This window comes from Cyanobium sp. FACHB-13342 (assembly GCF_014697415.1).
Lineage (GTDB): Bacteria > Cyanobacteriota > Cyanobacteriia > PCC-6307 > Cyanobiaceae > Cyanobium_A.
The window spans coordinates 54,747-96,891 of sequence record NZ_JACJRT010000015.1; the positions used below are offsets into that span (position 1 = coordinate 54,747).

Annotated in this window: 49 protein-coding genes (1 of these 49 running past the window's edge); 21 read left to right on the top strand and 28 right to left on the bottom strand. The window is 67.4% G+C overall.

From position 1 onward, the window contains the following. Positions 1-1,241 carry the 3' portion of an isoamylase gene (locus H6G16_RS12110; RefSeq protein ID WP_190390583.1) on the top strand. 814 nt of this gene lie to the left of the window's left edge, so only the last 1,241 of its 2,055 coding nucleotides appear in the window; its start codon lies beyond the left edge, outside the window; the stop codon is at positions 1,239-1,241. 10 nt (positions 1,242-1,251) lie between these two features. Here H6G16_RS12110 and H6G16_RS12115 read toward each other — a convergent pair whose 3' ends face one another. From H6G16_RS12115 to H6G16_RS12135, 5 genes are read right to left on the bottom strand one after another with little or no spacing between them, the layout of a single operon-like run. Beyond that, positions 1,252-2,232, bottom strand: a complete 981-nt coding sequence (locus H6G16_RS12115; RefSeq protein ID WP_190390584.1) for a VOC family protein — start codon at positions 2,230-2,232, stop codon at positions 1,252-1,254. 13 nt (positions 2,233-2,245) lie between these two features. Continuing rightward, a complete protein-coding gene (locus H6G16_RS12120) occupies positions 2,246-2,665 on the bottom strand; it encodes a heme-binding protein (RefSeq protein ID WP_190390585.1) in 420 nt (139 codons plus the stop codon). After that, positions 2,665-2,922, bottom strand: coding sequence for a Nif11-like leader peptide family natural product precursor (locus tag H6G16_RS12125; protein ID WP_190390586.1), 258 nt, complete (start codon positions 2,920-2,922; stop codon positions 2,665-2,667). Before H6G16_RS12125 ends, H6G16_RS12120 begins: the two co-directional genes overlap by 1 nt. A 14-nt stretch (positions 2,923-2,936) precedes the next feature. After that, complete coding sequence (locus tag H6G16_RS12130) at positions 2,937-3,854, bottom strand: SMP-30/gluconolactonase/LRE family protein (RefSeq protein WP_190390587.1); 918 nt, start codon at positions 3,852-3,854, stop codon at positions 2,937-2,939. A 6-nt stretch (positions 3,855-3,860) separates the two neighbouring features. Beyond that, positions 3,861-4,322: a cupin domain-containing protein gene (locus H6G16_RS12135; RefSeq protein WP_190390588.1), complete on the bottom strand. Its 462-nt coding sequence runs from the start codon at positions 4,320-4,322 to the stop codon at positions 3,861-3,863. A gap of 264 nt (positions 4,323-4,586) precedes the next feature. Between H6G16_RS12135 and H6G16_RS12140 the strand changes: the two genes are divergently transcribed. The 3 genes from H6G16_RS12140 to H6G16_RS12150 are packed head-to-tail and all read left to right on the top strand — an operon-like array spanning position 4,587 to position 6,942. Continuing rightward, positions 4,587-5,393 (top strand): glucose 1-dehydrogenase, encoded by an 807-nt coding sequence (locus H6G16_RS12140; RefSeq protein ID WP_190390589.1) that lies wholly within the window; start codon positions 4,587-4,589, stop codon positions 5,391-5,393. Positions 5,394-5,437: 44 nt separating this feature from the next. Then, positions 5,438-6,151 (top strand): hypothetical protein, encoded by a 714-nt coding sequence (locus H6G16_RS12145; protein WP_190390590.1) that lies wholly within the window; start codon positions 5,438-5,440, stop codon positions 6,149-6,151. Beyond that, positions 6,151-6,942: a potassium channel family protein gene (locus H6G16_RS12150; protein WP_190390591.1), complete on the top strand. Its 792-nt coding sequence runs from the start codon at positions 6,151-6,153 to the stop codon at positions 6,940-6,942. Before H6G16_RS12145 ends, H6G16_RS12150 begins: the two co-directional genes overlap by 1 nt. Here the strand turns inward: H6G16_RS12150 and H6G16_RS12155 are convergent. Then, positions 6,875-8,245 carry an NAD(P)/FAD-dependent oxidoreductase gene (locus H6G16_RS12155; RefSeq protein ID WP_190390592.1) on the bottom strand — a complete coding sequence of 457 codons (1,371 nt, stop codon included), beginning with the start codon at positions 8,243-8,245 and terminating at the stop codon, positions 6,875-6,877. The two genes, H6G16_RS12150 and H6G16_RS12155, sit on opposite strands and share 68 nt — an antisense overlap. A gap of 81 nt (positions 8,246-8,326) precedes the next feature. On the opposite strand from H6G16_RS12155, the gene H6G16_RS12160 reads away from it, so the two are divergent. Next, a complete protein-coding gene (locus tag H6G16_RS12160) occupies positions 8,327-8,581 on the top strand; it encodes a Nif11-like leader peptide family natural product precursor (RefSeq protein ID WP_190390593.1) in 255 nt (84 codons plus the stop codon). Positions 8,582-8,585: 4 nt separating this feature from the next. Here the strand turns inward: H6G16_RS12160 and H6G16_RS12165 are convergent, their stop codons facing one another. From H6G16_RS12165 to hemL, 9 genes are read right to left on the bottom strand one after another with little or no spacing between them, the layout of a single operon-like run. After that, on the bottom strand, positions 8,586-9,842 hold the full coding sequence (locus H6G16_RS12165; protein ID WP_190390594.1) for an MFS transporter: 1,257 nt from the start codon (positions 9,840-9,842) through the stop codon (positions 8,586-8,588). Between the two features lie 8 nt (positions 9,843-9,850). After that, positions 9,851-10,549 carry a phosphoribosylanthranilate isomerase gene (locus H6G16_RS12170; RefSeq protein WP_199289390.1) on the bottom strand — a complete coding sequence of 233 codons (699 nt, stop codon included), beginning with the start codon at positions 10,547-10,549 and terminating at the stop codon, positions 9,851-9,853. After that, positions 10,550-11,266 carry an ABC transporter ATP-binding protein gene (locus H6G16_RS12175; RefSeq protein WP_190390595.1) on the bottom strand — a complete coding sequence of 239 codons (717 nt, stop codon included), beginning with the start codon at positions 11,264-11,266 and terminating at the stop codon, positions 10,550-10,552. After that, entirely contained in the window at positions 11,263-12,027 is a 765-nt protein-coding gene (locus H6G16_RS12180) for an ABC transporter ATP-binding protein (protein WP_190390596.1), read from the bottom strand. The genes H6G16_RS12175 and H6G16_RS12180 overlap by 4 nt, the downstream gene beginning before the upstream one ends. Continuing rightward, on the bottom strand, positions 12,024-12,932 hold the full coding sequence (locus tag H6G16_RS12185; RefSeq protein WP_190390597.1) for a branched-chain amino acid ABC transporter permease: 909 nt from the start codon (positions 12,930-12,932) through the stop codon (positions 12,024-12,026). Before H6G16_RS12185 ends, H6G16_RS12180 begins: the two co-directional genes overlap by 4 nt. Positions 12,933-12,938: 6 nt before the next feature. After that, positions 12,939-13,871, bottom strand: a complete 933-nt coding sequence (locus tag H6G16_RS12190; RefSeq protein WP_190390598.1) for a branched-chain amino acid ABC transporter permease — start codon at positions 13,869-13,871, stop codon at positions 12,939-12,941. Between the two features lie 11 nt (positions 13,872-13,882). Further along, the gene (locus H6G16_RS12195) at positions 13,883-15,172 is read right to left on the bottom strand and encodes an ABC transporter substrate-binding protein (protein WP_190390599.1); all 1,290 of its coding nucleotides are present in this window, start codon (positions 15,170-15,172) and stop codon (positions 13,883-13,885) included. Between the two features lie 15 nt (positions 15,173-15,187). Then, positions 15,188-16,420, bottom strand: coding sequence for an ABC transporter substrate-binding protein (locus H6G16_RS12200; protein ID WP_242036416.1), 1,233 nt, complete (start codon positions 16,418-16,420; stop codon positions 15,188-15,190). Further along, positions 16,417-17,733, bottom strand: a complete 1,317-nt coding sequence (hemL, locus tag H6G16_RS12205; RefSeq protein ID WP_190390600.1) for a glutamate-1-semialdehyde 2,1-aminomutase — start codon at positions 17,731-17,733, stop codon at positions 16,417-16,419. The genes H6G16_RS12200 and hemL overlap by 4 nt, the downstream gene beginning before the upstream one ends. Positions 17,734-17,829: 96 nt before the next feature. Between hemL and H6G16_RS12210 the strand changes: the two genes are divergently transcribed. Continuing rightward, positions 17,830-19,302 carry an FAD-linked oxidase C-terminal domain-containing protein gene (locus H6G16_RS12210; RefSeq protein WP_190390601.1) on the top strand — a complete coding sequence of 491 codons (1,473 nt, stop codon included), beginning with the start codon at positions 17,830-17,832 and terminating at the stop codon, positions 19,300-19,302. On the opposite strand, the gene xth is transcribed toward H6G16_RS12210, so the two are convergent. Then, entirely contained in the window at positions 19,299-20,126 is an 828-nt protein-coding gene (gene xth / locus H6G16_RS12215) for an exodeoxyribonuclease III (protein WP_190390602.1), read from the bottom strand. The genes H6G16_RS12210 and xth overlap by 4 nt on opposite strands. A gap of 57 nt (positions 20,127-20,183) precedes the next feature. Here xth and H6G16_RS13155 point away from each other — a divergent pair, with 57 nt between their 5' ends. Beyond that, a complete protein-coding gene (locus H6G16_RS13155; protein WP_242036417.1) occupies positions 20,184-20,546 on the top strand; it encodes a hypothetical protein in 363 nt (120 codons plus the stop codon). Here the strand turns inward: H6G16_RS13155 and H6G16_RS12225 are convergent. Beyond that, positions 20,476-21,315 (bottom strand): hypothetical protein, encoded by an 840-nt coding sequence (locus H6G16_RS12225; RefSeq protein ID WP_190390603.1) that lies wholly within the window; start codon positions 21,313-21,315, stop codon positions 20,476-20,478. The genes H6G16_RS13155 and H6G16_RS12225 overlap by 71 nt on opposite strands. An 84-nt stretch (positions 21,316-21,399) precedes the next feature. On the opposite strand from H6G16_RS12225, the gene H6G16_RS12230 reads away from it, so the two are divergent. The 5 genes from H6G16_RS12230 to H6G16_RS12250 are packed head-to-tail and all read left to right on the top strand — an operon-like array spanning position 21,400 to position 26,023. Then, positions 21,400-22,122, top strand: a complete 723-nt coding sequence (locus H6G16_RS12230; RefSeq protein ID WP_190390604.1) for a hypothetical protein — start codon at positions 21,400-21,402, stop codon at positions 22,120-22,122. Positions 22,123-22,132: 10 nt separating this feature from the next. After that, positions 22,133-22,777 (top strand): hypothetical protein, encoded by a 645-nt coding sequence (locus tag H6G16_RS12235; RefSeq protein WP_190390605.1) that lies wholly within the window; start codon positions 22,133-22,135, stop codon positions 22,775-22,777. Further along, a complete protein-coding gene (gene larC / locus H6G16_RS12240; protein ID WP_190390606.1) occupies positions 22,778-24,001 on the top strand; it encodes a nickel pincer cofactor biosynthesis protein LarC in 1,224 nt (407 codons plus the stop codon). Beyond that, positions 23,998-25,014 carry a lysylphosphatidylglycerol synthase domain-containing protein gene (locus H6G16_RS12245; protein WP_190390607.1) on the top strand — a complete coding sequence of 339 codons (1,017 nt, stop codon included), beginning with the start codon at positions 23,998-24,000 and terminating at the stop codon, positions 25,012-25,014. The genes larC and H6G16_RS12245 overlap by 4 nt, the downstream gene beginning before the upstream one ends. 10 nt (positions 25,015-25,024) lie before the next feature. Then, positions 25,025-26,023 (top strand): hypothetical protein, encoded by a 999-nt coding sequence (locus tag H6G16_RS12250; RefSeq protein WP_190390608.1) that lies wholly within the window; start codon positions 25,025-25,027, stop codon positions 26,021-26,023. Here the strand turns inward: H6G16_RS12250 and H6G16_RS12255 are convergent. Genes H6G16_RS12255 through H6G16_RS12265 form a run of 3 tightly spaced genes read right to left on the bottom strand, consistent with a single transcriptional unit; the run spans position 26,006 to position 28,506 of the window. Beyond that, positions 26,006-27,067 carry a methyltransferase domain-containing protein gene (locus tag H6G16_RS12255; RefSeq protein WP_190390609.1) on the bottom strand — a complete coding sequence of 354 codons (1,062 nt, stop codon included), beginning with the start codon at positions 27,065-27,067 and terminating at the stop codon, positions 26,006-26,008. The genes H6G16_RS12250 and H6G16_RS12255 overlap by 18 nt on opposite strands. A gap of 27 nt (positions 27,068-27,094) precedes the next feature. Then, positions 27,095-27,589 (bottom strand): hypothetical protein, encoded by a 495-nt coding sequence (locus H6G16_RS12260; protein ID WP_190390610.1) that lies wholly within the window; start codon positions 27,587-27,589, stop codon positions 27,095-27,097. Further along, the gene (locus H6G16_RS12265) at positions 27,586-28,506 is read right to left on the bottom strand and encodes an NAD(P)-dependent oxidoreductase (RefSeq protein ID WP_190390611.1); all 921 of its coding nucleotides are present in this window, start codon (positions 28,504-28,506) and stop codon (positions 27,586-27,588) included. The genes H6G16_RS12260 and H6G16_RS12265 overlap by 4 nt, the downstream gene beginning before the upstream one ends. 50 nt (positions 28,507-28,556) lie before the next feature. On the opposite strand from H6G16_RS12265, the gene H6G16_RS12270 reads away from it, so the two are divergent. The 7 genes from H6G16_RS12270 (at position 28,557) to H6G16_RS12300 (ending at position 34,062) form a co-directional block, all read left to right on the top strand. Further along, on the top strand, positions 28,557-28,997 hold the full coding sequence (locus H6G16_RS12270; protein ID WP_190390612.1) for a Fur family transcriptional regulator: 441 nt from the start codon (positions 28,557-28,559) through the stop codon (positions 28,995-28,997). A gap of 103 nt (positions 28,998-29,100) precedes the next feature. Next, positions 29,101-29,712, top strand: coding sequence for a hypothetical protein (locus tag H6G16_RS12275; protein ID WP_190390613.1), 612 nt, complete (start codon positions 29,101-29,103; stop codon positions 29,710-29,712). A 7-nt stretch (positions 29,713-29,719) separates the two neighbouring features. Further along, positions 29,720-30,100, top strand: a complete 381-nt coding sequence (locus tag H6G16_RS12280) for a DUF1622 domain-containing protein (RefSeq protein WP_242036418.1) — start codon at positions 29,720-29,722, stop codon at positions 30,098-30,100. Next, positions 30,097-30,477, top strand: a complete 381-nt coding sequence (locus H6G16_RS12285; protein WP_190390615.1) for a DUF202 domain-containing protein — start codon at positions 30,097-30,099, stop codon at positions 30,475-30,477. The genes H6G16_RS12280 and H6G16_RS12285 overlap by 4 nt, the downstream gene beginning before the upstream one ends. 62 nt (positions 30,478-30,539) lie before the next feature. After that, positions 30,540-31,406: a bile acid:sodium symporter gene (locus H6G16_RS12290; protein WP_190390616.1), complete on the top strand. Its 867-nt coding sequence runs from the start codon at positions 30,540-30,542 to the stop codon at positions 31,404-31,406. Between the two features lie 178 nt (positions 31,407-31,584). Continuing rightward, positions 31,585-33,096, top strand: coding sequence for a sulfatase-like hydrolase/transferase (locus H6G16_RS12295; RefSeq protein ID WP_190390617.1), 1,512 nt, complete (start codon positions 31,585-31,587; stop codon positions 33,094-33,096). Positions 33,097-33,099: 3 nt separating this feature from the next. Beyond that, the gene (locus H6G16_RS12300; protein WP_242036419.1) at positions 33,100-34,062 is read left to right on the top strand and encodes a formylglycine-generating enzyme family protein; all 963 of its coding nucleotides are present in this window, start codon (positions 33,100-33,102) and stop codon (positions 34,060-34,062) included. Between the two features lie 8 nt (positions 34,063-34,070). Here the strand turns inward: H6G16_RS12300 and mscL are convergent, their stop codons facing one another. The 4 genes from mscL to H6G16_RS12320 all read right to left on the bottom strand — a co-directional run bounded on the left by mscL (position 34,071) and on the right by H6G16_RS12320 (position 37,117). Then, positions 34,071-34,448: a large conductance mechanosensitive channel protein MscL gene (mscL, locus tag H6G16_RS12305; protein ID WP_190390618.1), complete on the bottom strand. Its 378-nt coding sequence runs from the start codon at positions 34,446-34,448 to the stop codon at positions 34,071-34,073. Positions 34,449-34,452: 4 nt separating this feature from the next. Next, complete coding sequence (locus tag H6G16_RS12310; RefSeq protein WP_190390619.1) at positions 34,453-35,322, bottom strand: hypothetical protein; 870 nt, start codon at positions 35,320-35,322, stop codon at positions 34,453-34,455. 215 nt (positions 35,323-35,537) lie between these two features. Further along, positions 35,538-36,629, bottom strand: coding sequence for a hypothetical protein (locus H6G16_RS12315; RefSeq protein ID WP_190390640.1), 1,092 nt, complete (start codon positions 36,627-36,629; stop codon positions 35,538-35,540). Continuing rightward, entirely contained in the window at positions 36,626-37,117 is a 492-nt protein-coding gene (locus H6G16_RS12320; protein WP_190390620.1) for a hypothetical protein, read from the bottom strand. Before H6G16_RS12320 ends, H6G16_RS12315 begins: the two co-directional genes overlap by 4 nt. A gap of 327 nt (positions 37,118-37,444) precedes the next feature. Between H6G16_RS12320 and H6G16_RS12325 the strand changes: the two genes are divergently transcribed. Together H6G16_RS12325 and H6G16_RS12330 are read left to right on the top strand one after the other, a co-directional pair. Next, positions 37,445-38,041, top strand: coding sequence for a helix-turn-helix domain-containing protein (locus H6G16_RS12325; RefSeq protein WP_190390621.1), 597 nt, complete (start codon positions 37,445-37,447; stop codon positions 38,039-38,041). A 38-nt stretch (positions 38,042-38,079) separates the two neighbouring features. Continuing rightward, positions 38,080-38,346: a hypothetical protein gene (locus H6G16_RS12330; protein ID WP_190390622.1), complete on the top strand. Its 267-nt coding sequence runs from the start codon at positions 38,080-38,082 to the stop codon at positions 38,344-38,346. 17 nt (positions 38,347-38,363) lie between these two features. Here H6G16_RS12330 and H6G16_RS12335 read toward each other — a convergent pair whose 3' ends face one another. The 4 genes from H6G16_RS12335 to H6G16_RS12350 all read right to left on the bottom strand — a co-directional run bounded on the left by H6G16_RS12335 (position 38,364) and on the right by H6G16_RS12350 (position 42,134). Continuing rightward, on the bottom strand, positions 38,364-38,945 hold the full coding sequence (locus H6G16_RS12335) for a ferritin (protein ID WP_190390623.1): 582 nt from the start codon (positions 38,943-38,945) through the stop codon (positions 38,364-38,366). Between the two features lie 311 nt (positions 38,946-39,256). Further along, positions 39,257-40,765 carry an iron ABC transporter permease gene (locus H6G16_RS12340; RefSeq protein ID WP_190390624.1) on the bottom strand — a complete coding sequence of 503 codons (1,509 nt, stop codon included), beginning with the start codon at positions 40,763-40,765 and terminating at the stop codon, positions 39,257-39,259. Positions 40,766-40,822: 57 nt separating this feature from the next. Then, on the bottom strand, positions 40,823-41,854 hold the full coding sequence (locus H6G16_RS12345) for an extracellular solute-binding protein (RefSeq protein WP_190390625.1): 1,032 nt from the start codon (positions 41,852-41,854) through the stop codon (positions 40,823-40,825). A gap of 124 nt (positions 41,855-41,978) precedes the next feature. Next, positions 41,979-42,134 (bottom strand): carbohydrate porin, encoded by a 156-nt coding sequence (locus H6G16_RS12350; protein ID WP_347238883.1) that lies wholly within the window; start codon positions 42,132-42,134, stop codon positions 41,979-41,981. Positions 42,135-42,145 lie beyond the last annotated feature (11 nt).

A 42,145-nucleotide genomic window follows, 5' to 3' on the forward strand; every position in this document is an offset into this window, starting at 1 on the left:
GCACCTTCTGTTATCGCGGCATCGCCAATTCTGATTACTACCTGTTGGGCCCTGATCCCAGTCGCTATGCCGACTACACCGGTTGTGCCAACACCCTGAATGCCAACAACCCAGTGGTGCGGCGGATGATTCGCCACAGCCTGCGCTATTGGGTGGAGCACATGCACGTGGATGGCTTCCGCTTTGATCTGGCTTCGGTGCTCGACCGCGATGAGACTGGCGAGCCCTCACCGTTGGCGCCGATTCTGTGGGATATCGACACCGATCCCGTGCTGGCAGGCACCAAGTTGATTGCCGAAGCCTGGGATGCGGCGGGTCTTTATCAGGTGGGGAGCTTTGTGGGGGATAACTGGCAGGAGTGGAACGGCCGTTTCCGGGATGATGTGCGCCGCTTTCTGAAAGGGGACGCCGGGATGGTGAGCAAGGTCAGCCAACGGCTGATCGGTAGCCCCGACATCTACGGCTATGAGCACCGTCGGGCGGAGGCCAGCGTCAACTTCATCACCTGCCATGACGGGTTCACCTTGGCGGATCTGGTGAGCTACAACGCCAAGCACAACGAAGCCAACGGTGAAGCCAATCGCGATGGCTCCAGCGACAACGCCAGCTGGAACTGCGGCATCGAGGGTCCAACGCAGGATCCGGAGGTGCTGGCCCTGCGCCAACGGCAACTGCGCAATTTTTTCACCTTGCTGCTGCTTGCCGCCGGCACCCCGATGCTCGGGATGGGGGATGAGGTGTGCCGCAGCCAGCAGGGCAACAACAATGCCTACTGCCAGGACGGCCCAATCAGTTGGCTTGACTGGACCCTGGTGGAGCGCCACGACGATCTGCGGCGTTTCGTGCGGGAGCTGATCGCTTTCCGCCGTCGTCGTGACGTGGTGATCGATCATCAGGAGCTGCTGCTGGAGGATCTTTTGCTCCGCAACCAGGTGACCTGGCATGGGGTGGTGCCTGGACAGCCGGACTGGACTGACGACTCCCGCTCCTTTGCCGTCACCGTGACCAGCAGTGGCCAGCGCTTTCGCTGTCACCTGATGGCTAACGCGTGGTGGGAGCCGCTGCGGTTTGGCTTGCCGCCGGCAGCGGCCGGTGACCGGTCCTGGAGGTGCTGGATTGACACAGCCCAGCCGAGTCCGGCCGACATCGTCGCCTGGGCCGATGGAGCGCCCGTGGGATCTGATGGGTGTGAGGTGGCTGCGCGCTCGATCCGGGTGCTGGTGGTGGATCTGCCCGCCTAGCGCTGACGTCCTAGGCCTGCAGCAGTTGCAGCTGATGGCCGTCGGGGTCGGCGAGTTGAAGGGCTCTTTCGCTGCCCACGAGGGCGGCCTGGCGGCCTAGCTCGATCACGCCCCCATGGAGGGGTTGGCCACCGAATGCCTCAGCGGTGGTGGCGATTCGATCCAGATCGGCAACGCGCAGACGGATCTGCCAATGGGCCAGATCCTGGGCGCCCTGGTCGACGGGCTTTGGCCGGCCGCTGTTCGGGGGCTGGTAGTTGAGGCATTCCACGCCGGCACCCATGGGGCAGCGGTGGCCGGTGATGCGCACCCGGGTGTCCTGGAGGCCATCGAGCCCATCCTGGGTGGGGCCGCTGTTGACCCCATCTCCCCCAAGCTTCAGTCCCAAGAGCCCGTCGTAGAAGCGGCAGCTGCGGGGGGTGTCGGCGACGCTGAGGGCGCTGTGGTCAATCCCTAGGAAAGGCCCGCTGGTCGGCTGGCTGGGATGCCAGCGGGCTTCGCCCTTGTCGGGCGGAAACTGCAGCAGCTCCAGGTTGTGCCCCTCCGGATCGCGGAACTTGAAGGCCTGAATGCCGGCGGCGGCGGTGTTCCAGTCCGGCAACGTTTGGGGCGCTGACGAGACCCCCACCAGCGAGTCCTCGGCGATGGCCTGGCGTGCCCTGGCGCTGGCGGCCTCCAGATCACTCACCACGATGCAGATGTGTTGAAACCAGAGGTCGCAGCTGCGGGAGTCGGCCGGGATCGGGCGGCCTGGCCGCAGGCCATCGCCCAGGTGCAGCACTTCGGTGAGCTCCAGGGTTTCAGCGCCCAGGTGCAGCCGCACCAGCTTGAGCTGCGAGCCGGGCAGGCTCACCAGCTGGGTATAGGGGCCTGGCTCCACCACCAGCGTGTCCCCCCGTTGAAATCCCAGGGTGGTTTCAAAGAAGTGGGCTGCTGCGTCGGCGTCGGCGGTGGTGAAGCCGATGCCGGTGATGTGGGGGTTGGTGGTCATGGCAACGGGGTGATCAGCGGGGCAGGGCGGTGAGGCCGGCGGCGGCGATGGCACTGTCCACATCGGGCGTCATGCCGGACACGCCGATGCCCCCCAGGCAGCTGTTCTCCAGCATCAGGGGCAGGCCACCGGCCATGGCTGCCGCCGGTTGGCCGAACAGGCCCGCCAGTTGCAGCAGGGCCGGCCGCTCGCCGTTGATGCTGGCCTCCAGGGCGGCGGTGGGCCTGCGGTTGAGGGCGGCCATGCGGGCCTTGGCGATGGAGGCCTCGGCACTTGCGGGGCTGGATCCATCGCGGCGCTCCAGCAACAGCAGGTGGCCACCGGCGTCGACAATGGCGATCGATACGCAGGCCTGTTGCTGGTCGGCCGCCCGGTGACTCGCGGCGGCGATGGCCCGGCAGTCGGCGAGTTCGAGGTGGGGTTGATGGCGCATCAGCTCCAGACGATTTTGACCAGCCAGAGGTGCCCCTGGAGCTCCACCCCGGCGGCGGCGGCCTCCAGGTCGGCCTCCGAAAGCTTCAGGGTGGCTTCGGCCTGGTGCCGCACCAGATCCACGCCGCTGAAGCTGTAGCCCATGGTGGCCCCCAGCGCAGCGATGGCGTTGAGGTTGGGGCAAGCGCTGAAGCGCTCCAGCAGGGCCGGATCCCCTTTGACGATCTTCAGAAAGGCTTCGAGTTGGTCGCGGGCCATGGTGGTTGAGGCAATCAGGGCGTCTGGGCGCCCCGGGTGTTGGTGAACAGGGCGTAAATCGCCTTGGAGGCGCACAGGAACAGGCGGCTGTGGTGGCGATCGCCGAAGCAGAGGTTGGAGACCCGATGGGGCACCAGCACCTTGCCCAGCAGCCTCCCATCGGGGGCGATGCAGTGCACCCCATCGGCGGCACCACACCAGAGGTTGCCCTCTTCATCCACCCGGAATCCGTCGGCCCATCCCGGGGTGATCTTGTGGAACACGTCTCCACCACAGAGGCTGCGGCCGTCGGCGGCCACGTCGAACACCCGGATGTGCTGCCGGGGTTCGGCGGCTCCTGGGGCTCCGGATTCAGCCACGTAGAGCTTGCGCTCATCCGGTGAGAAGGCCAGGCCGTTGGGACCATCGAAGTCGCTGGCCATTGCCTCCACGGCACCCGTGTCCGGGTCGAGTCGGTAGAGGGCGGGTGGTTGCTCCGACGGTTGGCGGCCGCCCTCGTAGTCGTTGAGCAGCCCATAGAGGGGATCGCTGAACCAGATCGAGCCGTCGCTCTTCACTACTACGTCGTTGGGAGCATTGAGGCGCTTGCCATGGGCCTGGTGGGCCAGGGTCGTGACCGTGCCGTCGGGCTCCAGGCGGGTGAGGCAGCGGCTGGCATGGTGGCAGCTGATCAGGCGTCCCTGGCGATCACGGGTCTGGCCGTTGGCGTAATCGGAGGGGGCCCGGAACACGCTCACGCCATGCTCGGGACTCCAGCGCATGGTGCGGTTGTTGGGGATGTCGCTGAACAGCAGACAGTTGTGGTCGCCGAACCACACAGGTCCCTCCACCCAGCGGAAGCCGTCAGCCAGCAACTCCAGCTCGGCGTTGAACAGCACCAGCTGTTCGAAGCGCGGGTCGTGACACTCGATCCAGGAGGGGAGCTGCGCCATTGCGATTCAGGAGAAAAAGCCAGGCGGAGCCTGCATCCAGGCGTCATCGTTGCGCTGCACGACCAACTGCAGACAGGGCACGTCTCCAACCTGGCCGGACAGATGTCCCCAACGGCCATCGTCGAGCTTTCGACAGCGCTGATCCCCGCCAAAGCTGAAGTCTCCGGGACCGAATATATGTCGCTCACCATCCATGCTTTCGACAAACCACGAGCCGCTGAGAACAAAGATCCACTTCGGCACCTGATTCTCGTGCCATTGGCCCAGCCAGCCCACCGGTAGCAGGGTGAGAAAACTGTTGCCGTCTTCCATCAGCGGAGCACTCCACTGGGGGGCGACATGAGGATTGAGGGGAGATGAAACAAGCTCCTTAAACCGGCAGAGGCTCTGACGGCTAATGCCGTCAGACCCGGTCCAGAGATGCCAGTACTCCTTGGGTGGTGGTGCCTGGCTGGAGGGGTCGTCCATGGGCTGATGATGGGTCGGGATTCAGGGACGCGAGCTCACGTTGGATGGGCCCCACCAGCATGTCCGTTGGAATTCACCGGTAATCGACAGTGGGCGCTGGGGCCGTCTCGATTCAAGGTAAGCAGATCAATCTGGTTGAACCAGGCTTGACCAGCAGAACGTGACGGCCGTCTCCACTGTGCAGGGGTGTTGCAGCTGACTGCCGCTTTGATCGGCTGTGTCTAGCTTCGGCCTGAACCCTTCTTCCACTGCGCTCCTTGCGCCATGACCACAACCAATCCCTACGCTCTCGAAACTCTTTCCAATTTCCTTAAGGGGAAGGTCGCCATCGTGACTGGTGGTAACAGTGGGATCGGCAAGGCGATCGTGGAAAATCTGGCCGAACTCGGCGCCAAGGTGGTGATTGACTACCGCTCCCATCCTGAGGCCACCGAGGACCTGGAGCGGGAGATTGGCAGCTATGGCGGCAGCAGCTATGGCGTTCAGGCCGATGTGTCGAAGCTCGATGATCTGCAGCGGCTGGTGCAGGCGGCTGTGGACAAGTACGGCCGCCTGGACGTGATGGTGAACAACGCCGGCGTCGAGACCCGCACGTCGATCCTCAACACCACACCCGACGATTTCGACAAGGTACTTAATGTCAATTTGCGCGGTGTGTTCTTTGCCTGTCAGTACGCCGCCAAGCAGATGATCGCCCAAGGCGGCGGCGGCCGGATCATCAACATCTCCTCCGTGCATGAAGACTGGCCGATGCCGGAGAACACTCCCTACTGCTGTGCCAAGGGAGGGGTGCGCATGCTCACGCGCACGGCAGCGTTGGAGCTGGCCTCCCATGGCATCACGATGGTGAATGTGGGCCCCGGCGCCGTGGCGACGCCCATCAACGACTCCACCATGAACAATCCCGAGTTGCTGGCCAAGCTCGATGCGGCCATTCCCCTGGGTCGGATGGCCCAGCCGGAGGAGATTGCCCGGGTGGTGGGTTTTCTGGCCAGCGATGCGGCCAGCTACATCACCGCCACCACGATCTTCGCCGACGGTGGCATCATGCAGAGCAGCCCGGGGCTGTGAACGCTGGCTGAGCGGAGGGGACAGCAGGCACAGCAGGGAGCCACATGCGCATCACCCGTGAGGAGATCGTCCGATTGCGCAAGCGCCATCGGGGCTATCTGATCACGCTGGCCACGGAAGTCGCCCTGTTGCTGCTGTTGCCTGTTGCGCAGGGCTCCATCTGGCTGTTGTCCGGCTCGTTGATCGTGCTGGCATTGGTGTTGATGCTGTTCGTCAGCCGTTATTCCCCCCTGCACCAAACACGCCCGTTGATCTATGGCTTGGGTGGCCTTGCCATCGCCCTGGAATTGCTCTGGCACCTGGCCCTCACTGCTCAGCCCGCATTGGGCCGGGCGCTGACCATTCCCCATGTGATCGTCTGGCTGGTTTTTCTCTCCCTCGCGGTGATTCGCAAGGTCAAAACCTTGAACCGCGAGCCCTTCGTCACCGTGTCGGTGGTAATGGGTGCTGCATCGGGTTACATGCTCGTGGGCTTGGCGGGTGGGCTGTTGCTCACCGCCCTCTGGGTGCTCGATCCCTCCGCCTTTGACCTGACGGCGTTGCCGGCCGTCGGCTCCACGACGGCACTCCCCAATGTGGTGGTGGCACCGGCGTTGATGGCGGCTGCCTTCACCATGCTCACCACTGTTGGCACCACGGTGCTGAAGACCAGCCATGTGGCCGGCCAGGTGGTGACCACGGTGATCACGGTGGTGGGTCAGCTCTATGTAGCCATCCTGATTGCCTTGATCCTCGGCCGTTTCCGTTGGAGGGCCTGATGCGCCGTCGTCATCGCTTTTACCGCCATCTCTTTGCGGTCTGCCTGCTGGTGATGGCTTCCATGGCCTTCCCCTATCCCCTGCGCCGCCTGGCACTGGCGGGCAATGTGCTGCTGATCCTGCTGCTGGCCTTTGAGCTGGGGCAGCCGGTGCGCCCCCGACAGACCCGTCGCCATTGGAGCGACTCGGTCTACCGCTGGACCGGGTTGGCCGGTGTGGCCTTTCAGATCATTTGGATGGTCAGCCCGACCACCTTTGCTGTCGTCGGCTTTCCGGTGATGGTGGTGATCACGGCCTTCATCTTCTGGAGCCTGAAGCGGCTGTTGCTCTGTCTCGGCCAGGAAGACCGCATCGGCATGGATGTGCTGGCGGGGGCCGTGGCGGGCTACCTGTTGCTCGGGATCAGCGGCGGGTTGTTGTTTGGTGTGATGGAAACGCTGGCGCCGGGCAGCTTTGTGAGCCATACCGATGGTGCTCGGGCCTTGCTGCTGCGTGGGCTCCCCATCAACGCGGCCGGGCTCCAGGTGTGGAGCCTCGATTTCACCCGGATCCAGTATTTCGCCCTGGTGAGTCTCACCACGGTGGGCTACGGAGACATTGTGCCGGCCACGCCTCCTGCCGAGATGGCGAGTGTGGCGTTAAGCATCAGTGGCCCCCTGTATCTGGCGATCGTGATGGGCCTGTTGATCAGTCGCTACACCTTGCAAAGCGAGGCGGAGGAGGTCAGGGGGCGCCCAGTGGATGTTCCAGCCCCACATCCACCTTCAGGTGCTGATTCGGACGACCGGTGATCAGCAGGGAAGCCCGTTGCCGGGTGGCGATGGCCCATAGCCATTTGGTGAGCAGGCTCAGGCGATTTTCATTGGCGGGCATGAACATCAGGTGTGCCAGGCCCCAGAGGATCCAGCCCGGCAGGCCAGTCACCTTCAGGCCGCGCAGATCGGCCACCGCATGCAACCGACCCAGCACCGCCATGGTGCCGAAATCGGTGAACTGGAAGGCCTTGTGCTGGCGTCCTTGGATTTGGGCCACGATGTCGGCGGCCACCCAGCCCCCCATCTGCACGGCGGGCCCGGCCATGCCCGGCAGGGGTTTGCCATCGCTGGTGTGGCTGTAGGAGCAGAGATCTCCGATCACCCGGATCTCCCCATGGCCCGGTATGGAAAAGTCCGGCTCCACCACCACCCGTCCGCCCCGGTCCACCGTGCAACCGCTGGCGTCCGCCAGCACCTGGCCCAGATGGGAGGCCCGCACGCCGGCGGTCCAGCAGATGGTGGCGGCCTCCAGGGTGCGGGCACCCGCGGCGGTGTTCACCACCACCTTGCCCTCCTCAATCGTCTGCACCCGTCCGCCCAGCAGCAGCTCCACCCCCACCGATTCCAGGTAGGTGCCAGCGGCGGCTGAGAGGCTCGGGTCCATGGCCCGCAGCACCCGATCGCCGGGGTCAATGAGGGTCACCTTGCACTGGTTCGGATCGAGTTGCTTGAAGTCGCGGGCCAGGGCATGGGCCATCAGGTCCATGAGCGAGCCGGAGAGTTCGCAGCCTGAGGGCCCGCCCCCCACCACCACCACCGACTGCAGAACGGCCCGGCGCGCGGGATCGGGGGTCTGCTCGGCCTCCTCCAGGGCGATCAGCACCCGCCGGCGGATCTCATCGGCGTGCTCGAGGATCTTCATCGGTGGCGCCGCCTCACGCCACTCGTCATGGCCGAAGTAACTGCTGCCGGAGCCGGCGGCCAGGATCAGGTGGTCGTAGGCGAACTGGCGGTCGTTGAACACGATCTGCCTCGCCTGGGCGTCGATCTCGGTGACTTCGCCCAGCAGCACTTGCACGTTGGGGGCCTGGCCCACCATCTGGCGCAGGGGCGTGGCCACGTCAGCCTCCGGAACCAGCCCGGTGGCCACTTGGTAGAGCAGCGGCTGGAACAGGTTGAAGTTGCGCTTGTCGATCAGCGTTACCCGCACGGGCTGGTTGATCAGGGCGTGGCAGGCCTGCAGACCTGCGAAACCTCCCCCCACGATCACCACATGGGGGAGCGGTTTGAGGCTCTTGTCGGGGGGGTCGAGCTCCAGGAAGAAGCGTTCGCGGGCCATCGTTCCCAGATCGGTCGCTTCAAGGTATCGACCCTGGGCCGGTTTGGCCTGCTAAAGGTGGGCGTGGTTGTTGTCCCTGTCATGTCTGTTGCGTCGATCCAGGCCTTTGTGGCCCGTGTGGCCGGTGACGCTGCCCTGCGCGACAAGCTCCACGCCGCCGCTGGGGTTGATGACATCGTCGCCATCGCGGCCGACCATGGCCACACCCTCGATAAGACCGTGCTGCTGCGGGAGCACGCCAGGGTGCTGAGCACCGCCAAGGATCACGAGCTCGCCGGGATCAACAGCTGGGGCGACGCGCTGATGCATTGCTTCGGCGCCAGCGAGAACGACTGAGCCTTCAGTTGAGCTTGAAGCCGCGCAACCGCGGCCACAGCGCGACCACTCCGGCCAGTAGGCCCAAGGCGAGGACCACTTGCACCAGCTGGTAGCCACTGCCGAAGTGGTGGCTGCCGGCCAGCCCGTGGATCGAGTAGCCGGCCGCGGCGAGGCTGAGCGACTGGAGGCCTTTGGTGAGGTTGGAGATGGCGTTGACCCGACCCTGCATGTCCCGGTCGCTGCCGGCCTGCAGCAGGGCGTTGTCGACCGAGATGGCCAAGGTGCTGAAGCCGCCGGCCAGGAAAGCTGAAAGAGAAGCCCAGTGCACCACATTGGAGGCGCTGAGGAGCAGTACGGACACCCCCAGCCCGGCGCTGGAGGCGGCCAGCAGCAGTCCGGCACGCCAACGATCGACCAGCTCCATGCCCAGGACCGAGCCCACGAAGCTGCCCAATCCCACGGCCGACATCAGGGCTGCATAGAAACCGTGGCCCGTCTCTCCGCTGAGGTGGCGTTGCACGAAGACGGGCAGCAGTCCCTGGAATGGCATGCCGAACACCATCACCAGGACGAGCACCAGCAGCAGGGTGCGCAGCTGGGTGCGATCGCGTACGTAGCGCAGGCCTGCCCGCAGGCTGGCGCGAAAGGACTCCTTCGGTGCCGATCGGCAGGTGCTACGTGGCAGCCAGGGAATGGCGATCAGCAGCGGCACGAAGCTGAACACATCGAAGGCGAAGGCCACCTCCTCATGGCTGCGGGCGGTGGGGCCCAGGCTCAGCAGCACCCCGCCGAGGGCTGGGCCGAAGATGTTGGTGGCGCTGGTGGTGAGGCTGTAGAGCTGCTGGGCCAGGGTCACCTCCTCCGGTTCCACCAGATCGGTCACCAGGGCCGTACGCGCGGGTGTGTCGAAGGCCGACAGCACCCCGTTGGCCCCGCTCACTAGGGCCAGCAGCCACAGCGGTACCAGACCGCGCAGGGAGGCGACCAGGACCAACACCGCCATCAGCAGCAGGCCCGACTGGGTGAGGCCGAACAGGCGGCGGCGGTCGATCCGGTCGCTCACCGTGCCGCCCACCAGTTGCAGGAGCATCTGGGGTAGCCCGTAGGCCAGGGCGAGACTGGCGATACCGGCCGCTCCGTGCTGCTTGACGGTGAGCCAGTTGATCGCCAGCACGAAGGCGCTGGTGCCGAGGTTGGACACCAGGTTGGCCAGCCAGAAGGCCCGGAACCCGGGGCGATGCAGCAGCCCTGCCATGGTGGCTTTGGCTGGGTTGGGCATGGAACGGCTCATGGTGTCAGCGGCAGCTTCTCCCAGCTGCGGCAGATCTGCACGAAGTCTCTGGCCCTCTGGGAATCCTTGGCGCCGGCCCCATCCTCAACACCCGAGTTCACATCCACGGCGGCGGGGCCCACCGTCTCCAGCGCGGCGCGGAGGTTCTCCGGCCGCAGGCCGCCCGCCAGGATCACCGGCTTGCCGATCTGCTCCACGATGCGGCGGCTGATGCTCCAGTCGTGGGTCTGGCCGGTGCCGCCGATGCGATCGGCCGTGCGGGAATCCAGCAGCAGGGCATCCACCTGCGGCTCGGCGGCGATGGCTGCGGCGATGGACTGGTCGGCGTCGCCCTGGCCCACATGGATCGCCTGGATCAGCTTCACGCCGGGTAGGGCGCCGCGGAGGGCCTGCAGCTCCTGGGGTGCGATCCGATCCTGCAGCTGCAGGGTGGTGGCGCCCACCTGCCGGATCAACGCAATGATCGGGGTTGCCTGCTGCAGATGGGTCACCATCACGCTGCCAACGAACGGCGGTAGGAGAGCCACCAGCTCCGCCGCTGCTGCCGCCGTCAGCTCGTCTTCGGTGCGGTGGCGCGCGCCGACGATGAAGCCCAGCGCATCGGCGCCGGCGCTTAGGGCCACAGCCAGATCGCTGCGGCTGCGGATGCCGCAGAGTTTCACCCGCAGGGGAGCCGCCCAGGGACCCCGCTGCACCTAGGTCCCCAGGTAGGCCGCCCGCAGGCTCGGATCCGCCAGTAGTTGGGCGGCCGGCCCCTGCAGGGTCACCTGGCCAGCCTCGAGCACATAGCCCCGATCGGCGATGGCCAGGGCCGCCTGGGCGTTCTGCTCCACCAGCAGGATCGTGAGGCCATCGCGGTGCAGCTGGGCCAGGGCGGCCATCACCTCACCCACCAGCCTGGGGGCCAGCCCCAGGCTGGGCTCATCCAGCATCAGCAGGGTGGGCCGGGCCATCAGGGAGCGGGCAATGGCCAGCATCTGCTGCTCACCGCCCGAGAGGGAGCCGGCCAGTTGTTGGCGCCGTTCCGCCAGCCTCGGGAACAGGGCGTAGCAGTGGTCCAGGTCGGCGGCGATGTTGGACCGGTCGCGCCGCAGCCAGGCGCCGAGGGCCAGGTTGTCGGCCACCGACTGGCGGCTGAGCACCCGGCGGCCCTCGGGACAGTGGCTGATCCCCAGCTTCACGGTGCGTTCGGTGCGGAGCCGGAGGATCGAGCCGCCGTGCCAGAGGATGGCGCCTTCGGAGGCGGGAATCAACCTGGAAATGGCCCGCAGGGTGGTGCTTTTGCCGGCGCCATTGGCTCCCAGCAGGGTCACCAGCTCGCCGGTCTGCACGGTCAGATCGATGCCATGCAGGGCGGTGATGCTGCCGTAGCGCACCACCAGATGGCGCAGTTCGAGCAGGGGGCCACTCATGGGGTCCCTCCGAGATAGGCCTCGATCACCGCCGGGTCGTGCCGCACCTGGTCTGGGCTGCCGAGGGCGATGCGTTGGCCGAAGTTCAGCACCGCCAGGCGGTCGCACAGGCCCAGCATCAACGGCACATGGTGCTCAATGATCAGCACCGTCAGGGCGAACTCGTCGCGCACCCGCCGGATCAGGTTCTTGAGGTCGTCCTTTTCGCTGGGGTTCATGCCGGCGGCCGGCTCGTCGAGCAGCAGCAGCTGGGGACGGCTGGCCAGGGCCCGGGCCATCTCCAGGCGGCGGCGGTCCCCATAGGAGAGGTTGGCGGCGTTCTGGTGGGCGGCGGTGTCCAGGCCAAACAGGCTGAGCAGCTCGAGGGCCTGCTGCCGCAGCTGGCTTTCCCGGCGGCGAAAAGTGGGCGTCTGGAGCAGGGCGGCTAGGGGGGGCTGGCGGCCGTGCTGATGCAGACCCACCAGCACGTTGTCGAGGCAGCTCAGCGAGTTGAACAGGCGCAGGTTCTGGAAGGTGCGGGCGATGCCGAGGCGGGCAATGCGATGGCTGCTGAGGCCATCGATGGCGGCGCCGCGCCAGCGCACCGAGCCGCTGCTGGCGGCGGTGAGCCCGGACACCACGTTGAACAGCGTGGTCTTGCCCGCCCCATTGGGGCCGAGCAGGCCGAAGATCTCCCCCTCCTGCACGGCCAGATCAACGGCCTGGAGCGCTTGGAGCCCGCCGAAGCGCACCCCCACATTCTCAACCTGCAGCAAGCTCATGGCCGTCCCTCCTGCGGTCTGGGCACAGCGGAGCGCTCCATCCGTCGCCAGAGCGTCTGGAACAGCTGGGGGGTGATCAGGCCCTGGGGAAAGAACAGGGGACCCACCAGAATCACCGCGCCGAACACGATCAGACGCAGGTCGCCCACCGGGCGAAGCAGTTCGGGCAGTGCCGTCAGCAGCAGGCCTCCGAACACCGGCCCCAGCCAGGTGCGCGATCCCCCGAACACCACGAAGGCCAGGGTGGTGATGCTGGCATCGAAGTTGCCGAGCTTGGCGTTCCAGGAGTTGAGGAAGTGGGCCGCCACCACCCCGGTCACGCCGGCCACCAGGGCACTCAGCACAAAGGCCAGCAGCTTGGTGTCGGCCGTGTTGATGCCCTGGCTGGCGGCGGCCAGTTCGTCATCGCGGATGGCCGCCATGGCGCGGCCGGGTCGGGTTTTTTCGAGGCGATCACACAGCCAGCACACCACGGCCAGCAGGATCAGCGTGAGGCCCACGTAGCCCTCCGGGCCTGAAAAGGGCTGGGGGATGCCGAAGATGCCCAGGGCTCCGCCGGTGAACTCCAGGTTGAGGGTGACCACCCGCAGGATCTCCACCAGGGCGATGGTGGCAATCGCCAGGTAGATCCCCCGCAGCCGCAGCACCACCCGACCCAGGCCGAGGGCCAGCACCCCCGTGAGCAGGGCCGCCAGGGCCATTTCCAGCAGCACCGAGGCAATCGGGTAGAAGGCGTCGCCGCTGCCCAGGGCTGGCACCCGGGTGGAGAGCAGGGCGGCCACGGTGCCACCGATGGCGTAAAACCCCGGTGTGGCCAGGGAGAGCTGGCCGCAGCGCAGGGGCAGATACACCGACAGCCCCAGCAGGGCGCCGAGCAGCATCTGGACCAGGAGACCCGTTTCCATGGATGGCTACACCTTTTCCGCCAGGGGCCGGCCCAACAGACCCTGGGGCCGGATCAGCAGCATCAGAAACAGAAAACCGAACGCCACAGCGTCCTTGTAGCCCGAGAGATCGGCAGGCACGCAGGCCTCGGCCAGACCGATGATCAGCCCCCCCAGCACCGCGCCGGGCACGCTGCCCAGCCCCCCCAGCACCAGCACCCCCAGGCCCTTGAGCCCGTAGCCGATGCCGAAATAGGGGCCGGCGATGCTCACGCTCAACCCCACCAGGCCCCCGGCCACCCCGGCCAGGAAACCACTGATCCCAAAGGCGATCTGGATCATGCGGCCGCTGTTGATCCCCAGCAGCTGGGCGGTCACCGGGTCTTCGGACACGGCCTGCAGGGCCTTGCCGCTGCGGCTGCCATCAATCCAGATCGAGAGGGCGACGAGCAACAGGCCGGCGATGGCCAGCAGCAGCACCTGAACGGTGCGCACCTTGGCGCCGGCGATGCTGATCGCCACCGGCAGCGCCTCCAGCGTTCCAACCGGGATCGAATAACTCTCGGCGCCCACCAGCAACTGGATCAGGTTCACCAGGATCACCCCGGCTCCAAGGCTGGTGATCAGGGCCAGCAGGGGGTCAGAGCCCCGTTCGCGCAGCGGGCGGAAGGCGATGCGTTCGAGCCCCAGCGCCACCGCTGCCGCCCCCACTCCGGCCAGGGGCAGCGCCAGCCAGAAGGGCAGGCTGAAGGGCAGCTGCTGACCGGCCATCAATCCATTGGCCCCCACCGTGCCTCCGATCAGGAAATAGGTGAAGTAGGCCCCCAGGGTGAAGATGGCGCCATGGGCGAAGTTGATCACGCCCAGCACCGAAAACACCAGGGTGTACCCCAGGGCAAACAGGGCATAGACCGCCCCCACCGAGAGACCGTTGAACAACAGCTGCAGCAGGCCTTCCATGCGCTGGGGGGCTAGGGGAGGGTTGGCGATGGGTTGGGCAATAGGGCAAAGCGCCCGGTTTTGCCTGCGGCGTCCATCTTCACGCGGGCCACATAGAAATCCTTCTGAATCACCTCTCCCTCGGGGGTGAATCGGATCTCACCGAGGGGGGTGTCGTAGGTGCCCTGGAGCAGGACGGTGTTGAGGGCGCGGCGCAGGTCCGGCAGGGGCATGCGGGCCAGGGCCTGGCCCTTGGGCGGCTGGATCTGGAGTTTCTGAGCTTTGCTGACCAGGTTCGGACTCAGCTGCCTGAGGGATTCCTGCCTGTCGAGGCGGGTGAGGGCTTCGTGGATCACCTGCAGGGCGGCGTAGGCCTGGGCCGTGAACTGCGGGGGTGAGGTGCCTTGGTGCCGTTTTTGGTAGAGCTGCACAAAACGACGATTGACGGCCGTTTGGGCCTCCGGGCTGTAGGCCTGGGCAATCAACAGACCATCGCAATAGCGTTGGCACACGGAGTAGATGTTCGGGGAATTCATGCCGTTCCCCGCCGCAATCAGGCCCGTGTAGCCCATTTCCCTGAGCTGGCGCACCAGGTTGCCGCCATCGTTGGGCAGGGCGGAGATCACGATCAGATCGGGCCTGGTCTGCAGCGTGTCGGCAATCGGCTTGTGAAAATCGATGTCGGCGGTGCTGGTGCGTTGCACGGTGACCAACTTCAGCCCCAGCCCCTGGATGCTCTTTTGGAAGATCTTGGTTTCCGAGGTGCTGTAGGCATCGTCCTGGGCGAAGAAGACGGCCACCCGTTCCAGCTTGGGGTTGAGACGCTTGGCCGCCTGGATGGACAGGGGGGCCACCTTGGACACGGGGGCGGAGATGCGCGAGACGAAGGGGCCGATCTCGGGAACGCCCATGGCCGTGTTGGAGGCCCCCAGCACGGGCACGCCGGCACGGTCGGCGATCGGATCCACGGCGAAAGCCTGCTGGGAGAGGGAGGGGCCGATCAGGGCGACCACCGGTTGTTGCAGCAAGCGCCGAAAGGCCGAGGTGGCGGTTTGCTCGTCGGAGCCCCCATCTTCCAGCCGCAGCGTGAGGGCCGGTGCGCGGCCCCCGAATTCGGAAGCGGCGAGTTCCAGTCCGACGCGCTGGTCTTGACCGATCAGGCTGGCATTGCCGGTGAGGGCCACCACGGCCCCCAGGGTCAGGGTTGGGCTGCCGGAAGGGGCTCGATTCGAGGCTTGGCAGCCCAGCAGGACTCCGCAGGCCCCCGCCAGACCAACCGCCAGAGCTGGGAAGGGGAGCGAGGGCGGTCTGGTGGGGGGCATGGGTAAAGGTTGGGGTTACGGCAGCAGGGTGAAGCGACCGGTCTTGCCATCCGGATTCATGCGCACCTTGGCCACATAGAAGTTCTTCTGGATCACCTCCCCCTCCGGTGTGAATCGGATTTCACCCAGGGGGGTTTGGTAAGTGCCGCTCAGAATCTCATCCATCAGGGCCTTGCGGGCCTGGGCCAGCGGCAGGGTCTTGAGGGGGTGTTTGCGGTCGAGGCGCTGGAGGGCTTCGCCGATTACCTGCATGGCGGTGTAGGCCTGGGCGGTGAGCTGGGGAGGGATCCGGCTCGCCGTTGGGTTGCGGGCCTGGGTTGCGGCGAAGGCGGCGAGGAAGCGCTGGTTGGTCGGGGTGGCGAGCTCGGGGCTGTAGGCCTGGGCGATCAGGATGCCATCGCAGTACCGCTGACAGATCGGGTAGATGTTCGGCGTGTTCATGCCGTTGCCGACCACGATCGGCCCCTTGTAGCCCAGTTCCCGCAGCTGACGGATCATGTTGCCGCCGTCAACCGCCTGCAGGGACAGCACCACCAGGTCGGGCTGCTGGTTCAGGGCGGCGGTGATCTGGTTTTGGAAGTCCTGGTCGTTGAGTTGGGTGCGCTGCACCGTCACTGGCTTGAGGCCCTTGTCCGTGAGGGCCTTCTGGAAGATCACGGTTTCGGCCGTGCTGTAGGCGTCGTCCTGGGCGTAGAACACGGCCGCCCGGCGCAGGCCGGGATTCAGTTTCAGCGCCTGGGCAATCGAGAGCGGCGCAATCACCGAGCTCTGGGCTGACACGCGGCTGATGAAGTGGCCGATCTGGGGAATGCCTTTGGCCGTGTTCGAGGGGGCCACCACGGGCACGCCCCGGCGCTGGGCGATCGGATCGGCGGAGAAGGCCTGCTGGGAGAGGGTGGGGCCGATCAGGGCCAGCACGCCGCGGTTGATCTGCAGGTTGAAGGCCGCATTGGCGCTGGGCTCATCGCTGCCGCTGTCCTCCAGGCTGAGGGCAATCGGTTGGCCGTTGACACCGCCGGCGCTGTTGAGGGCCTTCAGGGCCAGTTCGATGCCGGTTTTCTGGTCCTGGCCGTAGACGTTGGCGTTGCCGGTGAGCGCCAGTACGGCTCCCACCGGAACCCCCTTGGAGAGATTCACCGGGCCCTTGGCCGTGGTGTCGGTGCAGCCACTGAGGCTGATGCCGCTGGCGAGCAGGGCTACCAGGCTGGCGCTGAACCGGCGATTCATCCGGGGGGGCTGGCTGGTCAAGCGATGGCCGCGAAGCAGTCGCGGAAGGCGGCAATGGTGGCGTCGATGTCGGCGTCGGAGTGGGCCAGGGAGGTGAAGCCCGCCTCAAAGGCGCTCGGGGCCAGGTACACGCCGCGCTCGAGCATGGCCCGGTGCAGCTTGCCGAAGCGCACCGTGTCGGCGGCCTTCGCCTCCTCGAAGTTGCGCACCGGGCCCTCACACAGGAAGAAGCCGAACATGGCACTGATCGAGCCGCCGGTGATCGGCAGGCCAGCGCTGCGGGCGCCCTCCAGGATTCCGTCGACCAGGCGCTTGGTGATCGTCTCGAGGCGCTCGTAGGTGCCGGGCTGCTTGAGCAGTTCCAGGGTCTTGATGCCCGCGGTCATGGCCAGGGGATTACCGCTGAGGGTGCCCGCCTGATACATCGGACCCGCCGGGGCCACCATGGCCATGATGTCGGCCCGGCCGCCGTAGGCGCCCACGGGCAGGCCACCGCCGATCACCTTGCCCATGGTGGTGAGATCGGGGGTGATGCCGAACTTGGCCTGGGCGCCGCCGTAGCTGATGCGGAAGCCCGTCATCACCTCGTCGAACACCAGCAGGGCGCCGTTGTCCTTGGTGAGTTCGCGGATGCCCTCGAGGAAGCCCGGTTCGGGGGTGATGAAGCCCGCATTGCCCACCACGGGCTCCAGGATCACGCCGGCGATCTCGCCGGGGTTCTCGGCGAACAGCTGCTTGACCGCCTCCAGATCGTTGTAGGGAGCGGTGAGGGTGCTGGCGGCGGTGCTGCGCGGCACGCCGGGGGAATCGGGCAGGCCCAGGGTGGCGACCCCGGAGCCGGCCTTCACCAGGAACATGTCGGCGTGGCCGTGGTAGCAGCCCTCGAACTTGATGATCTTTTCGCGGCCGGTGAAGGCACGCATCAGCCGCAGCACCGACATGCAGGCCTCGGTGCCGCTGTTGACGAAACGCACCATCTCCACCGACGGCACCGCCTCGATCACCAGTTCGGCGAGGGTGTTCTCCAGGGCGCAGGGGGCCCCGAAGCTGGTGCCCTTGTCGAGGGCCTCATGCAGGGCGGCGATCACCTCGGGGTGGGCGTGGCCACAGATGGCCGGTCCCCAGCTGCCGATGTAGTCGATGTAGCGGTTGCCATCCACGTCCCAGGCGTAGGCGCCCTTGACCCGGTCAAACACGATCGGCTGCCCACCCACGGAGCGGAACGCCCGCACCGGGGAGCTGACGCCACCGGGCATCAGGGTCTGGGCAGCCCTGAAGAGGTCCTGGGAGCGGGTGGTGTTCAGGGCAGGGACCGAAACAGAAGCCGAGGTCAAGGCGGGATCCGCGGAGGGAGAAAACCGCCGACCATCCTGACCCAAAACCGCCCCCAGCGCTTTGCCGGTAAGTTCGGGGGGCTTGCCACGGGTGCCGTGAGCGTCAACTGGCCAGAGCTGGAGCGGCACCTGCGGCGTTTGCTGCCGCCCCGGGCCGTGGTGGCGGCCCGTCAGGAGTTGCTGGCCTACGACTGTGACGGCCTGACCCTGGCGCGCCACCAGCCCCGCCTGGTGGTGCTCCCCGAGACCACGGAGCAGGTGGCGGCCATCGTGCGCCACTGTCACCGGGAGGGGGTGCCCTTTGTGGCCCGGGGCAGTGGCACCGGGCTCTCCGGCGGCGCGGTGGCTGAAACCGACGCCCTGGTGATCGCCACCAGCCGCATGCGCCAGGTGGTGGCGGTGGACCTGGAGAACCGCCGCATCACGGTGCAGCCCGGCGTGATCAACAGCTGGGTGACCCGCGCCGTGGCCGGCGACGGCTTTTATTACGCCCCCGACCCCTCCAGCCAGGTGGCCTGCAGCATCGGCGGCAACGTGGCCGAAAACTCCGGCGGCGTGCACTGCCTCAAGTACGGCGTCACCAGCAACCACGTGCTGGCCCTGGAGGTGGTGCTGCCCGACGGCACGGTGACCACCCTGGGCAGTGAGCTGGATGAAACGCCCGAGCTCGACCTGCGCGGCACCTTCATCGGCAGTGAGGGCACCCTGGGCATCGCCACGGCGATCACCCTGCGGCTGCTGCGGGCCCCCCAGAGCGTGGCGGTGCTGCTGGCCGATTTCACCAGCATGGAGGCGGCCGGGGAGGCGGTGCGGCAGGTGACGGCCTCCGGGTTGTTGCCGGCGGGGATGGAAATGATGGATCGCCTCACGATCGAGGCGGTGGACGACTACTTCGGCGTGGACGAATACCCCCGCGATGCGGCGGCCCTCCTGCTGATCGAATTGGACGGCCAGGAACGGGAGGTGGCGGCGGCGGTGGAGCTGGCGACCGCCCTCTGCCAGGCGGCGGGTGCCCGCACGGTGCGCCAGGCCACCGACGCTGCCGAGCGGGCCCTCCTGTGGAAAGGGCGCAAGTCGGCCATTTCGGCACTCGGGCGCCGCTTCCCCAGCTACTACCTCCAGGACGGCGTGGTGCCCCGCAGCGCCCTGCCCAAGGTGCTGGCGGCGATCGAGGCGCTCAGCCTCAGCCATGGTCTGCCGGTGGCCAACGTGTTCCACGCCGGCGACGGCAACCTGCACCCCCTGATCCTCTATTCGTCCCAGGAGCCCGGCATTCAGGAACGGGTGCAGGCCCTGGGCGCGGCCATCCTGCGGCTGTGCGTCGATGCCGGCGGCAGCATCACCGGCGAGCACGGGGTGGGATCCGACAAGCGCTGCTATCTCGACTGGATGTACGGCCCCGACGACCTGGCCACCATGCAGCTGGTGCGCCAGGCCTTCGATCCCGCCCGTCTGGCCAACCCCGGCAAGATCTTCCCCACCCCCCGCAGCTGCGGCGAGTCGGCCCGGCGGGCGGCGGTGCTCCAGGCCCAGGGCGCGGCCCTGCCGGAGCAGGCCGTGGCCTTCTAGGCGTCGTCCTCCTCTTCGCCGTCCTCCGGCGGCCACACCAGATTCACCACCACCGGCGCATGGTCGCTGGGCTGCTCGTTGCCCCGGGTGGCCTTGTGGATCACGCAGCCGGTGGCGCAGTCCAGCAGCTCCTCCGAGAGGTAGATGTGGTCGATGCGCCAGCCCTGGTCCCGGTCCCAGGCGCCGCTGCGGTAGTCCCACCAGCTCCAGTGGCCGCTGTTGGGCTCAAACATCCGGAACACGTCGCTGAGCCGCTCCCCCAGGGCTGCCTGCAGGGCGGTGCGCTCGGCGTCGCTGGCCATGATCCCGCCGCTGAGCCGCTCCGGGTCGGGCAGGTCGCGGGCTTCCGGACCGATGTTGAAGTCGCCCACCATGCAGAGGGGATCGCCCTGCTGCTCCTGGGCCACCAGGTAGCGCTGCAGGCAGGCCAGCCACTCGAGCTTGTAGGCGTACTTCTCACTGGTGAGGGAGCTGCCATTGGGCACGTAGAGGTTGAGCACCCGCACCCCCTCGATCAGGGCGCTGATCACCCGTTTCTGCTCGCTCAGCCCCGGGGCGTCCGGGTCGTGGGGCAGCAGGGCGTCAAAGCCGATCTGCACATCCTCCAAGGGGAGCCGGCTGAGGATGGCGACGCCGTTGTAGGCCTTCTGGCCGCTGATCGCCGTGGCATAGCCGAGGGCTGTGAAGGCTTCGTGGGGAAACAGCGCGTCGGTCACCTTGGTTTCCTGCAGGCACAGCACCTCCGGTTGCTCCTGCTCCAGCCAGGCCAGCACTTGCTCCAGGCGCGTGCGCACCGAGTTCACGTTCCAGGTGGCGATCCGCATGGGCCTTGAACGGCGCAACTAGAGTGAGTATCTGAGCAAACCGGAGGAGTGCCCCCCATGGCCGCTTGGCGTTTCCACAAGCTGGTTGCCTCGGGTGGGGCGGGGGTGTGGATCGGAATCGCCGGCCTGGGACCTGCGGCCCAGACCCCTCCCGCTGGGGCCCAGGAGAAGGGCTACGGACAGACGATCAGCAGCCCCCAGCAGGAGCGTGAGCTGGATTACGGCACGGGCACCAACCGGGGCGGATCGGCCCTGGATTCCACCAATCCGTGGGAGCTGATGAACAAGCTGCGCAAGGCGTCCTCCCTCGACGACGCCACCCAGCCCAGCGATGCCGTCGATGCGGCCCTCAAGGACTTTGATTCCCAGTCGTCGCCGCCGGCAAAGGCTTCGCCGGCGGCGACGGTGAAGGGGCCCTGAGCGGGGCCAGGCCCCAGGCGGCGGCCACCTGATCCAGGCGGGGGTCGCTGGGCCCGGGCTTGCGGGCCCGCGCCAGGGCCAGGGATTCCTGGGCTCCCTTGATGTCGCCCCGTTCCTGCTGCAGCATCGCCCGGGCCAGCAGGGGCCGCTGATCCGTGGGGAATCCCGCTGCCAGCTTGAGCAGCAGCGACTCGGCCTGGCCCGGCTGGCCCCGCTTCTGCAGCACGTTGGCCAGCAGCAGCCCGATCGGCAGGGCCTCCGGTTTGAGTTGGGGCTTGCTGGCCCGTTGCAGGGCTGCCTCCAGCTGGCTCTGGGCCTGGGCGCCCCGGCCGGTCTCCAGTTGCAACAGGGCCATCAATTGCAGGCCCTCGATCTGGTCGGGTCGCAGGTTGAGCAGCTGGCGCACCTCCCGCTCGGCGCCGCTGCGGTCCTTCTGGTCGCGCCGCAGTTCGGCCAGCAGCAAACGCAGCGACCACTGCTGGGGCCGTTGATCGGCCAGGCGTTCCAGTAGCACCGTGGCCTCGGCCTTGCGGTCGAGGGCCACCAACAGCTCCAGCAGCCGTTGTTGTTCGGCCTCACTGGCTTCGCCCGCGTCGAGGCGCTGCTGCAGGCCGGTGGCCTGGCCCGCCAGGGTGCGGCGGGCGGCGTCGGCGGCTTCCGGGCCGTTCTGCAACTGGCCCAGCCACCAGCCGCCGCCCAGGCACAGCACGCCGATGCCGGCCGCGGCGAGTCCCGTCCAGATTCCGGAGCGGTTGGCAGCGGGCGGCATCGGGGTGGGAGATGCGGTTGGCTGCCAGTCTGCCCCGCTTCCTGCACCCGGTCCCCTGGTCCGGAGCCACCTAAAGTCATGCCCATGCGCCAACACCCGATCTCTCCGGTCACCGAGCCCACCCAGTACCGGGCCATTGGCGTGGTGCGGGGTGTCTATGTGCCCACGGACGCTGAGCAGCTCACCCGCGGCGTGATCCGCACCGAGGACGGCGTGGAGCTCGAGGCCGTGGTGCTCGGCCGCCTGCTCACCCTGATGCGGCGCCACCTCAACCTGGCGGAGCCCCACCTCTGGGTGGTGTATCCCCGCTCCCGCGAAGAGGAAGGCCTCCATCTGCAGATGGTGGGGGTGTGGGAACCCAGCACCCTGGCGGCCGGCGAGGAGGCCGACTCCCCAGCGCCGGAGACGGCCCCGGATGCCCTGCCTGAAGGCGACGACTACTTCTCGGTGCGCGGTGAGCTGATCTACACCCGGCCCGAAACCGGCGACCTGGTGGTGAAGGTGCGCCAGATGCCCCGGCCCGATGGCAGCCGGCCGGTGCCCTTCAAGCTCCAACTCAAAGGCGACCTGCCCCTGGAGCACCTGCGCCACTTCGTGGCCCTCAACCTGCGGCGCCAGGGCCAGGTGCTGCAGCTCGAAACCTTTGAAGTGATCGGTCCGGTGGCCCAGCGCGGCAACCGGGGCGGCAAGGGGCGCCGCGATGGCGGCTCCGCCAAGGGCGGCAAGGGCGGCAAGGGCCGCTCCCCCGCTGGCAGCCAGGCTGGGGGCGGCCACCGCGACAGCGCCGTCAGCCGGCCAGCGCCCTAAGTACGCCGCCATGACCCAACCCCTGGCGGCGGGCCTGGCGGTGGCCCTGGTGAGCCTGGCGGCAATCCTGGGCCCTTCCCTGGGCCTGTCGCCCTGGTGGATCACCCTGGCCACCGCCCTGGGGCTGGGCAGCCTCACCCTCGATGCGGCCCGCTTTGGTGGCCGCGGCGGCCATGTGCTGGCCGAGGCCCTGCCCGGAGGTGAGGGCCGCCTGCGGCGGATTGCGGTGCATGAGGCCGGCCACCTGCTGGTGGCGCGGGAGGAGGCGATGGCGGTGCGGCAGGTGCTGGTGGGCTCGCTCGCCTGCCTGCGGGCCGGCCTCAGCGCCAATGGCAGCACGGAGTTGGAACCGCCGGCCCACGCCAAATTGCCCGCCGAGGAGCTGCGCCGCTGGAGCCGGGTGCTGCAGGCCGGCATGGTGGCCGAGCAGCTGATCTACGGCCAGAGCACGGGGGGTGCCGATGACCGGGCCCTGTTGGGTCGGCTCTGGGGCCTCTCCGGCCTCGATGTGGATACGGCCCAGCGGGAACAGCGGCGCGCCCGGCGCGAGGTGGAGCAGTGGCTGCGGGCCCGGGAGAGCGAGCTGCGTTCGGAAGCGGAAGGGCTGCTGGCGGTGGCGCCACGGCTGGGCCGACCCCAGGTCGGGGGGGCCTGAATGGTGCTGGCGCTGCTGGACGCGCCCACCGGTCTGGCGGGCAACATGCTGCTGGCGGCCCTGCTGGACCTCGGCTTGCCCGAGGAGCAGATCCATCGTCCCCTGGCGGCCCTGGGGCTGGCCGACGCCTACCGGTTGGAGCTGGAGGAACGCCGCAGCGGCGGCCTGCGCGGTTTGCACCTGACTGTGGTGAACCGGGAGCCCCAGCCTCCCCACCGCCACTGGGGTGAGCTGCGGGGCCAGCTGCAGGCGGCCCCCTGGGAGCCGGCGCTGAAGCAGCGGGTGCTGGGGGTGTTTGGCCTGCTGGCCCAGGCGGAGGCGGCGGTGCATGGCCACAGCCCCGAGCAAGTGCACTTCCACGAGGTGGGGGCCCTCGATGCCCTGGTGGACGTGGTGGGGGTGTGCGCCGGATTGCTGCACTTCGGCGTGGGGGAGCTGGTGTGCAGTCCGCCGCCGGCGGGCCATGGCGTGGTGGCCACGGCCCACGGCACCCTGCCCCTGCCGGCGCCTGCTGTGTTGGAGCTGGCCCGCCTGCGGGCGATTCCCCTGGCCTCAGCCGAGGGGTTCCCTCCGGGGGAACTCACCACCCCCACCGGCCTGGCCCTGGTGGCCTGCTGGGCCAGCCGCTTCGGTCACGCCCCCACCCATGTGCCACGCCAGGTGGGCGTGGGGCTGGGTTCGCGCCAGCTGGATCGCCCCAACCTGCTGCGCCTCACCCTGGCGGAGTCGCTCCTGGCTGAGCCCCAACCTGCCGAGGCCACCCAGGCCGACCTGCAACTCGAAACCGTGCTGATCCAGCAGGCCCAGATCGACGACGCCACCCCCGAAGACCTGGCCTTCCTGAGCGAGGAGCTGCGCCGGGCCGGTGCCCTGGAGGTGTTCAGTCAGTCGATCGCCATGAAGAAGGGTCGGGTGGCCCAGCTGCTCACGGCCCTGGTGGCCCCGGAGCAGGCCAGCGCCCTGCGGCAGGTGTGGTGGCTCCACAGCACCAGCCTGGGGGTGCGGGAGCAAGCGCAGAGTCGTTGGGTGCTGCCGCGCCGCAGCCTGGAGCTGGACACGCCCTTGGGGCCGGTGCGGATCAAGCAGGCCCGGCTGCCCGATGGCCGCTGGCGCAGCAAACCGGAACACGACGACCTGGTCGCCCTGGCGCGCCAGCACACACTGGGGATCGATCAGGTGCGGGCCATCGTGCAGCACACCCTCGAGCACTCGTTCCAGCCGTGACCCTGCCGCCCGCGATCCAAGCCCTGCTCCAGCGCGTCCGGGGTGCGGTGGCGCCCCTGGCGGGCCGGCTGGCCGCACGGTTTGAGGCGCTGCCGCCCCTGCCCGGTGGCCTGAAGCTGTGGATCAGCCTGCTGAGCTTCGGCTTCCTGCTGGCCGCCCTGGTGGGCCATGGCCGCCAGTTGCTCCAGCTCAGCCTCGATGGCCAGGGCTGGCTCTGGCTGCTGCTGGGGGTGGGCGTGAGCTTGCTGAGCCTGGTGGCGAACGGGGTGGGCCTGGGGGTGGTGCTGCGCTGGCTGGGCCTGCGCCCCCACTGGCCGGAGCTGGTGCGGGCCTACCTCGCCACCAACCTGCGCAAGTATCTGCCCGGTGGCATCTGGCACCTGGCCAGCCGGGTGCAGCTGCTGCGCAGCGATCAGGCTCCGCTGGCGGCGCCCGCCTCTGGGGGGCTGGCCCTGGCGGCGGTGCTGCTCGATCCCCTGGTGGCGGCCGTGGCGGCCCTGGCGCTGGTGGTGGCCGGGGGCTGGCAACACGGTTTGGCGCTGCTCGCCGTGCTGCCCCTGGCCCTGCTCTGGCCCCGTTGGCTCCATCCCCTGCTGGTGCGGCTGGAGCGCCGCAAGGCCGCGGAGCTGGGGATGGAGAGCGAGGCCGCCGCGGCCCCGCCGATCCGCGGCTACCCCTGGCCGCCGCTGCTGGTGCAGCTGGCCTTTGTGTTGCTGCGTTTTGCGGGGTTTGCCTGCTGCGTGCAGGCCTTCGACCTCTCCTACAGCCTTGGCTGGGGCGGCTGGCTGGCGGGCTTCGCCGTGGCCTGGACCGCCGGCCTGGTGGTGCCTGGCGCCCCCGGCGGCCTGGGGGTGTTCGAGGCGGTGCTGCTGCTGCGCCTGGGCTTTGCCATCCCTGAGGCGCCGCTGCTGGCGATTGCGATCAGCTATCGCCTTGTGGTGACGCTGGCCGATCTGCTGGCGGCGCTCACGGCCCGGCTGGATCGGCCGCGCCCAAAGCCGCTGGTGGGATAGGGAGGACGCCTTGGGATTGCTGTTGGAGCCATCGCTGGTGGAGCCCATGGCCCGTGGCCTGCTGGGGGGCATGTCCTGCAGCGGTGGCCCCACCGTGGAGCAGCAGCGCCTTCTGCAGGCGCTGCTCACCCACCTCTGGGAGCGTCCAGAGCTGCGCGTTCCAGCCCTTCAGCCGATTGGCCCCGAGGAGCTCGCTGCCTCGCTTGAGGATCTCCCTTCGCGGCGGGTGGCTCATCTGTTGCAGATGACCCTTGAGTTTTGCCGCCATCCCCAGACGGATGCCCAGCTCGAACTAGGCCGGGCCTATGCGGCGGCGCTGGGGGTGAGCAGTGAGGCCCTGGAGGTGAGCCGCGATTGGTTGCTCCAAGGGGTCGACCAGGCAGCGGCGGATGTGGGCAGGATTTTCACCACGTTCCTGCCCTTGCGCAGTGAGCCGGGTCTGGCGAATTTTCAAGCCTCCGCGCACCAGCCAGAGCCAGAGCTGGTGGCCCGGATTGAGGGCTTTGCCCAGCTCCCGGAGGGCAGCCTGGGGCAGGCGTTGCTTGGTTATTACGAGCGCTTTGGCTTCCCAATTCCCGGGCGGGATGCCTGCGCCCTCAATCACCTCTACCTGGCCCACGACATGACTCACGTGATTGCGGGGATTGCGGCGACCAGTGCCGGTGAGATCGCCCTCAGCGCCTTTCAGTGGGCCATGCAGGACAACCCCATCAATGAGAGTGCCCTCCTGGCCTCGTTGGTGACCCATGAGGCGGGTTTTGTGAGCGCCAATCCCACCCTGGCGCCGGATCACTCCAGCCTGAACAGCCCCTCCGCGGCCTATCTGCTGGCGTCTGAACTCAAGCGGGGCAGTGCCTGCAGCGCCGATTTTTCCCTGGTGGACCATTTCGCTCTGGCACCCTTGCCCTTAACGGAGGTGCGGCAGCAATTCAACGTGTGCCGGCCGCTCCAGCCCAGCCCGGTGGATCACCTGTTTTGGGGTGCCGAGACTTCAGCAGCAGCTCCCTGAAACTTGCATGCTTCCGGCTTCACGGGAGCCGCCGCCCGTGAAGGGCAAGCTGCTGCCGCAGCCGGGGAACAGGCCGTAGTGGCGGCTGAAGTCGCCGATGAATGTGAAATGGGGCGCAAACCGGGTGGCCTGCAGCATCCGGAAGGTGTTGCCGCACACCGGAAACACCCGGCCGGTTTCGATGGCGTGGTGGCCGTCGAGGTCGAAGCGGTGGGGGTGGTGGGGGATCGTGCCGAGGTAGATCACCGCCTGGCCGTGGTCTTCGCAGGCATCCTCCAGTTCGGCGATGTGGAAGAGGCGATAGGTGGCCGAGTAGAAGCGGGCTTCGCCCACCAGGGGCGCTAGCGCCGGTTCCGTGATCCGGATTTCCCGGTCGTTCACCAGCCGGGGGTCGGCGAAGCCGGCGCCCTTGGCGAGGCGCAGGAAGTCGTTCCAGTAGAGGGCGCCGCCCAGGCACTCGCCGTAGAGCACCGGATCGCGCCGCATGGCGTCCGGCAGGCGCCGATCCACGTAGACGTCCGAGAAATACAGCTCGCCGCCGGGCTTGAGCAGCCGCTTCACCCCCCGCAGCACCGCCGCCTTGTCGGTGGAGAGGTTGAGCACGCAATTGCTCACGATCACATCGAAGCCGCCCGGCTCCAGGGGCAGCGCCTCGAGGGCTTCGATCGTGCCCTCCAGGAACGACACATTCCCGTAGCCGAACTGCTCGGCATGGAAGGCCAGGTGCTCGCGGGCCACCGCCAGCTGCTCCGCGGTCATGTCGACGCCCACCACCGAGCCGCTGGGCCCCACCAGCTGGGCCAGGGCGTAGACGTCGCGGCCCGTGCCGCAGCCCAGATCGAGGATGCGGCAGCCCTCCAGCAGGGGCGGGCACACCAGGCCGCAGCCGTAGTAGCGCGCCAGCACATCGGGGTGGATGCGAGCCAGCAGCGGCCGCAGCCAGTCCGGCACCGCGTCGGCATCGCAGCAGGCGCTGGTTTTGAGGTCGGCCGTGCCGGTGAGCTCCTGGCCGTAATAGGCCTGAACGGCGGCTTGGGTGGGCATGGCGGCGCGCGGCCTGGAGAGATGGGTTCAGTTTGCCTTTGGCGGCGCAGGCACGGCGGCCGTGCAGGCGCGATCCAGGGTCTGGAGGTAGCGATCTAGGGGTTCGCGGGCCATCAGGCGGGCCTCCGCCTCCCTCGGCCATTGGTCGGGGCGATAGAGCAGCTGCAGCTCGCGGCGATCCCGTCGCCCGAGCTGGTGCAGCAGGGCATCGCTGCCCAGCAGGGGGGTGCCGCGCAGGCAGAGCGACTGCACCGCATGCCAGCCCTCGTGCAGCAGGGTTTCCAGCTGGTTGCCCCTGGGGCACACCACCACCTCGCGCCGGCCGCGTACGTACAACCCGAACAGCTGGGGCTCGGCGCAGCGCGGATGCTCCCGGCGAATCACAAAACCCCGCTGCTCAAAGGCGGCGATCGCCTCCTGCAGGGCGTTCCCCCGGGCGAGGGCCGCCAGGGGCTGCAGGAGCACCACCCCCAGGAGGATGGCGCCTAGCCCAGCTGCCGGCCGCCTGATGCGGCCTGTCATCCCCAGCTCCCGATTTCGCTCTCCAGCGCCTCCGCCAGGGCGGCCACCAACCGCTGGCGGGCCTGGCAGGAGGCCCAGCCGATGTGGGGCGTCAGGATCAAATTGGGCACGTCTTTGAGGGCATCCAGTTCGGCCCCGGGGGGCTCCTGATCCAGCACGTCGAGGGCGGCCCCGGCCAAGGCCCCCCGCTGCAGGGCCTCCACCAGGGCGGGCAGCTCGATCAGGCCGCCCCGGCCCAGATTCACCAGCACTGCCGACGGCTTCAACCAGCCCAGCCGCTCGGCATTGATCAGGCCCCGGGTGGCCGGGGTGAGCGGGGCGTGCAGGCTCACCACATCCGCCTGACGCAGGGCTGCTTCCAGTTCCGATGCACTGCTGCCGCTGGTGATCGGCCGCACGGCCATCCCGAAGGCCTCGGCCACGGCCGCCACGCCCCGGCCGATGGTGCCCGCCCCCACCACGGTGAGGGTGCGGCCCGCCAGCTCCTCGAATTCCGGCTCCACCAGGGCAAACACCGGGCTGCGTTGCCAGGCGCCGTCGCGCACCTGGCGCCGCCGGGTGGTGAGATCGCAGACGAGCTCGAGGATCAGGGCCCAGGTCACCTGCACCACCGAGGCGGTGCTGTAGCGCCCCGCGTTGCGCACGGCGATGCCCAGCTCCCGGCAGGCTTCGCTGTCGATCTGGTCGGTGCCGGTGCTGGCGGCGCAGATCAGGCGCAACTGCGGCAGTTGGCGCAGCAACTCCCCATCCAGCCGGATCTTGTTGGTGATGGCGATCTCGGCCCCTTGCAGGCGCTCCAGCCTCTGCTCCGCGGCCGTGCTTGGCCAGCAGACCAGCTCGGCGTGCTGCTCCAGCGGCGACAGGTCCACCGGGCCCAGGCTGAGGGCGTCCAGAAACACGGCCCGCGGTTTGGTCATGGCGCCTCTTCGCAACTGTGCCTATTGTTGAGAAGCCCAGGGATGCAGCGGTGCCCGCCCAACCCAGCTTGCGCACCAGCCTGCACGATCGTGGTCAGCGGCTCACGCCCCAGCGGCAGCGGGTGCTGGCCCTGTTTGAGCGCATTGGCGAGGGCAGCCATCTCAGTGCCGAAGAGGTGCACCAGCGCCTGCTGCGCAGCGAGGAGCGGGTGTCGCTGGCCACGGTGTACCGCACCCTGCGGCTGCTCAGCTCGATGGGCCTGCTCCAGGAGCTCGAGCTGCCCGAGGGCGGCCGCCGTTTTGAGCTGGCCAGCGATGCCCACCGCGACCACCACCATCTGGTGTGTGTGCGCTGCGGTCGCACGGAGGAATTCGAAACCCCGGCGGTGCTCCAGGCCGGGGAGCAGGCCGCGGGCCATCACGGTTTCCGCCTGTTGGAATGCGTGCTCAATGTGCGCGCCCTCTGCCCCGGGTGCGCGGCGGCGGAATAGGGGCTCGCGCAGGTTTTTGCAAAAGCGCCAGCTCCGCTGTCGGCACCCGGAACGCTCCTTAGCGTGAGCCCGTGGGATCGCCTCGCACGCGATGGCTCGCGTCATGTCTGAATCACCCGCTCGCGGCAGTGGCCTGCCCTCGCCCCGGCTGCATCCCAGTCGGATTCTCGGCGCGGTGGTGGGCGCGGCCCTGGCCTTTCTGCTCACCTGGCGGCTGCCCCTGGTGCCCTCGGCCGTGCTCAGCGCCATCGGCTTAGCGGCGGGCGCCAGCCTCAGCGGCCGGCCCTGGCCTCCGCTCCGCTGGTGGGCCCTGCTCGGGGCGGTGGCCGGGGGGCTGCTCGGAACCGCCACCGTGATTGCTGGCCAGCTCCAGCAGCTGGACCCCCGCGGCGACTGGCCATCGCGGGCGGGTGTCGTGGCGGCGTTGGCATTGGCTGGCGCCGTCTCCGGCCGGCTGCTCAGCGGCGATGCCCACCGCAGCGATCGGCGCCATCCCCGCGACGTGTTGCGGTCGGCCAGCGCGCTCACCACGGGCCTCTTTGCCGTGCTTGTGACCGCGGCCTTTGTGCACTCCGGCCTCGACGTGGCGCGCACCTTCTCCAGTCGCCTCAGCGCTTCGCTCACGATCCTGGTGGCCTCGGTGACGGTGCCGGGCTGGCTGGTGCACCTTCTGTTCCGTCAGGTGCGGACACCGCAGGGAGCCAGCCATGCCTAGTGCAGAGATGGCGTCGTTTCCCGGTCTCGAGCAGGGCCTGGCCCTCCTGGCCACCGCCTTGCGCACCGTGCTCGAGGCCCTGTCCCTGTGCACGGTGCTGCTGGGGCTGTTGGTCACCCTGCGTCAGGCCTGGCGGGCTTGGCGCCGGCGTGGGCGCGGCCCCGCCGGCTTCCGGGGGGTGCGGCTCACCTTCGGCAGCTGGTTGGCGATGGCCCTCGAATTCCAGCTCGGGGCCGACATCGTCGCCACCTCCACCTCCCCCACCGGCTCCCATCTGGTGCAGTTGGCGGTGGTGGCCGTGATCCGCACCCTGCTCAATGTCTTTCTGGCCCGGGATCTGGAGTCCGAGCAGGCTCAGCAGGCGTCTGTGCCGGAGGCTCGCCCGTGAACCTCACCAACGAACTGGCCAAACAGCGCAACCGGGATGCGGCCGAGCGCACCCTGATGGCCTGGATTCGCACCTGCCTCTCCCTGATCAGCTTCGGCTTCGGCCTCGACAAGATCATTGCGGCCATTGATCGCGTTGCCGCCTCAGGAGACGTGCAGGCTCAGCGCGGCGTGCAGCTGGTGGCGGCGGGCTTCGTGATCACAGGCATCGTGGCGATGGTGGGGGCCACGGTCCAATACCGCCGCGAATTGCGCCGTCTGCACCAAAACGACTACGTCTACCGCGACAAGCCCCAGCTGGCGGCGGCCACGGCGGTGTTGATCACCTTGATCGGCGTGGTGGCCCTGCTGCTGGTGGCCTTTGGAGCAGGCCCCTAGCGGCTGGGTCGGCCCGTGCTCGCTTCAGAACGCTTCAGTCACCTGTTGTTCTTCCCGATGTGATGGCTCCGTCTCCCTCTCTCCTGGTTCAGGCGACGCTGTTCATGGTCATGTTCGCCCTCGGGGTGGGCCTACCTCTGGACGGTTTTCGGCGCTGGCAACAGGACCGGGCCCTGGTGCTGCGCGCCCTGCTCGGCACCTGCGTGCTGGTTCCCCTGGCGGCCCTGCTGCTCTTGCTCTGGCCCCCCACCCTGGCCCTCTCCCAGCCGGCCCGCTTCGCCATCTCCCTGATGGCCGTGTGTCCCAGTGCCCCCTTGCTGCTGCGCAAGGCGGGCAAGACCGGGGGGGATCGCGCCCTGGCGGCCCTGCTCCAGGTGGCGGCCGCCTTGGCAGCGATCCTCACGATCCCGCTGCTGGCGATCCTGTTCACCGACACCTTCGGGGTGGCCGGTTGGGCGATCCAGCCCCGCCATGTGGCCAGCCAGGTGGCCGTAGCCCAACTGTTGCCGCTCTTGCTTGGCCTGGTGCTGCGGCGCTTGGCTCCTGGCTGGGCCAGCCGGTTGGAAAGGCCCCTCGACCGGATCGCCAACGTTCTGCTGGTGGTGTTGGTGGTGCTGGTGCTCTGGAAGACGGCTCCGTTGCTGGTCACCTACGTGGGGGCCAATCTCGTGGCCTTGCCCGTGATGGCAGCCCTGGTGCTGGTCAGCCTGGCCCTCGGCTATGGGCTGGCCGACCCGGATCCCCGCCAGCGGGTCACCCTGGCCCTGGTCACCTCAATGCGCAATCCGGGTCTGGCGCTGCTGCTGGCGAGCACCTTCGCCCCCGGGGTGCCGGCCGTCAAATTGGGCATCCTGGTGTATCTGCTCACCACCGTGCTGCTCTCGGTGCCCTTCCTGCGCTGGCAACAACGCACCCAAGGCCAGGCCTGAACTATCTACCCCCCCTAGGAGTTTGCAGTTTGCGCTGAATTGATCCCTTTGCGCTTGTGTTTTGGCGCTTCAAGTTGGGTGTAAAGAAGTGCATGAATGTCCAGTCATCATGGCCATTCATTTCCATCCTTTGAGCAGGCATCCTTGCCCCCTCGCGTCGCGCTCTCTCTCTCCTCCCATGCCCAACGGAAAACCCAACATCCTCATCCTTTGGGGTGATGACATCGGCCAGAGCAACCTGAGCTGCTACAGCCACGGGTTGATGGGGTATGAGACCCCCAATATCGATCGGGTGGCCAAGGAAGGGGCCAAGTTCATCCATTACTACGCCGAGCAGAGTTGCACTGCCGGCCGTGCCGCCTTCATCACCGGCCAGAGCGTTTACCGCACCGGTCTCTCCAAGGTGGGCTTGCCTGGTGCCGAACTCGGCTTCCGCGCCGAAGACCCCACCATTGCCGCCCTGCTCAAGCCCCAGGGCTACCGCACGGGCCAGTTCGGCAAGAACCACTTCGGCGACCGCGACGAGCATCTGCCGACGATGCACGGCTTCGATGAGTTCTTCGGCAACCTCTACCACCTCAATGCCGAGGAAGAGCCCGAGCTGCGCGATTACCCGAAGGAAGACGACCCCGAGTTCCCCAACTTCCGCAAGCGCTTTGCTCCCCGCGGCGTGCTGCACTGCTGGGCCAATGGCGACGGCACCCAGCGGATCGAGAGCACCGGTCCGCTCACCCGCAAGCGGATGGAGACGGCCGACGACGAATTCATGGTGGAGGCCAAGCGGTTCATCCGCGATGCGGTGGCCTCTGGCGAGCCCTTCTTCGTGTGGTTCAACACCACCCACATGCACTTCCGCACCTACGCCCGGCCCCAGGACATCGGGCGCTCCGGGCGCTGGCAGTCGGAATACCACGACGTGATGATTTATCACGACGAGTGCATCGGCGAGATGCTCAACCTGCTCGATGAGCTGGGCGTCACCGACGACACGATCGTGATGTACGGCACCGACAACGGGCCCCACATGAACAGCTGGCCCGATGCCGGCATGACCCCTTTCCGCAGCGAGAAGAACACCAACTGGGAAGGGGCCTATCGGGTGCCTGCCCTGGTGCGCTGGCCCGGCAAGATTCCGGCTGGCACCAACATCACCGGCATCTGCAGCCACCTCGACTGGCTGCCAACCTTGCTGGCCGCGGCGGGCGAGCCGGAGATCAAGCAGAAACTTCTCACGGGCTATCAGGTGGGGAACAAAACGTTCCGCATCCATCTGGATGGCTACAACATGCTCGACTACTGGACGGGCAAGACGGACAAGAGCCCCCGCAAGGAGTTCTTCTACTTCTCCGACGACGGCAATCTGGTGGGTCTGCGCTATGACAACTGGAAGTTTGTCTTCATGGAGCAGCGCCAGCCAGGCACCTGCCAGATCTGGGCCGAGCCGTTCATTGAGCTACGGCTGCCGAAGATCTTCAACCTGCTCACCGATCCCTATGAGCGGGCCGACATCACCTCCAACACCTATTGGGACTGGATGTTCGATCATGTCTTCCTGATCGTGCCAGCCCAGGCCTTCGTGGGCGAGTTCCTCAAAACCTTCGTGGACTACCCACCCCGCCAGAAGGCGGCCAGCTTCTCGCTGGAGCGGGTGATGGAGAAACTGGAGCAGGCGGCTAGCGGCGGGGCCTGATCCATGCCCCCCAAGCCCCCTGGACGACCACCAGCCTCCGGCATGGTGTGGATTCCGGGGGGCTCTTTTTTGATGGGTTCCGACCACCACTACCCGGAGGAGGCTCCGGCCCACCGGGTGGAGATCCCGGGCTTCTGGATCGATCGCGCTCCCGTCACCAACACCCTGTTTCAGAAGTTTGTCAAGGCCACGGGGTATCAGACCGTGGCGGAGCGATCGCCGGATCCGGCGCTCTATCCCGGCGCCCGCGCCGAGCAGTTGCTGCCGGCCTCAATCGTGTTCGTGCCGCCACCGGGGCCGGTGGGGCAGGCCAATCACTACAGCTGGTGGCAGTACATTCCCGGCGCTAACTGGCGTCACCCGGAGGGCCCCGGTAGCTCGATCAAGGGACGGGACCAGCACCCGGTGGTGCATGTTGCCCACGCCGACGCCGAGGCCTATGCGGCCTGGATCGGCAAGCAGCTGCCCCGCGAAGCCGAGTGGGAATGGGCCGCCTGGGGAGGCGGCCAAACGGGAGAGTTCGCTTGGGGGGATGCGCTGCATCCCGGGGGGGTGCCGGTGGCCAACACCTTCCAGGGCGACTTCCCCCATCACAACAGCCGCCTCGATGGCTACGAGCGCACCTCACCGGTTGGGGCATTCCCACCCAATGGCTACGGCCTGGTCGACATGATCGGCAACGTGTGGGAGTGGACCGACAGCTGGTACGGCCCCCATGGCTCTGCGGTTGCTGTGGAGCAGGACTCCTCCGGCTGCTGTGCGACGGCCGAGGCGGCCAGACGGGAGGCCAGCATCGATGCCCAGTCCCAGCATGGGGCCGTGCCCCGCAAGGTGGTGAAGGGGGGCTCCTACCTCTGTGCCCCCAGTTATTGCCGCCGCTACCGCCCTCCGGCTCGCATGGCCCAGGGCATCGATACCGCCACGGGCCACATGGGCTTTCGCTGCGTGGTGAGGCCGGCGGCCTGATCAGCCCCTCAGAGCTGGCGGCGGTCGAGGGCGTCCGCCAGGCGGGTTGCGGCGGCAGCCAGTTGGGCCTGGGGATCGGGGGCGGCCACGGCCCGTTCGCCGCGTTTCAGCGCCTCGATGCTGCGCACGATCACGAACACCACAAAGGCAATCACCACGAAATTGATCAGGGCCACGATCACCGCGCCAGCGGGCCAGGCACTGATCGCCGACACGTTGGCGGCTTTGAGCACCGGGGCGAGCAGAGAGCCCATCACCAGGCTGACCACAGCATCCACCACCTTGCCGAAGGCGCCGCCGATGACCACGGCCACGGCCAGATCCACCACATTGCCCTTTTGGATGAAGGCTTTGAAGTCGGAGAAGAACGAGGAACGACGCGTCATGGGTTTAGAAGAAGAATTTTAAGCCGATTTCAACGCCATTCTGGTAGCTGCTGAAGCCGCTGTCTGGCGTGTCGCCATTGTTGTAATCCAGTCCGAGATAGCGCCAGGAGATGTTCAGGTCGGTGTTGTTGCCGATGGCGTAGCCCAGGCCGATCTGGGCATTGCCGGACAGATCATCGGTACCGCTCAGGTTGAAGCCACCGATGTCGGCGCGGGCGAAAGCCCGCAGGCGCGGGGAGAGAAACACGCTGGCCTGGGTGCCGATCAGGGGCTGCACCCAGGTGCGTCCATAGTTGCCTTCCGGTTGGAAACTGATCACATTCCCCACGTCCACCTGGGCGGAGACATCCAGCTGGGCATCGATGATGCGGATTCCGGCGTAGGGGATCACGCTGAATTGCCCGGGTTGGCCCACGGCCCTTTCCCGATCGCCGAAGCGGTAGCGCAGGGCGAGGTCGTAGATGCCCTGCACCGCCGCTACTTCGGCCTGCCCGGTGAAAATTCCACGCTGACCTGTGGTGGCGTTGTATTGCCCCAGCTTCACGTAGCTCAGATCGGTGAGCAGTCCGATGCGCCCGTGTTCAATGCTGCCTCGGATTGAGGTTGCCCACTTCAACTTGGAGAGGGCATCCCCGAGGCTCAGATCCGTATCCGTGCTGAAGCCTTTAATTGTGGTGGTTCCGGTGCTTCGGATCGGTGCAAAGCCATAGAGCTCCACCGTGCCGGCCCAGGGGGATGCCGCGCTGGGGGCTGGGGTCTCCGTTGAGGGGGGCTCAGCAGCCTCCTGGTTGGCCGGCTGAGCCTGCGCTCCCAGATCCAGGCTGCCCAGCAGCACGATGCCGATCAGGGAGGAAATGGCTCTGGCCGAATGCATGGGCTCATCAAGAGGATGGCGCCCATCATCTCGTTTTCGGGTTGCATCTCCACGCCCATTGGATGATTGTTGTGGAATCGCCCATGCGGCGAGGTGGAGATCTGCACGTTACGCAAACTCCTGCGTCTTTTACCAATCTCCGAGATACGAAAAAGGACCTGCCGCAGTTGTGGCGACAGGTCCTTGTCTCCCTCCGTTGAGGGGAGTGGACTGGTTCAGACCGAGCCGTAGGCCACCTGGCAGGCGGCATTCAGCAGTTCCGCCTCTGAGGCGTTGCTGGGCTCCTGGCCGTTGATGGTGCCCTGGTTGCAGTTGGCCGTGAGTTGGTAGTCATTGCCGTCGGCCTGCACCACAAAACTCACCGAATCGCTGCTGGAGGGTTGAACCGTTCCGTAGAGCAGTTGGTAGTTGGTGTTGGGCACCACGATGTAGGAGCTGTGGTCATCCACGGCGTCATCCACAGCGTCATTGATGATCGCCGCGGTGGCCAGGGTGGCGACTCCCCAGGCCGCGGCCCGAGCCCCCCACCAGCCCCAGGTTGGGGTGGCCCAGCCGCCATACCAGCCGTAGTTCCACGGCCGTGCCACCCCCCAGCCGGGACGGGCCCAGCCTGGATAGAGGTTGACGTTGTTGAGGTTGACGTCGCGGTTCCAGTTGCGATTCACATCGCGGCTGATGTTCCGGTTGACGTCCCGGTTCACATCCCGGCTCAGGCTCCGGTTGCCATCCCGGTTGAAATCGCGGTTGCCATCCCGATTGAACTCTCGATTGCGATCCCGGTTGAGGTCGCGGGTTGCGGGCTTGTCCCGACTGGCCATGCGGTCACCGCTGCCGATCGAGCTGCCAGGGCGAGATCCCGATGCCGGACGGGTGGCGGCGGCTGGGCGCGTCGCTGCTGGGCGTGCTGCTGCTGTGGGCCGATTGAGGGATGGTCCTCCGCCCCCGCCCATTTGGGCTTTGTTGCTCCAGCCGCCGGTGGGTTTGGCCGAGCCGCGATTGAGGCCGGCGCCAGCGTTGCTGAAGCCGCTGTGGCCGGCAGCTTTGCGGCCGCCACCGCCGCCGCCGCCGCCCACTCGGGCCGCACCGCCACCAGCACGTCCCCCGCCGCCGCCACCGCCGCCCCCGACGCGGCCGCCACCACCACCGCCGCCAGCGCGTCCGCCGCCACCGCCGCGGGCGATCAGCTGGACGGTGCTGCTCTCCAGCCCCGGCGCCTCAAAGGCCAGGGCTGCCCCCATGGGCAGGGCCATCACCCCGGCCAACACCAGCCCGAATCCCGCCAGGGGACCATTCAGGGAGTGTTTCATTGGCCAACCCCCTTGCAGCCGTCGTCGTAGCAGGTGAGGTCGATGCGACCATCCGCCCCGAATTGGACCTTGACCAGGTCCCGGCCAGCGGTGGCATCGGGACGATCCTCCCGCACGCTGTTGAGGTAGTTGGGATTGATTGCGCAGAGGTCACGACCGTTGAAGCAGATCGTGTTGGTGGAGAAGCGGGCGGCTGCGGAGTCGAGATTTTTCCAGGTTTTGGTGCTGTCGACCCAGAGGCTCATCCGCACTGGAGCGTCGGTGACGCGAACCGTTTCCACGGTTTTGCCCAGGATGTGTCGGTACAGGGTGGCGTTGCCCTCGTTCACGGCCTCAATGACGCAAGCCTGCGGCGCCCCGCCCTTGACGCTGCATTTGGTGTCGAGTTTGTAGAGCGTGCCCGACTGGGCCAAGGCCGGAGCTGCTGCGAACGCCGTGGCGGCAGCGGCCAGCAGACCGATGCGGCTGCACAGAGTGTTGCGGTTCAACATGAATGGGAAATCCCCAACGATCGGTGGGAAACAACAACATCGTGGCTAGGGCTCAGCTCTTTGGCATCACGCTGTTGCGCAGGGCTACAAATGGTGATCCCAGAGCCCACTTTTGCCGTTCGAAGTTGCGCAGCAAGAAATAGTTTCCAAAAAACGAAACCGCCGCAAGGAGGCATCGACCCCAGGGGCGGGCGCCGCCTGATCCGGATCCGGCGGCCCGGACTGGCCGGCTTGCAATTGACAGTTGTTACTGAGAATCGCTTGCAAAAGGGCGCGATCTTGTTTAGGTTGCGAGTCATTCGCAATAAGCCCGCCGCTTGGGTCATGAGTTTTCGCTTTCTGCCTGATGCCCCCGCCGCTGCCGTACGCATGCCGGTCGGCCAGACCGTGCTGCTCGATCCCAGCCTGCGACCCAAGGGCAGCTGCATCGAGGTGCTCGACGGGGTGGCCCGCGTCTATTGCCCCTGCGAAGAGACGGAGGGGATGACCCTGGCGTTTCTGCAGGCCGGCGATCAGCTCTGCACCGATCGCCTCTGCAGTGAGGGCATCTGCGTGGAAGCGCTGACTCCCCTGAGCTTTCGCAGCGACGCCGAACCCCGCCAGGGGGAGGGCTTTGATGCGGTGAACGAGTGGACCTTGCAACTGCTGCGGATCCGCCACCTCGGCAGCGCCGAGCAGCGGCTTCATGCCCTGTTCGGGCTGCTGGTGCGTCGGTTGGGGCGTCGCTGCGGTAGCTGGTGTGATCTGCCTTTCCGGCTCACCCACGAGCGGATCGGCGAATTGATCGGCACCACCCGGGTCACCACCACCCGGTTGATTTCCCGCATCCGTCAGGCCCAGCTGCTCGAGGCCCCCGTCGGCGAAGCCGGCATGCGTCTGGCGCCGGAGCTAATCGAAACCGCTCCCCTGGCGGCGGCCTGACGCCCTCTAGCGCGATGGTTGTTCCTAACCCCCACCTCATGGCCAAGCCCTCCGACAGCCTGGTGGCCAGCCTTTGCCGGGAAATGGATCAGTTGCGTGGCCGGGTTGCCCAGGTGATCGCTGATCTGGGCCGCTGCCAGGAAGAGCGCCTGCTGCAGCGCCTGCAGAGAGAACTGCAGCAGTTGGTGCTTCGGCGTCAGGAGCTGCAGGCCTGCGCCAAGGCGCTGCGCTGCAATGGTGGGCTGCGCGACAGCCTGGCGGTGGCGTTTCTCGATGAATTGACCCGCCGGCCCCTGCCCTGCTGAGGCTTCCGGCTGGAGCGTTACGCCACCGACTCAGGCGTGTGCTTGCCGTCACTCAGCTCCCCGTCAATCACCAGCATGGCGGCTGGATTGCCCTGGGCAAAGCGAATGCGGCCGAGCAGATGGGCGGCCTCATGCTCGGAATCGATCTGCCCTTGGACGATCGGGTCGAGAAACACGGTGGTGCGCACATCGCCGGCGCGCTCTGCCATGGCATAGAGCTGATGGAGAGATGTGGTGACATCCGCTTCCATCTGAAAGATGGCGGAGAAGAGCTCTTCGGGATCGCGCCAGTGCTGGCGCGGGGAGGCCACCGGCTCGAGGATCACGGTCTGGCCGCGCGCCATGAGGTAGTCGGCCACAAGGCCCGCGTGGTGTTGCTCGTTGCTGGCCTCGCCCTTGAGGTAGTGGCAGAAGCCCCTGAGTTCCCGCTCGCCAAACCAGATCGCCATGGCCCAGTAGGCCGCACTGGCCTGCCGTTCCATCGTCAAATGCTGTTGTAGACCCTCCAGCAAGGCCGCATCCATGGGCTGGGCCATCGCCCGACCAGCGGGGCCGATGGCCACCGGGCTGGAGCTGCTGCTGGAGGTGGCTTGCACCATGGTGCTGACTTGATCGCTGCCATCACCGTAGCCATGGTTTTCCCAAGGAAAAGGTGTTGCAAATGGCACAGCTGCCGGTAATCCGGCGTCCAACCCGCTTTCGGGCTGTCCAAGTCAGCCACAGCTGTCCATAGGCTTAGGGCGACCAGTCGACTTCAGCACGGAGGTTGCGCCATGGCCCAGTCCATCGGCCCTACCAAGGACAACCCTTCCCCTCTCGGGCAGCGCGGTCCCAGTGCGGAGAAGAAAAAGGGGTGCAAGAAGAGCAAGTGTTCCAAGTGGAAGGGCGGAAAGTGCCGCTGCGGCCGTGATTAGCCGCGCTTTTCCAGGCTGGGCACCAGGGCGAAGGCGGCGATCAGGCCAAACAGCATGATCAGCAGGGCCGGGGCCATCGCGGCTCCCACCCGCTCATCACTGGCGTACTGGAACACCCGCACCGCCAGGGTGTCGAAATCGAAGGGACGTAGCGCCAGGGTGATCGGCAGCTCCTTCACCACATCCACAAACACCAGCAGGGAGCCCACCAACAGGGGGCCTCGCAGCAGCGGCAGGTGAATGCGGCGCAGCACCCCTTGCCAATCGCAACCCAGGCTGGTGGCCGTTTCGTCGATGCTTGGTGGGATCCGCTCCAGGGCGGCATCGAGCCCCTGTTTGGACACGGCGATGAAGCGATCGCCATAGCCCCAGAGCAGCAGCAGCACTGGGCTGAATCCCAGCGGGGCCCCTAACAGGATCAGTCCCAGCGCCAGCACGCTGCCGGGAATGGCGTAGCCGAGCCCGGCCAGGAAGCTCAGTTGGCGCACCAGTGGTTGGGGGCTCCAGCGTCGGGAGATGGCCAGAAGCAGGGCCCCCAGGCCAGTGACGGCGGTGGCCAACAGGGCCAGTCCCAGGCTGCGGCTGGCCAGTTGGCCGAGTTCCACCATGGATTCGGCCTCCAGCCCCTGCCAGCCCGCCTGGATCCAGAGCAGGGGAATCGCCACCGCGCCCAGTGGTGGAAGGGCACAAAGGAGTTGGGCGAGCGTCGCGCGCCAGCCGGTCAGGGGCCAGACGTGCCCCCCCCCGCGACTGCCCTCGAGATTCCAGCGGCGGCTGCGTTGGCGCAGCAGGCGCTCGCTGGCGATCAGCACGGCCACGATCGCCAGGGCCACCAGCGAGAGCAGGGCCGCACCCTGGGGATCGCCATCCACCTGCCAGCGGTCCAGGATTCCAGCCGAGAGGCTGGGTACCCCCAGCAGGCGGACGGCCCCCAATTCATTCACCACCTCCATGGCGCTGAGGGCAACGCCGGCCCCGATCGAGGGCAAGGCGATCGGCAGGGCCACCCGGAAGAAGCTGCTCCAGGGGCCCACCCCAAGGCTGCGGCTGGCTTCCAGGAGCCGCCGGCCACTCACGGAGAAGCTTTCGGTGCTCAGCAGAAACACATAGCTGTAATTGGCCAGGGTGAGCAGCACAATCGCCCACCCCAGGCCGTGGATGCGCAGGCCTCGATGGCTGGCCCAATCGATCAGGCTGGCGGCCAGCAGGTAGGCCGGAAACGCCATCGGCACCAGCTGGGCAATGCGCAGCCAGCGGCGGCCTGGGAAGCGGCAGACCGCCGTGAGCCAGCCAATCGCCGTGCCCAACACGGCGCCGAGCAGCCCTTCGCCGGCCACCAGCAGCAGGGTGCCCCGCACCTGGCGAGCCCCATCGAATCCCAGCCCCAGTGGTGCGTCACCCCCGCCGACCAGGGCGTCCTTCAGCAGGGTGAGCAGGGGCAGCAGGGCGAGTCCGCATGCCACCAGCACGGCCACCACAAGTCCGCTGCGGCTGTTGGCGCCCAACGGACGATCGGATGGCGCGCCTAGGGGCGTGGAGGGTGTCAACGCTTGACGCGCTCGCTACTCCCAGCCAGCCTCGCTCATCAATTGCACGGCCTCGCGGTTGCGCCGCCCCATCTGCTCGATCGACACCGGGGTGGCCTTGAAGGTGCCGAACGCCTTGAGGGTGGGGTTGTTGCCCCAGCCCTTGAGGGGGTACTCGTTGTTGGCGGCGGCAAAGCCTTCGCCGGAGCTGGGCGAGGCCAGGAATTCCAGCAGACGGCGCGCGGCTTCCGGATTCCGGGAGCTGCGGGTGACACCGCCGGCTGTCACGTTGACGTGGGTGGGGTTGGGCCACACCACGCGCACCTTTTTGGCGGTGGCCCGGTCGGCTGCGTTATCGCCGCTCAGCAGCCTGGCCAGGTAGTACTGGTTGGCGATGGTGGCGCCGCATTGGCCCTGTCCCACGGCGCGCACCATGGTGGTGTCTGAGGTGAAGAAGGGGTCTTTCCTATTGGCAACCACCCCGCGGACCCATTGCCGTGTCGCCGTGGCCCCGCGACGAACCAGTTCATCGGCCACCAGCGATTGGTTGTAGACGCTGGCCCGGTTGCGCAGACAGAGCTTGCCCTTGAGCGCGGGCTTGGTGAGATCGGCGTAGGTGCGGATCATGTTGGGGTTCACCTGGGCTGGGTTGACCATCACCGGTCGGGCGCGGCGGGTCAGGCCATACCAGCGCCCTCCCGGGTCCCGCAGGCTGGCCGGCACGTCCTTGTTCAGCTCGGCTGAGGAGATCGATTGGAAGAGGTTGTCCTGCTGGGCTCGATAGATCCGCGCCGCATCCACCAACACCAGCAGGTCGGCCTTGCTCTTGGGCCCTTCGCTCTTGAGACGCTGAATCAGTTCATCATCCTTGCCTTCCAGCAGGTTCACCTTGATGCCCGTGCGGCGGGTGAAGTCGCGGTAGAGCAGTTTGTCGGTGTTGTAGTGGCGTCCTGAGTAGACATTCACCTCCTGGACGCTGTTCTGGGCGAGGGATGCCGCCCCGATGGCGCCCGCCAGGCAGGTGGTGGCCAGCGCTGTGGTGGCAACGGCCGTGAGCTTGCAACGCATGGGAACCAATCTGAGTGGGGTGAACGGGGGCGTTGCTGAATCCTGTCGGATGGCGGCGGCGGCGCCCGTAATGAATGCGAGGAACCGGCGTAGCAATTGCTACGCCGGAGGGGTCAGGCCGCGCTCAGAAGCGGAACTGGGTCTGGATGACGCCACCCCAGAGGTCTTTGTCGTTGAACTGGTTGGAGCTGTTGGTGATGTAGAAGAGGCCCGGGGTGATCGAGATGTTGTCCGTCACCTGGAACTTGTAGAAGAGCTCCAGCGAGAGGGGATCGTCGATGCCAGCACCGG

Bases quoted from the DNA above. Each gene is read 5' to 3' on its own strand.
- H6G16_RS12115 (WP_190390584.1), bottom strand. From the start codon at position 2,232: ATGACCACCAACCCCCACATCACCGGCATCGGCTTCACCACCGCCGAC.
- H6G16_RS12120 (WP_190390585.1), bottom strand. From the start codon at position 2,665: ATGCGCCATCAACCCCACCTCGAACTCGCCGACTGCCGGGCCATCGCC.
- H6G16_RS12125 (WP_190390586.1), bottom strand. From the start codon at position 2,922: ATGGCCCGCGACCAACTCGAAGCCTTTCTGAAGATCGTCAAAGGGGAT.
- H6G16_RS12130 (WP_190390587.1), bottom strand. From the start codon at position 3,854: ATGGCGCAGCTCCCCTCCTGGATCGAGTGTCACGACCCGCGCTTCGAA.
- H6G16_RS12135 (WP_190390588.1), bottom strand. From the start codon at position 4,322: ATGGACGACCCCTCCAGCCAGGCACCACCACCCAAGGAGTACTGGCAT.
- H6G16_RS12140 (WP_190390589.1), top strand. From the start codon at position 4,587: ATGACCACAACCAATCCCTACGCTCTCGAAACTCTTTCCAATTTCCTT.
- H6G16_RS12145 (WP_190390590.1), top strand. From the start codon at position 5,438: ATGCGCATCACCCGTGAGGAGATCGTCCGATTGCGCAAGCGCCATCGG.
- H6G16_RS12150 (WP_190390591.1), top strand. From the start codon at position 6,151: ATGCGCCGTCGTCATCGCTTTTACCGCCATCTCTTTGCGGTCTGCCTG.
- H6G16_RS12155 (WP_190390592.1), bottom strand. From the start codon at position 8,245: ATGGCCCGCGAACGCTTCTTCCTGGAGCTCGACCCCCCCGACAAGAGC.
- H6G16_RS12160 (WP_190390593.1), top strand. From the start codon at position 8,327: ATGTCTGTTGCGTCGATCCAGGCCTTTGTGGCCCGTGTGGCCGGTGAC.
- H6G16_RS12165 (WP_190390594.1), bottom strand. From the start codon at position 9,842: ATGCCCAACCCAGCCAAAGCCACCATGGCAGGGCTGCTGCATCGCCCC.
- H6G16_RS12175 (WP_190390595.1), bottom strand. From the start codon at position 11,266: ATGAGTGGCCCCCTGCTCGAACTGCGCCATCTGGTGGTGCGCTACGGC.
- H6G16_RS12180 (WP_190390596.1), bottom strand. From the start codon at position 12,027: ATGAGCTTGCTGCAGGTTGAGAATGTGGGGGTGCGCTTCGGCGGGCTC.
- H6G16_RS12185 (WP_190390597.1), bottom strand. From the start codon at position 12,932: ATGGAAACGGGTCTCCTGGTCCAGATGCTGCTCGGCGCCCTGCTGGGG.
- H6G16_RS12190 (WP_190390598.1), bottom strand. From the start codon at position 13,871: ATGGAAGGCCTGCTGCAGCTGTTGTTCAACGGTCTCTCGGTGGGGGCG.
- H6G16_RS12195 (WP_190390599.1), bottom strand. From the start codon at position 15,172: ATGCCCCCCACCAGACCGCCCTCGCTCCCCTTCCCAGCTCTGGCGGTT.
- xth (WP_190390602.1), bottom strand. From the start codon at position 20,126: ATGCGGATCGCCACCTGGAACGTGAACTCGGTGCGCACGCGCCTGGAG.
- H6G16_RS13155 (WP_242036417.1), top strand. From the start codon at position 20,184: ATGGCCGCTTGGCGTTTCCACAAGCTGGTTGCCTCGGGTGGGGCGGGG.
- H6G16_RS12225 (WP_190390603.1), bottom strand. From the start codon at position 21,315: ATGCCGCCCGCTGCCAACCGCTCCGGAATCTGGACGGGACTCGCCGCG.
- H6G16_RS12230 (WP_190390604.1), top strand. From the start codon at position 21,400: ATGCGCCAACACCCGATCTCTCCGGTCACCGAGCCCACCCAGTACCGG.
- H6G16_RS12235 (WP_190390605.1), top strand. From the start codon at position 22,133: ATGACCCAACCCCTGGCGGCGGGCCTGGCGGTGGCCCTGGTGAGCCTG.
- larC (WP_190390606.1), top strand. From the start codon at position 22,778: ATGGTGCTGGCGCTGCTGGACGCGCCCACCGGTCTGGCGGGCAACATG.
- H6G16_RS12255 (WP_190390609.1), bottom strand. From the start codon at position 27,067: ATGCCCACCCAAGCCGCCGTTCAGGCCTATTACGGCCAGGAGCTCACC.
- H6G16_RS12260 (WP_190390610.1), bottom strand. From the start codon at position 27,589: ATGACAGGCCGCATCAGGCGGCCGGCAGCTGGGCTAGGCGCCATCCTC.
- H6G16_RS12265 (WP_190390611.1), bottom strand. From the start codon at position 28,506: ATGACCAAACCGCGGGCCGTGTTTCTGGACGCCCTCAGCCTGGGCCCG.
- H6G16_RS12275 (WP_190390613.1), top strand. From the start codon at position 29,101: ATGTCTGAATCACCCGCTCGCGGCAGTGGCCTGCCCTCGCCCCGGCTG.
- H6G16_RS12280 (WP_242036418.1), top strand. From the start codon at position 29,720: ATGGCGTCGTTTCCCGGTCTCGAGCAGGGCCTGGCCCTCCTGGCCACC.
- H6G16_RS12290 (WP_190390616.1), top strand. From the start codon at position 30,540: ATGGCTCCGTCTCCCTCTCTCCTGGTTCAGGCGACGCTGTTCATGGTC.
- H6G16_RS12295 (WP_190390617.1), top strand. From the start codon at position 31,585: ATGCCCAACGGAAAACCCAACATCCTCATCCTTTGGGGTGATGACATC.
- H6G16_RS12300 (WP_242036419.1), top strand. From the start codon at position 33,100: ATGCCCCCCAAGCCCCCTGGACGACCACCAGCCTCCGGCATGGTGTGG.
- mscL (WP_190390618.1), bottom strand. From the start codon at position 34,448: ATGACGCGTCGTTCCTCGTTCTTCTCCGACTTCAAAGCCTTCATCCAA.
- H6G16_RS12310 (WP_190390619.1), bottom strand. From the start codon at position 35,322: ATGCATTCGGCCAGAGCCATTTCCTCCCTGATCGGCATCGTGCTGCTG.
- H6G16_RS12315 (WP_190390640.1), bottom strand. From the start codon at position 36,629: ATGAAACACTCCCTGAATGGTCCCCTGGCGGGATTCGGGCTGGTGTTG.
- H6G16_RS12325 (WP_190390621.1), top strand. From the start codon at position 37,445: ATGAGTTTTCGCTTTCTGCCTGATGCCCCCGCCGCTGCCGTACGCATG.
- H6G16_RS12330 (WP_190390622.1), top strand. From the start codon at position 38,080: ATGGCCAAGCCCTCCGACAGCCTGGTGGCCAGCCTTTGCCGGGAAATG.
- H6G16_RS12335 (WP_190390623.1), bottom strand. From the start codon at position 38,945: ATGGTGCAAGCCACCTCCAGCAGCAGCTCCAGCCCGGTGGCCATCGGC.
- H6G16_RS12345 (WP_190390625.1), bottom strand. From the start codon at position 41,854: ATGCGTTGCAAGCTCACGGCCGTTGCCACCACAGCGCTGGCCACCACC.